This window comes from Pseudomonas sp. CFBP13508 (assembly GCF_005233515.1).
Taxonomy (GTDB): Bacteria; Pseudomonadota; Gammaproteobacteria; order Pseudomonadales; family Pseudomonadaceae; genus Aquipseudomonas; species Aquipseudomonas mercuritolerans.
This window is the reverse complement of the sequence record NZ_QFZZ01000003.1, coordinates 339466-395265: the sequence shown is the minus strand read 5'-3', so window position 1 is coordinate 395265 and position 55800 is coordinate 339466. Positions and strand designations below refer to the sequence as shown.

Annotated in this window: 50 protein-coding genes and 2 pseudogenes (2 of these 52 cut by a window edge); 37 read left to right on the top strand and 15 right to left on the bottom strand. The window is 61.0% G+C overall.

The window, feature by feature from the left end; all coding sequences use genetic code 11:
- A protein-coding gene (locus PspCFBP13508_RS10185) for a cell division protein ZapA (protein WP_016772632.1) crosses the window boundary here: on the bottom strand, positions 1-28 show its beginning. It extends 290 nt beyond the left edge of the window; the window shows 28 of its 318 coding nt (coding positions 1-28); it begins with the start codon at positions 26-28; its stop codon lies off the left edge, out of view.
- The gene (locus tag PspCFBP13508_RS10180; RefSeq protein WP_007911197.1) at positions 25-234 is read right to left on the bottom strand and encodes a TIGR02449 family protein; all 210 of its coding nucleotides are present in this window, start codon (positions 232-234) and stop codon (positions 25-27) included. Before PspCFBP13508_RS10180 ends, PspCFBP13508_RS10185 begins: the two co-directional genes overlap by 4 nt.
- A 125-nt stretch (positions 235-359) precedes the next feature.
- On the opposite strand from PspCFBP13508_RS10180, the gene PspCFBP13508_RS10175 reads away from it, so the two are divergent.
- The 9 genes and pseudogenes from PspCFBP13508_RS10175 to gcvP all read left to right on the top strand — a co-directional run bounded on the left by PspCFBP13508_RS10175 (position 360) and on the right by gcvP (position 12650).
- A complete protein-coding gene (locus tag PspCFBP13508_RS10175) occupies positions 360-920 on the top strand; it encodes a YecA family protein (protein WP_137214367.1) in 561 nt (186 codons plus the stop codon).
- Between the two features lie 27 nt (positions 921-947).
- Positions 948-2282, top strand: coding sequence for a Xaa-Pro aminopeptidase (pepP, locus tag PspCFBP13508_RS10170; protein WP_039757435.1), 1335 nt, complete (start codon positions 948-950; stop codon positions 2280-2282).
- A complete protein-coding gene (ubiH, locus tag PspCFBP13508_RS10165; protein WP_137214366.1) occupies positions 2279-3466 on the top strand; it encodes a 2-octaprenyl-6-methoxyphenyl hydroxylase in 1188 nt (395 codons plus the stop codon). The genes pepP and ubiH overlap by 4 nt, the downstream gene beginning before the upstream one ends.
- 109 nt (positions 3467-3575) lie before the next feature.
- On the top strand, positions 3576-4793 hold the full coding sequence (locus tag PspCFBP13508_RS10160) for a 2-octaprenyl-3-methyl-6-methoxy-1,4-benzoquinol hydroxylase (protein ID WP_178084485.1): 1218 nt from the start codon (positions 3576-3578) through the stop codon (positions 4791-4793).
- A 220-nt stretch (positions 4794-5013) separates the two neighbouring features.
- On the top strand, positions 5014-6018 hold the full coding sequence (locus tag PspCFBP13508_RS10155) for an extracellular solute-binding protein (RefSeq protein ID WP_137214364.1): 1005 nt from the start codon (positions 5014-5016) through the stop codon (positions 6016-6018).
- Between the two features lie 245 nt (positions 6019-6263).
- Positions 6264-7880: an iron ABC transporter permease gene (locus PspCFBP13508_RS10150; RefSeq protein WP_137214363.1), complete on the top strand. Its 1617-nt coding sequence runs from the start codon at positions 6264-6266 to the stop codon at positions 7878-7880.
- A gap of 155 nt (positions 7881-8035) precedes the next feature.
- Positions 8036-9118 carry a glycine cleavage system aminomethyltransferase GcvT gene (gene gcvT, locus PspCFBP13508_RS10145; RefSeq protein WP_137214362.1) on the top strand — a complete coding sequence of 361 codons (1083 nt, stop codon included), beginning with the start codon at positions 8036-8038 and terminating at the stop codon, positions 9116-9118.
- 47 nt (positions 9119-9165) lie between these two features.
- Complete coding sequence (gene gcvH, locus PspCFBP13508_RS10140; protein ID WP_130909950.1) at positions 9166-9549, top strand: glycine cleavage system protein GcvH; 384 nt, start codon at positions 9166-9168, stop codon at positions 9547-9549.
- Positions 9550-9784: 235 nt separating this feature from the next.
- A pseudogene (gene gcvP, locus PspCFBP13508_RS10135) lies at positions 9785-12650 on the top strand (aminomethyl-transferring glycine dehydrogenase).
- Positions 12651-12836: 186 nt separating this feature from the next.
- Here the strand turns inward: gcvP and PspCFBP13508_RS10130 are convergent.
- From PspCFBP13508_RS10130 to PspCFBP13508_RS10120, 3 genes are all read right to left on the bottom strand, one after another.
- Entirely contained in the window at positions 12837-13157 is a 321-nt protein-coding gene (locus PspCFBP13508_RS10130; protein WP_172667868.1) for a DUF2388 domain-containing protein, read from the bottom strand.
- A gap of 64 nt (positions 13158-13221) precedes the next feature.
- Positions 13222-15006 carry a GspE/PulE family protein gene (locus PspCFBP13508_RS10125; RefSeq protein ID WP_024014732.1) on the bottom strand — a complete coding sequence of 595 codons (1785 nt, stop codon included), beginning with the start codon at positions 15004-15006 and terminating at the stop codon, positions 13222-13224.
- A gap of 92 nt (positions 15007-15098) precedes the next feature.
- Positions 15099-15437 carry a hypothetical protein gene (locus PspCFBP13508_RS10120; RefSeq protein ID WP_137214361.1) on the bottom strand — a complete coding sequence of 113 codons (339 nt, stop codon included), beginning with the start codon at positions 15435-15437 and terminating at the stop codon, positions 15099-15101.
- A gap of 126 nt (positions 15438-15563) precedes the next feature.
- On the opposite strand from PspCFBP13508_RS10120, the gene PspCFBP13508_RS10115 reads away from it, so the two are divergent.
- On the top strand, positions 15564-16028 hold the full coding sequence (locus tag PspCFBP13508_RS10115) for an Lrp/AsnC family transcriptional regulator (RefSeq protein ID WP_024014730.1): 465 nt from the start codon (positions 15564-15566) through the stop codon (positions 16026-16028).
- A gap of 157 nt (positions 16029-16185) precedes the next feature.
- On the opposite strand, the gene PspCFBP13508_RS10110 is transcribed toward PspCFBP13508_RS10115, so the two are convergent.
- Positions 16186-17556, bottom strand: coding sequence for a CYTH domain-containing protein (locus PspCFBP13508_RS10110; RefSeq protein ID WP_137214360.1), 1371 nt, complete (start codon positions 17554-17556; stop codon positions 16186-16188).
- Positions 17557-17712: 156 nt separating this feature from the next.
- On the opposite strand from PspCFBP13508_RS10110, the gene argE reads away from it, so the two are divergent.
- On the top strand, positions 17713-18858 hold the full coding sequence (gene argE, locus PspCFBP13508_RS10105) for an acetylornithine deacetylase (RefSeq protein ID WP_137214359.1): 1146 nt from the start codon (positions 17713-17715) through the stop codon (positions 18856-18858).
- 233 nt (positions 18859-19091) lie between these two features.
- The gene (argA, locus tag PspCFBP13508_RS10100) at positions 19092-20393 is read left to right on the top strand and encodes an amino-acid N-acetyltransferase (protein WP_016772647.1); all 1302 of its coding nucleotides are present in this window, start codon (positions 19092-19094) and stop codon (positions 20391-20393) included.
- Between the two features lie 136 nt (positions 20394-20529).
- Here the strand turns inward: argA and tauA are convergent, their stop codons facing one another.
- Entirely contained in the window at positions 20530-21519 is a 990-nt protein-coding gene (gene tauA, locus PspCFBP13508_RS10095; protein ID WP_137214358.1) for a taurine ABC transporter substrate-binding protein, read from the bottom strand.
- A gap of 364 nt (positions 21520-21883) precedes the next feature.
- Between tauA and PspCFBP13508_RS10090 the strand changes: the two genes are divergently transcribed.
- The 8 genes from PspCFBP13508_RS10090 to PspCFBP13508_RS10055 all read left to right on the top strand — a co-directional run bounded on the left by PspCFBP13508_RS10090 (position 21884) and on the right by PspCFBP13508_RS10055 (position 29237).
- Positions 21884-23242: an OprD family porin gene (locus PspCFBP13508_RS10090; RefSeq protein ID WP_137214357.1), complete on the top strand. Its 1359-nt coding sequence runs from the start codon at positions 21884-21886 to the stop codon at positions 23240-23242.
- Between the two features lie 292 nt (positions 23243-23534).
- Positions 23535-24173, top strand: coding sequence for a peroxiredoxin (locus tag PspCFBP13508_RS10085; RefSeq protein ID WP_024014725.1), 639 nt, complete (start codon positions 23535-23537; stop codon positions 24171-24173).
- A gap of 315 nt (positions 24174-24488) precedes the next feature.
- On the top strand, positions 24489-25082 hold the full coding sequence (ssuE, locus tag PspCFBP13508_RS10080; RefSeq protein ID WP_137214356.1) for an NADPH-dependent FMN reductase: 594 nt from the start codon (positions 24489-24491) through the stop codon (positions 25080-25082).
- Between the two features lie 89 nt (positions 25083-25171).
- Complete coding sequence (locus PspCFBP13508_RS10075; RefSeq protein ID WP_110644464.1) at positions 25172-26146, top strand: sulfonate ABC transporter substrate-binding protein; 975 nt, start codon at positions 25172-25174, stop codon at positions 26144-26146.
- A gap of 25 nt (positions 26147-26171) precedes the next feature.
- Positions 26172-27320, top strand: coding sequence for an FMNH2-dependent alkanesulfonate monooxygenase (ssuD, locus tag PspCFBP13508_RS10070; RefSeq protein ID WP_137214355.1), 1149 nt, complete (start codon positions 26172-26174; stop codon positions 27318-27320).
- A 9-nt stretch (positions 27321-27329) separates the two neighbouring features.
- Positions 27330-28112, top strand: coding sequence for an aliphatic sulfonate ABC transporter permease SsuC (ssuC, locus tag PspCFBP13508_RS10065; protein WP_003229260.1), 783 nt, complete (start codon positions 27330-27332; stop codon positions 28110-28112).
- Positions 28109-28915: an aliphatic sulfonates ABC transporter ATP-binding protein gene (ssuB, locus tag PspCFBP13508_RS10060; RefSeq protein WP_137214354.1), complete on the top strand. Its 807-nt coding sequence runs from the start codon at positions 28109-28111 to the stop codon at positions 28913-28915. The genes ssuC and ssuB overlap by 4 nt, the downstream gene beginning before the upstream one ends.
- Before the next feature lie 106 nt (positions 28916-29021).
- Complete coding sequence (locus PspCFBP13508_RS10055) at positions 29022-29237, top strand: TOBE domain-containing protein (RefSeq protein WP_003229256.1); 216 nt, start codon at positions 29022-29024, stop codon at positions 29235-29237.
- A gap of 160 nt (positions 29238-29397) precedes the next feature.
- On the opposite strand, the gene PspCFBP13508_RS10050 is transcribed toward PspCFBP13508_RS10055, so the two are convergent.
- Together PspCFBP13508_RS10050 and PspCFBP13508_RS10045 are read right to left on the bottom strand one after the other, a co-directional pair.
- Complete coding sequence (locus PspCFBP13508_RS10050; protein WP_137214353.1) at positions 29398-30030, bottom strand: TetR/AcrR family transcriptional regulator; 633 nt, start codon at positions 30028-30030, stop codon at positions 29398-29400.
- 315 nt (positions 30031-30345) lie between these two features.
- Entirely contained in the window at positions 30346-31722 is a 1377-nt protein-coding gene (locus tag PspCFBP13508_RS10045; protein ID WP_039757469.1) for a glutamine synthetase family protein, read from the bottom strand.
- A 278-nt stretch (positions 31723-32000) separates the two neighbouring features.
- Between PspCFBP13508_RS10045 and PspCFBP13508_RS27625 the strand changes: the two are divergent.
- The 8 genes and pseudogenes from PspCFBP13508_RS27625 to PspCFBP13508_RS10010 all read left to right on the top strand — a co-directional run.
- Positions 32001-32117 (top strand): annotated as a pseudogene (locus tag PspCFBP13508_RS27625) (gamma-glutamyl-gamma-aminobutyrate hydrolase family protein); the annotation flags it as partial.
- 333 nt (positions 32118-32450) lie between these two features.
- A complete protein-coding gene (locus PspCFBP13508_RS10040; RefSeq protein WP_016772658.1) occupies positions 32451-33809 on the top strand; it encodes a glutamine synthetase family protein in 1359 nt (452 codons plus the stop codon).
- 56 nt (positions 33810-33865) lie between these two features.
- Positions 33866-35230 carry an aspartate aminotransferase family protein gene (locus tag PspCFBP13508_RS10035; protein ID WP_137214352.1) on the top strand — a complete coding sequence of 455 codons (1365 nt, stop codon included), beginning with the start codon at positions 33866-33868 and terminating at the stop codon, positions 35228-35230.
- A gap of 171 nt (positions 35231-35401) precedes the next feature.
- A complete protein-coding gene (locus PspCFBP13508_RS10030; protein ID WP_039757472.1) occupies positions 35402-36514 on the top strand; it encodes a polyamine ABC transporter substrate-binding protein in 1113 nt (370 codons plus the stop codon).
- A gap of 186 nt (positions 36515-36700) precedes the next feature.
- On the top strand, positions 36701-37798 hold the full coding sequence (locus PspCFBP13508_RS10025) for a polyamine ABC transporter substrate-binding protein (protein ID WP_137214351.1): 1098 nt from the start codon (positions 36701-36703) through the stop codon (positions 37796-37798).
- Between the two features lie 63 nt (positions 37799-37861).
- On the top strand, positions 37862-39004 hold the full coding sequence (gene potA / locus PspCFBP13508_RS10020) for a polyamine ABC transporter ATP-binding protein (RefSeq protein ID WP_016772662.1): 1143 nt from the start codon (positions 37862-37864) through the stop codon (positions 39002-39004).
- Positions 39005-39039: 35 nt separating this feature from the next.
- Positions 39040-39921: an ABC transporter permease subunit gene (locus tag PspCFBP13508_RS10015; protein ID WP_178083722.1), complete on the top strand. Its 882-nt coding sequence runs from the start codon at positions 39040-39042 to the stop codon at positions 39919-39921.
- On the top strand, positions 39918-40808 hold the full coding sequence (locus PspCFBP13508_RS10010) for an ABC transporter permease subunit (RefSeq protein WP_122748323.1): 891 nt from the start codon (positions 39918-39920) through the stop codon (positions 40806-40808). Before PspCFBP13508_RS10015 ends, PspCFBP13508_RS10010 begins: the two co-directional genes overlap by 4 nt.
- A 175-nt stretch (positions 40809-40983) precedes the next feature.
- On the opposite strand, the gene PspCFBP13508_RS10005 is transcribed toward PspCFBP13508_RS10010, so the two are convergent.
- The gene (locus PspCFBP13508_RS10005; protein ID WP_137214350.1) at positions 40984-41625 is read right to left on the bottom strand and encodes an HD domain-containing protein; all 642 of its coding nucleotides are present in this window, start codon (positions 41623-41625) and stop codon (positions 40984-40986) included.
- A 312-nt stretch (positions 41626-41937) separates the two neighbouring features.
- Between PspCFBP13508_RS10005 and PspCFBP13508_RS10000 the strand changes: the two genes are divergently transcribed.
- Positions 41938-42903, top strand: a complete 966-nt coding sequence (locus tag PspCFBP13508_RS10000; protein WP_137214349.1) for a GlxA family transcriptional regulator — start codon at positions 41938-41940, stop codon at positions 42901-42903.
- Between the two features lie 201 nt (positions 42904-43104).
- On the opposite strand, the gene PspCFBP13508_RS09995 is transcribed toward PspCFBP13508_RS10000, so the two are convergent.
- Both PspCFBP13508_RS09995 and PspCFBP13508_RS09990 read right to left on the bottom strand, forming a co-directional pair.
- Positions 43105-45513 carry a penicillin acylase family protein gene (locus PspCFBP13508_RS09995; protein ID WP_137214348.1) on the bottom strand — a complete coding sequence of 803 codons (2409 nt, stop codon included), beginning with the start codon at positions 45511-45513 and terminating at the stop codon, positions 43105-43107.
- 102 nt (positions 45514-45615) lie between these two features.
- A complete protein-coding gene (locus PspCFBP13508_RS09990) occupies positions 45616-46194 on the bottom strand; it encodes a DUF6436 domain-containing protein (RefSeq protein WP_137214347.1) in 579 nt (192 codons plus the stop codon).
- A gap of 99 nt (positions 46195-46293) precedes the next feature.
- Between PspCFBP13508_RS09990 and PspCFBP13508_RS09985 the strand changes: the two genes are divergently transcribed.
- A complete protein-coding gene (locus PspCFBP13508_RS09985; protein ID WP_137214346.1) occupies positions 46294-47241 on the top strand; it encodes an alpha/beta hydrolase in 948 nt (315 codons plus the stop codon).
- 104 nt (positions 47242-47345) lie between these two features.
- Here PspCFBP13508_RS09985 and PspCFBP13508_RS09980 read toward each other — a convergent pair whose 3' ends face one another.
- The gene (locus PspCFBP13508_RS09980) at positions 47346-48077 is read right to left on the bottom strand and encodes a DUF2059 domain-containing protein (RefSeq protein ID WP_123441772.1); all 732 of its coding nucleotides are present in this window, start codon (positions 48075-48077) and stop codon (positions 47346-47348) included.
- Positions 48078-48185: 108 nt separating this feature from the next.
- Here PspCFBP13508_RS09980 and PspCFBP13508_RS09975 point away from each other — a divergent pair, with 108 nt between their 5' ends.
- Both PspCFBP13508_RS09975 and PspCFBP13508_RS09970 read left to right on the top strand, forming a co-directional pair.
- Positions 48186-48818, top strand: coding sequence for a 2OG-Fe(II) oxygenase (locus PspCFBP13508_RS09975; RefSeq protein ID WP_137214345.1), 633 nt, complete (start codon positions 48186-48188; stop codon positions 48816-48818).
- Between the two features lie 2 nt (positions 48819-48820).
- Complete coding sequence (locus tag PspCFBP13508_RS09970) at positions 48821-49306, top strand: DUF523 domain-containing protein (protein WP_137214344.1); 486 nt, start codon at positions 48821-48823, stop codon at positions 49304-49306.
- Between the two features lie 224 nt (positions 49307-49530).
- Here the strand turns inward: PspCFBP13508_RS09970 and PspCFBP13508_RS09965 are convergent, their stop codons facing one another.
- On the bottom strand, positions 49531-50094 hold the full coding sequence (locus tag PspCFBP13508_RS09965; protein ID WP_137214343.1) for a transporter substrate-binding domain-containing protein: 564 nt from the start codon (positions 50092-50094) through the stop codon (positions 49531-49533).
- Between the two features lie 135 nt (positions 50095-50229).
- Between PspCFBP13508_RS09965 and PspCFBP13508_RS09960 the strand changes: the two genes are divergently transcribed.
- Complete coding sequence (locus tag PspCFBP13508_RS09960) at positions 50230-50655, top strand: DUF4399 domain-containing protein (protein WP_039757489.1); 426 nt, start codon at positions 50230-50232, stop codon at positions 50653-50655.
- A gap of 118 nt (positions 50656-50773) precedes the next feature.
- On the opposite strand, the gene serA is transcribed toward PspCFBP13508_RS09960, so the two are convergent.
- Entirely contained in the window at positions 50774-52003 is a 1230-nt protein-coding gene (serA, locus tag PspCFBP13508_RS09955) for a phosphoglycerate dehydrogenase (protein ID WP_024014707.1), read from the bottom strand.
- Between the two features lie 205 nt (positions 52004-52208).
- On the opposite strand from serA, the gene PspCFBP13508_RS09945 reads away from it, so the two are divergent.
- The 4 genes from PspCFBP13508_RS09945 to PspCFBP13508_RS09930 all read left to right on the top strand — a co-directional run.
- A complete protein-coding gene (locus tag PspCFBP13508_RS09945) occupies positions 52209-53603 on the top strand; it encodes an FAD-binding oxidoreductase (protein ID WP_122603398.1) in 1395 nt (464 codons plus the stop codon).
- Positions 53604-53644: 41 nt separating this feature from the next.
- On the top strand, positions 53645-54310 hold the full coding sequence (locus PspCFBP13508_RS09940; protein ID WP_024014705.1) for a fumarylacetoacetate hydrolase family protein: 666 nt from the start codon (positions 53645-53647) through the stop codon (positions 54308-54310).
- A gap of 291 nt (positions 54311-54601) precedes the next feature.
- Positions 54602-55525 (top strand): SdiA-regulated domain-containing protein, encoded by a 924-nt coding sequence (locus tag PspCFBP13508_RS09935; protein ID WP_137214342.1) that lies wholly within the window; start codon positions 54602-54604, stop codon positions 55523-55525.
- Positions 55526-55728: 203 nt separating this feature from the next.
- Positions 55729-55800 carry the beginning of an SdiA-regulated domain-containing protein gene (locus tag PspCFBP13508_RS09930; RefSeq protein WP_137214341.1) on the top strand. Its footprint extends 846 nt past the window's final position, so 72 of the gene's 918 nt are visible here — the first part of the coding sequence; it begins with the start codon at positions 55729-55731; its stop codon lies off the right edge, out of view.

The following is a 55800-nucleotide window of genomic DNA, read 5'->3' as shown; positions in this document are numbered from 1 at the left end:
GCACGGTAACGCTATTGCTTGAACTCATGAGTCTTGCTCCAGGGCCTTGAGGCGCGAAATCATCGATTCGACCTTACGCCGGGCGATTTCGTTTTTTTCAATGAGGTGAGCGCGTTCCTCGCGCCAGGTTTTTTCCTGAGCTAGTAAGAGTGCGTTTTGACTCTTAAGTTGCTCGACTCGGCCAATCAGCAGTTCGAGTCTGGCCATCAGCGCTTGCAGGTCGGTGTCTTCCATTGGGTCCACGTGTTCGTCTGATGGGTGGTGACTGGCGGACAGCCTTTAATGGTCTTGGCGGGGCTGTCGATGTAGGATACAAGGCCTTCATTCTAGACATAGCGCCGTCTGGCGCCTAGCTGCCCATGACCATTGCGAATTCCCCGTACCAAGCCTTTGCCACCCTGCTGACTGCCAGCGGCCACAACGTCTCGCCTGCCGAACTGCACGGCGTGCTGCTCGGGCGCAGTTGCGCCGGGGCCGGCTTCGATCACGAAGGCTGGTTGATCGACGCCGCCGAACTGCTCGAAGGCGAGATCCAGGACAACGTCCGCAACGCCCTGATCGGCCTGCAGGAGATGGTCAAAGGCGAGCTGACTGGCGACGACGTCACCGTCGTTCTGCTGCTGCCGACCGACGATGCGCCGCTGGCCGACCGCGCTGCTGCACTGGGCGAATGGTGCCAGGGCTTCCTCAGCGGGTTCGGCCTGAACTGCCGCGACAGCAGCATGCTCAGCACCGAAGCCACCGAAGTGCTGCAGGATCTGGCCGCCATATCCCAGGTGCAGGACGCGCTGGAAGAATCCGAAGACGGCGAATCCGACTACATGGAAGTCATGGAATACCTGCGCGTCGCGCCGTTGCTGCTGTTCTCGGAAACCAAAAAAGCCGATGTGCCGTCAGCCGCCAAGCCGTCGTTGCATTAATCGCGTGCCAGGGAAAGCCATCTGCCCATGACCCATATCCCCAAAGCGGAATACAGCCGTCGCCGCAAGGCCCTGATGGCGCAGATGGAACCCAACAGCATCGCGATCCTGCCCGCCGCCGCGGTGGCCATCCGCAACCGCGACGTCGAGCATGTCTACCGTCAGGACAGCGACTTCCAGTACCTCAGCGGTTTTCCCGAGCCACAAGCCGTCATCGTCCTGATGCCCGGTCGCGAGCACGGTGAGTACATCCTGTTCTGCCGTGAACGCAACGCCGAACGCGAATTGTGGGATGGCCTGCGCGCAGGGCAGGAAGGCGCGATCCGCGAGTACGGCGCCGACGATGCTTTTCCGATTACCGACATCGACGACATCCTCCCGGGCCTGATCGAAGGCCGCGACCGGGTGTATTCGGCGATGGGCAGCAATCCCGAATTCGATCGGCACCTGATGGACTGGATCAACGTGATCCGCTCCAAGGCGCACCTCGGCGCGCAGCCGCCGAATGAATTCGTTGCCCTGGATCATCTGCTGCACGACATGCGCCTGTATAAATCGGCGGCAGAAGTGAAGGTGATGCGCGAAGCCGCGCGGATCTCGGCGCAAGCGCATATCCGCGCGATGCAGGCCAGTCGTCCGGGGCTGTATGAATATAGCCTCGAAGCCGAACTGGATTACGAATTCCGCAAGGGCGGGGCGAAGATGCCGGCCTACGGTTCGATCGTCGCCGCCGGGCGCAACAGCTGCATCCTGCATTACCAGCAGAATGACGCGCTGCTCAAGGATGGCGATCTGGTGCTGATTGACGCTGGTTGCGAGATCGACTGCTACGCCAGCGACATCACCCGTACGTGGCCGGTCAACGGCAAGTTTTCGCCGGAGCAGAAGGCGATCTACGAGTTGGTGCTGGCTTCGCAGGAAGCGGCGTTTGCCGAGATCGCCCCCAACAAGCACTGGAATCAGGCGCACGAAGCCACGGTGCGGGTGATCACAGCAGGTCTGGTCAAGCTTGGCTTGTTGCAGGGTGAGGTTGACGAGTTGATCGCCAGCGAAGCCTACAAGGCTTTTTATATGCACCGTGCCGGCCACTGGCTGGGCATGGATGTGCATGACGTCGGCGAGTACAAGGTCGGCGGCGAATGGCGCGTGCTGGAGGTCGGCATGGCGCTGACCGTGGAGCCGGGCATCTACATCGCGGCGGACAATCAGAACGTGGCGAAGAAATGGCGCGGCATTGGCGTGCGCATCGAGGATGACGTGGTCGTGACCCGATCCGGCTGTGAAATCCTCACCAGCGGCGTGCCGAAAACCGTCGCCGAGATCGAAGCGCTGATGGCACAAGCAAGGACACACGCAGCATGAGTCGAGTCAATCTGGCAATCATCGGTGGCGGTCTGGTCGGCGCCAGTCTGGCGTTGGCGTTGCAGGCCGGGGCCAAGGCGCAGGGCTGGAAGATCGTCCTGATCGAACCGTTCGCCCCCGGCGACAGCTGGCAACCGAGCTACGACGCCCGCTCCTCGGCGCTGTCGTTCGGCTCGCGGCAGATTTATCAGCGCCTGGGTGTGTGGCAGGAAATTTCCCGCCGCGCCGAGCCGATCAAACAGATTCACGTCTCCGACCGTGGCCGCTTCTCCACCGCGCGTTTGTCGGCGATGGAAGAGGGTGTGCCAGCGCTCGGTTACGTGGTGGAAAACGCTTGGCTCGGCCAGTGCCTGTGGCAACACCTCGACAAAGACGTGATCACGTGGCGCTGCCCGGCGGAAGTCACGCGCATGGAACCGTTGGCCGATGGCTACCGCCTGACCCTCAACGACGAAACCACACTGGAATGCGACCTCGCGGTACTCGCCGATGGCGGCCGCTCCGGGTTGCGCGAACAGTTGGGCATTAACGTGCGCACGCGCCCGTACAACCAGAGCGCGCTGATTGCCAACATCACCCCGAGTGAAGCGCACAACGGCATGGCCTTCGAGCGCTTTACCGACGAAGGCCCGATGGCCCTGCTGCCGTTGCCGGACAATCGCTGCGCACTGGTGTGGACGCGGCTGGGCATGGACGCGCAGCGTCTGACTGAATTGAGCGAGCGTGATTTTCTCAGCGAGCTGCAAGGCGTGTTCGGTTACCGCCTCGGCACTTTGAAACAGGTCGGCGCACGGCATCTTTATCCCCTGTCACTGATCGAAGCTGAAGAACAGGTGCGCTCGCATCTGGCCGTGCTCGGCAACGCCGCACACAGCCTGCACCCGATCGCCGGCCAGGGCTTCAACCTGTCGCTGCGTGACGCCGACGCCCTGGCTGCTGCGCTGCTGGCCAGCGACAAGCCGCTGGGCGACTTCGCCACGTTGCAGGCCTATCGCGAGCGGCAGCGCCTTGATCAGGACATGACGGTGGGCTTCTCCGATCAGGTCACGCGCCTGTTCGGCAGCAGCCAACCGCTTGTGTCGCTGGGGCGCAACCTCGGCCTGCTCGGCCTCGACCTGCTGCCACCGGCCAAGCGCTGGTTCGCGCGGCAGGCGATGGGTCTGGGAACCCGTCCGGATGCTTGAGTGGCTGGCCGGCATTTTCATTTTCAGGATCGCGCCACCAACAGGCGCGCTCGGTAAAACCCTTTACATGCGGCGCAAGCCGCAAGCGAGACAGGCCTAAAGCATGGAAATGCGCGCAGATCTGCTGATTGTCGGAGCCGGAATGGTCGGCAGCGCCCTGGCGCTGGCGCTACAGGACAGTGGGCTGGAAGTGCTGCTGCTCGACGGTAGCCCGTTGAGCGTGAAACCGTTCGATGCCGAAGCGACGTTCGAACCGCGCGTCAGTGCATTGTCGGCGGCGAGCCAGCGCATTCTCGAGCGCCTCGGCGTCTGGGACGGCATCGCCCAGCGGCGCAGCAGCCCGTACACCGACATGCACGTCTGGGACGGCAGCGGCACCGGGCAGATTCATTTCTCGGCGAGCAGTGTGCATGCCGAGGTGCTCGGCCACATCGTCGAAAACCGCGTGGTGCAGGATGCGCTGCTCGAGCGTTTGCATGATTGCGACCTCGGCATGCTGGCCAATGCGCGGCTGGAGCAGATGCGTCGCTCCGGCGACGACTGGCTGCTGACCCTGGCCGATGGCCGCACCTTGCGCGCACCGCTGGTGATCGCGGCCGATGGCGCCAATTCTGCCGTGCGCCGTCTGACCGGCGTGGCGACCCGCGAGTGGGATTATCTGCATCACGCCATCGTCACCAGCGTGCGCTGCAGCCAGCCGCACCGCAAAACCGCCTGGCAGCGCTTTACCGATCACGGGCCATTGGCGTTTTTGCCGCTGGAGCGTGATGGTCAGCAGGACTGGTGCTCGATCGTCTGGTCGACCACACCGGCTGAAGCCGAGCGCTTGATGGCGCTGGAAGAGACTGCGTTTTGCGCTGAGCTGCAGCGAGCCTTCGAGGGACGCCTCGGTGAGGTCATCAGCTCTGATCCGCGGTTGTGCGTACCGCTGCGTCAGCGTCACGCCAAGCGTTATGTCGCAGAGGGCCTGGTGTTGATCGGTGATGCGGCGCACACCATTCACCCGTTGGCGGGGCAGGGCGTGAACCTTGGTTTCCTCGATGCAGCGGTGCTGGCGGAAGTGCTGCTGCAAGCGCATGAGCGTGGTGAGCGACTGGCGGATGTCAAAGTATTGAGCCGTTATGAGCGCCGGCGCATGCCACACAATCTGGCGCTGATGGCGGCGATGGAAGGCTTCGAGCGGTTGTTCCAGGCCGACCCGCTGCCACTGCGCTGGTTGCGCAATGCCGGGTTGAAGCTGGTCGAGCAGATGCCCGAGGCGAAGGCGTTGTTTGTGCGCGAGGCGCTGGGGTTGACTGGGGATCTTCCAGCTCTGGCAAAGCCCTGACCGCCTCATTGAGGCTGATGGCCCCTTCGCGAGCAGGCTCGCTCCCACTGTTGAGATGCATTCCAATGTGGGAGCGAGCCTGCTCGCGAAAGCGTCCGCCCACTTACCCCAGTTTTGAGCCGTGCAACATCTGGTAACGCCTTCCCCCAGTGTTCGATTGTGGTGGTAAATGTGAGTCCTTATCATTTGGCCCACCTTTCCCGACCGTGAGACCACTCCCATGTTGGCACCCAAGCGTCTTCTGACCGCACTGGCCTTGACCCTGATCGGCAGCATCACTGCCCAGGCCGCCGATGAGGTGGTGGTTTACTCGTCGCGCATCGATGAGCTGATCAAACCGGTATTCGATGCCTACACCGCCAAGACCGGGGTGAAGATCAAGTTCATCACCGACAAGGAAGCGCCGCTGATGCAGCGCATCAAGGCCGAAGGTGAAAACGCCACAGCCGATTTGCTGCTCACCGTCGATGCCGGCAACCTCTGGCAGGCCGAGCAGATGGGCATCCTCCAGCCATTCACCTCGAAAACCATCGATGCCAATATTCCCGCGCAATATCGCTCGTCCACACACGCCTGGACCGGCCTGAGCCTGCGCGCGCGGACCATCGCCTATTCCACCGAGCGGGTGAAACCGGGCGAACTGACCACTTACGAAGCGCTGGCCGACAAGAATTGGGAAGGCCGCCTGTGCCTGCGCACGGCGAAGAAGGTCTACAACCAGTCGCTGACTGCGACCATGATCGAAGTCCACGGCGCCGAGAAGACCGAGAAAATCCTCAAGGGCTGGGTCAACAACCTGTCCACCGACGTGTTCTCCGATGACGTTGCAGTACTGGAAGCGATCAACGCCGGGCAGTGTGACGTTGGCATCGTCAACACCTACTACTACGGTCGCCTGCATAAGCAGAAGCCTGAACTGCCGGTGAAACTGTTCTGGCCGAATCAGGCCGATCGCGGTGTGCATGTGAACCTGTCGGGCATCGGCCTGACCAAACATGCGCCGCACCCGGAAGCCGCGAAGGCTTTGGTCGAATGGATGACCACGCCTGAGGCACAGACGATTTTTGCCGATGTGAACCAGGAATTCCCGGCCAACCCGGCGGTGGCGCCTTCGGAAGAAGTGGCGGCGTGGGGCAAGTTTGTTGCCGATACCTTGCCGGTAGAAGTGGCGGGCAAACGTCAGGCCGAGGCGATCCGGATGATGGATCGGGCGGGGTGGAACTGAGGCGTTTCGTGTAACTGTTGATCTTTCAAGATCGCTCCCTCACCCCAGCCCTCTCCCGGAGGGAGAGGGAGCCAACTTGTATTGTTTTCGAAACTTGAGTTCGACTCAATATCTCAGGTCGATGTAGTTTGCATGAGCACCTCGGTCAGTTCCCTCTCCCTTCGGGAGAGGGCTAGGGTGAGGGCAGCAATCCCAACCTGAAATACGCAATCCAAGAACACCCCAATCCCTCCAGAGACCCAAAAGTGGCCCACCCCGCCCAACGCCGCTGGTACCCCATCGTTTTCGCCATCGCCGCGCTGGTGTTGTTGCCGCTGAGCGTGCTGCTGCTGTCGTGGCAGACCATCGATCAGCAGATCTGGTCGCACCTGTGGCAAACCCAGATGCCGCGTCTGCTCGGCAATACCCTGACGCTGATCCTCGGTGTCGGTGTGGGCGTGACCCTGCTGGGTGTCAGCCTGGCGTGGCTGACCAGCCTCTGCGAATTTCCCGGTCGGCGCTGGCTCGACTGGGCGCTGATGCTGCCCTTCGCCATCCCTGCCTATGTACTGGCGTTCGTCTTCGTCGGCCTGCTCGATTTCGCCGGCCCCGTGCAAACCCTGCTGCGCGAATGGTTCGGCAGCGGCCTGCGCCTGCCGCGGGTGCGTTCCACCGGCGGGGTGATCGTGGTGCTGGTGCTGGTTTTTTATCCCTACGTTTATCTGCTGGCGCGTACCGCGTTTCTGGCTCAGGGCAAAGGTTTGATGGAAGCGGCTCGGGTGCTCGGGCAGTCGCCGTGGCAGGCGTTCTGGCGGGTTGCGCTGCCGATGGCGCGTCCGGCGATCGGCGCGGGCGTGGCGCTGGCGCTGATGGAAACCCTGGCCGATTTTGGCGCGGTGTCGGTTTTCAACTTCGACACCTTCACCACGGCCATCTACAAAACCTGGTACGGCTTCTTCAGCCTGCCCAGCGCCGCGCAACTGGCCAGTCTGTTGCTGCTGGTGGTGATGCTGGTGCTCTACGGCGAGCGCCGTGCACGCGGGGCGAATCGGGCCGGCAACGAGCGGCCACGGGTGAAAGCGCTGTATCACCTGCGCGGGCTCAAAGCGTTCGCGGCGACAGGCTGGTGTGGATTGGTGTTCGCCTGCGCCTTTGTCATTCCGGTGCTGCAACTGATCGTCTGGTTCTGGCAGCGCGGGCGCTTCGATCTGGATGAGCGCTACGCCGGGCTGATTCTGCACACGCTGTATCTGGGCGCGATGGCGGCGCTGATTACCGTCAGCGTTGCGCTGTTGCTGGCGTTCGCCCGGCGTCTGGCGCCGACCCCAGCCATTAACTCCGGCGTCGGCCTGGCCAATCTCGGCTACGCCTTGCCCGGTTCGGTGCTGGCGGTGTCGATCATGCTCGCTTTCAGTTATCTGGATCGTGAGCTGGTGATTCCGCTCTCCGCCTGGCTCGGCGGTGCCGGCAAACCGTTGCTGCTCGGCAGCCTTGCGGCGTTGCTGATGGCCTATCTGGTGCGCTTCATTGCTGTCGCTTACGGGCCGCTGGAAAGCAGTCTGGCGCGTATACGGCCATCTTTGCCTGAAGCGGCACGTAGCCTGGGTGTCAGTGGGCCGCGACTGTTTTTCAAAGTGTATCTGCCGCTGCTGCTGCCCGGCACCTTGAGCGCCGCGTTGCTGGTGTTCGTCGATGTGCTCAAGGAAATGCCCGCGACCCTGCTGATGCGCCCGTTTGGCTGGGACACGCTGGCGGTGCGCATTTTTGAAATGACCAGTGAAGGCGAATGGGCGAGGGCGTCCTTGCCGGCATTGACGCTGGTGCTGGTCGGGTTGTTGCCGGTGATCGGATTGATTCGACGTTCGGCGCACCGAAACACTTAGTAGTGAGTCCTACATCATGCGGCTACAATGCGCGGCATTCGGTGCGGTTCGTCTGACAGACCCGTGCGCTGGAATCGGCTGCAAGCCTTGTCCATCAAGGCTTGCAGCCGTATAGCTGCGGTCCGCACCCTCGCCACGCCCGGAAGGAGAAACCCATGGGACAGCGTACGCCTCTGTATGACCTGCACCTCGCGCTCGGCGCGAAGATGGTCGATTTTGGCGGTTGGGACATGCCACTGCATTACGGCTCGCAGGTCGAGGAGCACCACGAAGTGCGCCGCGATTGCGGGGTGTTCGATGTTTCCCATATGACAGTGATCGATGTCACCGGCGCCCAGGCCAAAGCCTGGCTCCAGCATTTGCTGGCCAACGACGTCGAACGTCTGCACCGCCCCGGCCGGGCGTTGTACAGCACCATGCTCAATGAGCGTGGCGGCATCGTCGACGACATGATCGTCTATCGCCTCGACGACGCGTACCGGCTGGTGTTCAACGCCTCGACCCGCGATCAGGATCTGGCCTGGATGAACGCCCAGCTCGGCAATTACGAGGTGCAACTGCACGAGCGCTCCGAGTTGGCGATGCTCGCCATCCAGGGCCCGCAGGCCCGGCACAAGATCGCCGAACTGGTCACCCAGTCGCGCGCCACGCTGATCCAGCAACTCAAACCTTTCGAAGGCGCCATCGACGGCGACTGGTTCATCGCGCGTACCGGTTACACCGGCGAGGATGGCCTGGAAATCTGCCTGCCAGCGAGTCAGGCGCCGGGTTTCTTCAACGACTTGGTCGGTGCGGGTATTTCGCCAATCGGCCTCGGTGCTCGCGACACCTTGCGCGTCGAGGCCGGAATGAACCTGTACGGTCAGGATATTCACCAGGACGTTTCGCCGCTGGCTTCGAACATGGCCTGGAGCATCGCTTGGGAGCCGGCCTCGCGGCAGTTCATCGGCCGCGCGGCGCTGGAGGCGGAAAAAGCCGCCGGCGTGGCGCACAAACTGGTCGGTCTGGTGCTGGAAGAGCGCGGCGTTTTGCGCGCTCACCAAGTGGTTCGCATCGCCGATGTTGGCGAAGGGGAGATCACCAGTGGTAGTTTCTCTCCTACGCTGAGCAAATCGATTGCCCTGGCGCGTGTACCGATGGCAACCGCCGACCGCGCCGAAGTGGAAATCCGTGGCAAGTGGTACCCGGTACGGGTGGTCAAACCGACCTTCGTGCGCCATGGCAAAACCTTGATCTAACCTTTTCTGGCGGGCATGACCGCTGACCAATTTCCGAGGAACCGAAGATGAGCGATATCCCTGCCGAACTGCGTTTTGCCGAAAGTCATGAATGGGCGCGTCTGGAAGCCGACGGCACCGTCACCGTGGGCATCAGCGATCACGCGCAGGAAGCGCTGGGCGACGTGGTGTTCGTCGAGCTGACCGAAGTCGGCAAAGTGTTCGCTGCCGGTGATCAATCCGGCGTGGTCGAGTCGGTAAAAGCCGCATCCGACATCTACGCTCCGGTGAGCGGTGAAGTCATCGCGATCAACGAAGAGCTGAGTGGCTCGCCCGAGCTGCTGAACTCCGACCCGTACGGCGCGTGGATCTTCAAGCTCAAGCCAAGCGACAAGGCCGAGCTGGACAACCTGCTGGATGCTGCTGGGTACAAGGCTGCAATCGGCGAGTAAGTCGCCGGCAACACTCAAAGCCCCGATTCGTCGGGGCTTTTTTATGGGCGCCGAATATCCCTTTGTGGGAGCGAGCCTGCTCGCGAAAGCGCCATATCAGTCAATGCCAAGGTTTCTGAAACACCGCTTCCGCGAGCAGGCTCGCTCCCACAGGGGCGGCGTGATCTTGAAAATTCGCCTGCTATGCTGGTTTGACCGTGTCATTGACGCCAAGCGCCAGCCAGGAGAGCCCGTCATGTCCCAGTCGCCGTCCCTGAGCCAGTTACGCGATCCCGAAGCCTTTCTGCGCCGCCACCTCGGCCCGGATGCCGCCGAGCAGCAGGCGATGCTCGACAGCCTTGGCCTTGGCAGTCGCGCCGAGCTGATCGAGCAGACCGTGCCGCCGGGCATTCGCTTCAATCGCGCACTGGATCTGCCGCCGGCCCTCGACGAACAGACTGCGCTGGCGAAACTGCGCGGTTATGCCGAGCAGAATCAGCTGTTCACCAGCCTGATCGGCATGGGCTATCACGGCACTGTCACGCCGACCGTCATCTTGCGCAACGTGCTGGAAAATCCCGGTTGGTACACCGCGTACACCCCATATCAACCAGAGATCGCCCAGGGCCGGCTCGAAGCGTTGCTCAATTTTCAGCAACTGACCATCGACCTCACCGGCCTGGAACTGGCCAACGCCTCGCTGCTCGATGAGGCTACCGCAGCGGCCGAAGCCATGGCTTTGGCCAAGCGCGTGGCGAAGTCGAAGAGCAATCTGTTTTTTGTGGATGAAAATTGCCATCCGCAAACTCTCTCCGTGGTACAGACCCGCGCCGAAGGTTTCGGCTTCGAGCTGATCGTCGACACGGTGGATAACCTGGCGCAGCACGAGGTATTCGGCGCGCTGCTGCAATACCCCGACACCCACGGCGAAATCCGCGATCTCAAACCCTTGATCAACCACCTGCACGCGCAACAGGCGCTGGCCTGTGTCGCCACCGATTTGCTCAGCCTGCTGGTGCTGACTCCGCCGGGTGAGTTGGGTGCCGATGTGGTGCTCGGTTCGTCCCAGCGTTTCGGTGTGCCGATGGGTTATGGCGGCCCGCACGCGGCGTTCTTCGCCAGCCGCGAGGAATACAAACGAGCGATTCCGGGGCGGATCATCGGTGTGTCGAAAGATGCTCGCGGCAACGTGGCGCTGCGCATGGCCCTGCAAACCCGCGAGCAACATATTCGCCGCGAGAAAGCCAATTCGAACATCTGCACCGCGCAGGTGCTGCTGGCCAATATCGCCAGTTGTTATGCGGTGTATCACGGCCCCGAGGGTTTGAAGCGTATCGCCCAGCGCGTGCATCGCCTGACCTGCATCCTCGCCGCCGGCCTTGAGCGCAACGGCATCAAACGGCTCAACAGGCAGTTCTTCGACACGCTGACGCTGGAGGTCGGCGGTGCGCAAACGGCGATCATCGAAAGTGCTCAGGCAGCGCAGATCAACCTGCGCATTCTTGGTCGCGGCCGCGTCGGTCTGAGTCTGGATGAGACCTGTGATGAACACACCGTGGCGAAACTGTTCGACGTGCTGCTCGGGGCTGATCACGGCTTGAACGTCGATGCGCTGGATGGCGAAGACATGGCTTGTGGAATCCCAGAGCATCTTCAGCGCAGCACACCGTACCTGCGCCATCCGGTGTTCAACGCTCACCACAGCGAAACCGAGATGCTGCGTTACCTCAAACAGCTGGAAAACAAGGATCTGGCGCTCAACCAATCGATGATCCCGCTGGGCTCGTGCACGATGAAGCTCAACGCCACCAGCGAGATGATCCCGATCACCTGGCCGCAGTTCGCCAATCTGCATCCCTTCGTGCCGAGGGAGCAGGCTGTCGGTTACACACTGATGATCGAAGAACTTGAGCGGTGGCTCTGCGCGATCACTGGTTTCGATGCGATCTGCATGCAGCCCAATTCCGGCGCCCAGGGCGAATACGCCGGGCTCCTGGCGATCCGTAAATATCACGAGAGCCGAGGGGAGGGCGCGCGAGATATCTGCCTGATTCCGTCGTCGGCCCACGGCACCAACCCGGCCTCGGCGCAGATGGCCGGGATGCGTGTGGTCATTGTCGAATGCGATGAGGCGGGCAACGTTGATCTGGATGATTTGCAGCTGAAAGCCGCCGAGGCCGGGAACAAGTTGTCGTGCCTGATGGCAACCTATCCGTCGACCCACGGCGTTTACGAGGAAGGCATCAGCGAAATCTGCGCAGTGATCCATCAGCATGGCGGCCAGGTGTATATGGATGGCGCCAATCTCAATGCCCAGGTCGGCCTGGCCAGGCCGGCGGACATTGGCGCCGACGTGTCGCACATGAATCTGCACAAGACCTTTTGCATTCCCCATGGCGGCGGCGGGCCGGGCATGGGCCCGATCGGCGTTCGCGCGCATCTGGCGCCGTTCGTCGCCGGTGGTGCCGATCGACGGGCCGCTGGCGCAGAACGGCGCAGTCAGCGCAGCGCCGTGGGGCAGTGCGAGCATTTTGCCGATCAGCTGGATGTACATCGCCATGATGGGGCCGCAACTGGCGGACGCCAGCGAGGTGGCGATTCTGGCGGCGAATTATCTGGCGCAGCATTTGTCCGGCGCGTTCCCGGTGCTCTACACCGGGCGCAATGGCCGCGTGGCCCATGAATGCATTCTTGATCTGCGCCCACTGAAGGCGCAGACCGGCATCAGCGAGGAAGACGTTGCCAAGCGGCTGATGGATTACGGCTTCCACGCGCCGACCATGTCCTTCCCGGTACCGGGTACGTTGATGGTCGAGCCGACCGAGAGCGAATCCAAGGCAGAACTCGACCGTTTCATCGCGGCGATGCTGAGCATTCGCGCCGAGATCAATGAAGTGCAGAAGGGCAACTGGCCGGGCGAAGACAACCCGCTCAAACGCGCGCCGCATACCCTGGCCGATGTCACTGGAATCTGGGAACGGCCCTACAGCATCGAACAGGGCATCACCCCGGATACGCACACGCGCTTGCACAAATATTGGCCGGCGGTGAATCGGGTGGATAACGTCTACGGCGATCGCAACCTGTATTGCGCCTGTGTCCCGGTGGATGATTACCGCTGATCTCTAAATCCACCACCGTCCCTGTGGGAGCGAGCCTGCTCGCGAAAGCAATCGTCCAGCCAGCATTTTCGGTGACTGGCTCACCGCTTTCGCGAGCAGGCTCGCTCCCACAAGGCATGGTGGTGAGGCGGTAATCCGGGCAAAAAAATGCCGCTCGATCGAGCGGCATTTTTCAGGGTGCGAGGCTTACTCGGAAGCCACGGCGTTCTTCGCCAGGATTGCGTTCGCCAGTTCCATGTCCGAAGCCTGCAGGCCCGGGTTGTCGGCGCGGACTTTCTGCATGGCTGCTTCCAGGTACGGGCCACGGATGCCGCCGTCGCTGGCGACGAAGCTGCCGGCGTCGTCCTGGGCGGCGACGATCAGCTTGTGATCCTTGAACGTCAGGTAGGTCGAACCGGTGGTGGCGCCGGAGGAGATGACGTTACGCCAAAAGCTGTCCGCCATGGCCGAACCAACGGGAAGCGACAGCAGGGCCAAGGTGGCGACAGCGAGTTTGAGACGCATGATGAGGTGACTCCTGGGATTGACTACGGCGTTGGATAGCCGATCCCCAATCCAGTTCCGTGCCGACTCATTTCAACTCACTTTGCGGTGTCACCCGCAGCACTTCCTCCACCGTGGTCAGCCCCGCCGCAACTTTCTGCGCGCCGGACAGGCGCAGGCTGCGCATGCCTTCCTTGAAGGCCTGGCGGCGGATCGCGGTGAGGTCGGTATCCGGGGTGATCAGCGCCTTGAGGCTGTCACTCAGTTGCATGATTTCGTAGACCCCGGCGCGGCCGCGATAACCGGTATCGCGGCATTCCAGGCACCCGATCGCCCGTTGCGCATTGCTCGGCAGTGGCGCTTGCCAGGGCCGGGTCAGGGTTTGCCAGTCTTCATCCTCGAGCGTCAGCGGCGCCTTGCAATGCGGGCACAAGGTGCGCACCAGACGCTGAGCCATGACGCCGAGCACGGTGGCTTTGATCAGGTAATGCGGCACGCCCAGTTCGAGCAAACGGCTGATGGCGCTTGGCGCGTCGTTGGTGTGCAGCGTCGACAGAACCAAGTGCCCGGTGAGCGCGGCCTGAATCGCCATTTCGGCCGTTTCCAGATCGCGGATCTCGCCGATCATGATGATGTCCGGGTCCTGCCGCATCAGGGCGCGCACCCCGGCGGCGAAAGTCAGCTCAATGTTGTGCTGCACCTGCATCTGGTTGAAGGCCGGCTCGACCATTTCGATCGGATCTTCGATGGTGCAGAGGTTGACCTCCGGCGTCGCCAGTTTTTTCAGCGTGGTGTACAGGGTAGTGGTCTTGCCGGAACCGGTCGGCCCGGTGACCAGAATGATGCCGTTGGGCTGGCGGGTCATGTCCTGCCAGCGGCGCAGGTCGTCGGCGCTGAAACCCAACTGGTCGAAATTCTTCAGCAGCACTTCCGGATCGAAAATCCGCATGACCATTTTTTCGCCGAACGCGGTCGGCAAGGTCGATAGCCTCAGCTCCACTTCGCCGCCATCCGGAGTCTTGGTCTTGACCCGGCCGTCCTGGGGTTTGCGCTTTTCCGCGACGTTCATGCGGCCAAGGCTTTTCAGGCGGCTGACGATCGCCATGGTCACCTGCGGCGGGAATTGATAGACGTTGTGCAGCACGCCGTCGATGCGAAAGCGCACGGTGCCGTGCTCACGGCGCGGTTCGATGTGGATATCGCTGGCGCGCTGCTGGAAGGCGTACTGGAACAGCCAGTCGACGATGTTGACGATGTGCGCGTCGTTGGCGTCCGGCTCCTGATCGCTGGCACCGAGATTGAGCAGTTGTTCGAAATTGCCGAGATTGCCGCCCTGGGCGTCGGCATTGCTGGCGCCGCTGACCGATTTGGCCAGCCGGAAAAACTCGACGCTGAAGCGCTGGATGTCGACCGGGTTGGCCACGACCCGTTTGATCGGCAGCTTCAATACGTGGGTCAGGTCAGCTTCCCAACCGCTGACGTAGGGCTGAGCGCTGGCCACGGTGACCGAGTCGCGGTCCACGGCGACGGCGAGAATCTTGTGGCGCTGGGCGAAGGCATAGGACATCAGCGGCGTGATCGCCGCGACATTGATTTTCAGCGGATCAATGCGCAAATACGGCTGACCGGCCTGTTGCGCCAGCCACAGGGTCAGGCTTTCCAGATCCAGATGTTTGCCCGGACGGCTGAGGTCGTCGAGTTGCTGGCTGGCGATGAATTCCAGCGGATGCATCTGCCCGTGAGCAGCATGGCGACGGCGGGCATTGAGCGCCTGTTCCGCCGCGTCCTGGCAGATGAAGCCTTGGGCGACCAGTTCCCGTAACACATCATTGAGGTCCAGCCAGCGGTCCTGAGTGACAAATTGAACGGACATGCGGCTTTCCTTTTTAAGCGTCATGCGCAAAAGGATAGTCGTGGCCCCGCTGACCGTTGGGCCACTACCCGACGAAGCCGTTGCCGGATTTGTCAGCCGGCAGCCTGTGCGGGCGCCTGCCACGCCGCGTCGGCGTTGTGCAGGTCCACCGCGCAGACGCTGATCAGGTTGCGCAGTTTTTCCGCGATCACTTGCGCACGATGCCAGCTCAGGCCGCTCATGAGCAGGTCGATCGACAGCAGATCGTCCTGGCGCTGGACGCTCACTTGCTCCGGCGTCAGACACTGCAAGGCGAACAGATTCAGCACCCGCACCAGCAGATCCGGCTCCGCCTCGGCGAGGATCTGGTACTGCGCCCGGCAGTGGGCGTTATTGACGTTCCAGACATCAGCGCGGGCGGCGGGGCTGTTCACGGCTTCAAGGTGCGGCATGGCGAGTCTCCAAAGTCACTGGAGAAATTTTTACATTCGGCGTGGGGTATTTCTTGGCTATGATCGGCGTCCAAAGCGAAATATCGAAAGATATGATTCGCTGAAGTCGATCTTTGAGGATTTTTTATGCACAGCGAGCTGGACGCCTACGACCGCAAGATTCTCGCCTTGCTCCAGGAAGACGCTTCGCTGTCGAGCGCGCAGATCGCCGAGCAGGTGGGCCTGTCGCAATCGCCGTGCTGGCGGCGGATTCAGCGGATGAAGGAGGAGGGCATCATTCGCGGTCAGGTGACCTTGCTGGATCGCAAGAAGATCGGCCTGAACACGCAGATCTTCGCCGAGATCAAACTCAACGCTCACGGGCGTTCGAATTTCACTGAGTTCACCGAGGCGATCCGCGGCTTTCCGGAAGTGCTGGAGTGTTATGTGCTGATGGGCGCGGTGGATTTCATGCTGCGCATTGTCGCGGCGGACATCGAGGCGTACGAGCGATTCTTCTTCGAGAAGCTGTCGCTGGTCCCGGGGATACAGGAAGTGAATTCGATCGTGGCGCTGTCGGAGATCAAGTCCACCACCAGCCTGCCGGTCTAGTAGGGATGGCCTTTGTGGCGAGGGAATTTTACTGTGGCGGGGGTATTTACTGTGGCGAGGGGATTTATCCCCGATGGACTGCGCAGCAGTCCCCGCTTTTTCAAGAGCGGGGCCGCTTTGCGACCCAGCGGGGATGAATCCCCTCGCCACAGGGGCATCACATGCGCAGGAGGATTTTCCAGGCGCGGTTCTGGTACACCGCAATCGCCTGATGCTTGCGCGCATCGAGCAGTTCGTCGGTGATGGTCGGCTCGTTGGCCAGCTGCGCCAGTTTGTTCAGCTCACCGTACAGGCGATCCATTTCCGGGATGTCCAGCACGTTGCGCGCGTGGTGCAACCAGACCTGAATGCGTTCGATACGCGGCAGTTGTTCAGCGAGATCTTCCGGTTGCTGCTGATAGCGTTGCAGCTGCAGAGCGGTGGCTTCTTCGCCCAACAGACGCGGCAGCCAGCTGTGCAGTTGCGCGTCACCCTGACGGTTGCCACGGGTGTTGCGGTCGGCGGTCCAGGTGCGGGCCAACAGCCAGCGTGAAGCGTTCAGCGAGAACTGGCCCCAGCGCGGGTCTTCCAGCTCTTCGAGGAACTGCTCCGGCGCGGCCTTGCGCACGTCTTCGTCTTCGATGCCGACCTGTACCAGCGGACGCCAGTCTTCCAGCAAGGCATCAAGGGCCACGCGCAGGTCGTGAGTCGATTGACGCGGCGCGGCCTGGCCGAGGCTGCTGAGTAGGGCGCGCATTTCCGCGAGGTTCTCGACCCAGTCCTGCAACAGACGCCAGTGACCGTTGAAGCGATATTGTTCGGCCAGACGCTGACTGCTGCCGAGCAAATGCCAGCTCAGCGCGGCGAAGGCGTCGTCGAGACGGGTTTCAGTGGTCAGCTGCGGCGCTGGCAGGCTCAGCGAGTAGCTGTTGGCGTCGTGCAGGCGATAACCACGCTCGGCCTTGCTGATATCGCATGGCATCAGCGCCAGGGTTTCGGCCAGTTCGGCAGCCAGTTCCAGCAACGCGGCAGGCTCGCCTTCGCGCAGCTCCAGTTCCAGCTCGCAGATTTCTTCCTTCTGCTTGCCGACCACGACGTGACCGAGGTCCAGCGCGGCTTCGATGACCACTTTGGTCTTGCCACGGCCCCAGGCGATTTCGGCGCGCTCGCGAACGAAATCGGTAGTGAAGATCGGCTTGAGGGTTTTCTTGTCCAGCTCGGCCAGTGCCTCGGGCCAGCATTCGCCGTCGAGTTTCTTTACGTCGAGCTTGGCTTTGGGCAACTTCCAGTCGTACTCATTACGCTCGGACAGACCGGCGACGCTCTGGCCACGGGTCTTGAGGGTCTGAATCACTTCGTCACCGTCCTTGCGCAGGCGCAGGGCGACTTTGGCCTGGGCGAGGTCGTGCTCGGGGGTGTCGAAGTACTGGTTCATCAACTCACGGCGTTCCCAGCCACTTTTGTTGCGTTTCTTCAGCAGCGGGTGCTCGCGCAGGGCTGCGAGGGTTTCGCGGCTGACGCGGAGTTTGATTTCAGTTTCTTTTTGCATGGCCGGAACATCCAGAATCGGGAGCGCAGCCGGGGGAATGGGTGGCTGCCAAGGCCGTGCAGTGTACAGGAGTCAAACTTCCTACGCCCTGCGGCGGTTTATTCCGCGCGCCGGATGGTTCTATAGTGGGCCTCAATCCGGGACCTGGAGTCAGTGATGCCATTGCCGTCCATGCAAGACCAGTTCGCCGCGCTGATTGCCGCGCCATCGGTCAGCTGTACCCAACCGAACCTGGACCAGTCCAACCGCGCCGTCATTGATCTGCTCGCTGGCTGGCTCGGTGACCTGGGTTTCAGCTGCGATATCCAGCAGGTCAGCCCCGGCAAATTCAATCTGCTCGCCAGTATCGGCAGCGGCCCCGGCGGCCTGGTGCTGGCCGGGCACAGCGACACCGTGCCTTATGACGACGCGTTGTGGCAGACCGACCCGCTGAAGCTCACTGAAGTCGATGGCCGCTGGGTCGGGCTGGGCAGCTGCGACATGAAGGGCTTCTTCGCGCTGATCATCGAAGCCGTACGGCCGCTGCTCGATCAGCCGTTCAAGCAACCGCTGCTGATCCTCGCCACCTGCGACGAAGAAAGCTCGATGTCCGGCGCCCGAGCGCTGGCCGAGGCCGGGCAACCGCTGGGCCGCGCGGCGGTGATCGGCGAGCCGACCGGGCTCAAGCCGATCCGCATGCACAAAGGCATCATGATGGAGCGCATCGACATCCTCGGGCAGAGCGGCCACTCGTCTGATCCGCGTCTGGGCCACAGCGCCCTTGAAGCGATGCACGATGCCATCGGCGAACTGCGCGGCCTGCGCCTGTTGTGGCAGCGCGAATTCAGCAATCCACAATTCAGCGTGCCGCAACCGACGATGAACTTCGGCTGCATCCATGGTGGCGACAACCCCAATCGCATCTGCGGCCAGTGTTCGCTGGAGTTCGACCTGCGGCCGCTGCCGGGCATGGACCCGAATCTGCTGCGCACGGAAATCCTGCGCAAGCTCAACCCGGTGGCCGAGCGGCATAAGGTGAAGATCGACTACAAGCCGCTGTTCCCGGAAGTGCCGCCGTTCGAACAGTCCGAGGATGCCGAACTGGTGCGCATCGCTGAAAAGCTCACCGGCCATCGCGCCGAAGCAGTAGCGTTCGGCACCGAAGCGCCTTATCTTCAGCGCCTCGGCTGCGAAACCATCGTCCTCGGCCCCGGCGACATTGCCTGCGCGCATCAACCCGGCGAGTACCTTGAAATGTCACGTTTGCAGCCTACCGTGCATCTGATTCGGCAGTTGATTGAACATTACTGCCTGAAGGATTGAACGCATGCCCTGTAGGTGCTGCCGAAGGCTGCGATCTTTTGATCTTGATCTTCAAAGCAACATCAAAAGATCGGCAGCTCCTACAGGGCACAGTTAAATTAGCGGGTATCCAACCCGTATTCATGAGGAGAGCGCGCGTGTCGCCAAGCCTGTTCCGACGATAACCATCAGCCCGCTGTGCGTTTTTCGTTTCGCCCCTTTTTTCGGCTGCTCTTTATTACAGGCCCAGGTTCATGCCCGAATACGTCAATTGGCTTCGCCACGCGTCCCCTTACATCAATGCCCACCGCGATTGCACCTTCGTCGTCATGCTGCCCGGCGACGGCGTCGAGCATCCGAATTTTGGCAATATCGTCCACGACCTGGTCCTGCTGCACAGTCTGGGCGTGCGTCTGGTGCTGGTGCACGGTTCACGCCCGCAGATCGAAACCCGCCTCGCCGCCCGTGGCCTGACCCCGCATTACCATCACGGCATGCGCATCACCGATGCCGCGACCCTGGAATGTGTGATCGATGCGGTCGGCCAGTTACGCATCGCCATCGAAGCGCGCCTGTCGATGGACATGGCTTCGTCGCCGATGCAGGGCTCGCGCCTGCGCGTGGCCAGCGGCAACCTCGTCACCGCGCGGCCGATCGGTGTGCTGGAAGGTGTCGACTATCACCACACCGGTGAAGTGCGGCGGGTTGACCGCAAGGGCATCAATCGCCTGCTCGATGAACGCTCGATCGTATTGCTGTCGCCGCTGGGCTATTCGCCGACCGGCGAAATCTTCAACCTCGCCTGCGAAGATGTCGCCACCCGCGCCGCGATTGATCTGGGCGCGGACAAGCTGCTGTTGTTCGGCGCCGAGCTCGGCCTGATCGACGAGAACGGCAAACTGGTGCGCGAACTGCGCCCGCAGCAAGTGCCGGCACATTTGCAGCGTCTGGGCATGAGCAACTATCAAGCGGAGTTGCTCGATGCCGCCGCCGAAGCCTGCCGTGGCGGCGTGGCGCGCAGTCATATCGTCAGTTACGCCGAAGACGGCGCACTGCTGACCGAACTGTTCACCCGTGACGGTGGCGGTACGCTGGTGGCGCAGGAGCAGTTCGAACTGGTGCGCGAGGCGGCGATTGAAGACGTCGGTGGCCTGCTCGACCTGATCAGTCCGCTGGAAGAGCAGGGCATTCTGGTGCGCCGTTCGCGGGAAGTGCTGGAGCGCGAGATCGAGCAGTTCAGCGTGGTCGAGCGTGAAGGGATGATCATCGCCTGTGCGGCGCTGTATCAGATTGCCGATTCCGATGCCGGCGAGCTGGCGTGTCTGGCGGTGAACCCGGAATACCGCCACGGCGGTCGCGGTGACGAATTGCTCGAACGCATCGAGACCCGGGCGCGGGCGCAGGGTTTGAAAACCCTGTTCGTGCTCACCACGCGTACTGCGCACTGGTTCCGCGAGCGTGGGTTCGAGCCTAGCAGCGTGGAACGCCTGCCAGCGGCACGGGCGTCGCTGTACAACTACCAGCGTAATTCGAAGATCTTCGAAAAGACCCTCTGAACAACAGCGAGGTCTGTGGCGAGGGGATTTATCCCCGCTGGGGCGCGTAGCGGCCCCCTGTGTTTTCACCTGGAAACGCAAGGGGACTGCTGCGCAGTCCAGCGGGGATAAATCCCCTCACCACAGGGTTCTGCATTCAGTCAGAGATGAACTTGGCGCTGACGTACGGCGAATAATCCGCCAGTACCGTCTCGACCTTGCCCTGTTCCTTCAGGAATTTCGCCGTTTCAGCAATGGCCTTCGCGGTGCCGCCATCCAGCAGCGCCGTGGTTTGCTGCGCTTTAGCGTCAGGGAAAGCCGAACCGGCCAGCAGTTCCGGAACGTCCGCCGCGTTGGCACCGGTCAGTTTGGCGATTTTCTGCACAGGCACCGAGTCGGCCGTCCAGCTGTCTTTGTGTGCGGCGTAATCAGCGAACGACTCCAGGGTGACCTTGGCAAACCTGGCCACGACCTCGGGATGCTTCTCGGCAAAATCCTTGCGCGCTACCCACACCTCAAAGGTCGGCGCACCCCACTGGCCGACTTGGGCGGCGTCGGTCAGGGTCTTGCCGGTCTTGCGGATCTCGCCTAGCGCCGGCGACCAGACAAACGCCCCGTCGATGTCGCCACGCTTCCACGCGGCGGCGATTTCCGCCGGTTGCAGGTTGACCACTTTGACTTGCGAAGTATTCAGGCCCCAGTGCTTCAGCGCCCCAAGCAGACTGTAGTGCGAGGTCGACACGAACGGTGTGGCGATGGTTTTACCGATCAGGTCCTGCGGTTTATCGATGCCGCTGCCGTTGCGCACCACCAAGGCTTCGGCGGCATTGATCTGCGCCGAAACGATAAACGCCACGATCGGCAGATTGCGTGAAGCAGCTGCTGCCAGTGGGCTTGAGCCAAGGTTGCCGATCTGCACGTCGCCGGAAGCAATGGCTGTGACGACTTCCGGGCCGCTGTTGAAACGCCGCCACTCGATCTTCTCGCCGATGGTTTTTTCATAAACACCATCGGCCTGCGGCACCTTGCTCGGGTCGATGCCGGTTTGATAGCCCACAATCAGACCGGCGGCCTGTGCGGAAAAACAAAACAGTGCCGACACACAAACTGTAACAAATTGACTTGATAGTGCGCGTTTCGCCATGATGCGTCGCCTTTTCGATGGGATTTGCCGTGTTGGGAGTACGGCAAAGCTAATCGATCTAAAAAAAGGTCAACAAATACCATTTAGGAATGAGCTTAGGCGCCGATACGCTATTTCCCGGCGCGGATGGCCATTAATGGGCCATATACCCGAATGGTATGAAAAAGAATGAATAAATTCTTTTTGGGATTATCAGGAAGTCTTTACGCTGCAGGGACCAAATCACTAGCGATTAGACGATGGTCGTAGACATACAAGGTTACGATTGACTTGGCAGTCACGGTCTGGCGCTAATCGCGAATCTTAGGATTCAGGGCAAATCGACCCCGAACCAGGAACACAAGAATTAGAACGAGAGGAGCGATACATGAACAAGTCCACCTTGGCCCTGGCTGTGGCCGTTGGGGTTATGGCGCAGCAGGCAGGCGCCGCCGGTTTCATCGAAGACAGCAAGGCTACTCTGGGTCTGCGTAACTTCTATATCAACACTGATAACCGTAACGGCAACGCCGAACCTAGTCGCAACGAAGAATGGGGCCAAGGCTTCGATCTGCGTTTCATCTCCGGTTACACCCAAGGCACCGTCGGCTTCGGTATCGATGCCATCGGCCTGTTGGGCGTACGTCTGGATTCGGGCGGCGGCACCAACGGTAACGTTGCCTCCGGCGGTGGCCCAGGCACTGCTTACGGCGGCACTGTTTTCCCAAGCGAATCCAATGGCGAAGCTGTTGATAACTTCTCCAGCCTGGGTCTGACGGCCAAGGCCAAGATCTCCCAGACCGAACTGAAGCTGGGTACTCTGCAGCCGAAGAACCCGGTGATCGTCACCAACGATGGTCGTCTGCTGCCGCAAACCTGGCAGGGTGGCCAGATCACCTCCGGCGAGATCAAGGACCTGACTCTGGTCGGTGGCCAGATCGAGCATGTGAAAGGTCGTAACTCCAGCAACAATGAACAGCTGTCCATCGGTGGTGCAAATGCGCGCACCGCGAACAGCAACAAGTTCATCTATGCCGGTGGCGATTACAAGATCACCAAAGACCTGACGGCCCAGTACTACTACGGCAACCTGGAAAACTTCTACAAGCAGCATTTCCTGGGTCTGGTGCATAACTGGTCGATCGGCCCTGGCGTGCTGAAGTCCGACTTCCGTTACTTCAATAGCTCCGACGACGGTCGTAATGGCGATGAATCTGCCTATTTCAGCAACGGTGCCTACGGCAACAGTTCGCTGGGTAACGGCAAAGGCAAGGTCGACAACAATCTGTACAGCGGCTTGTTCCTGTACACCGTTGCTGGTCATACCTTCGGTGGCGGTTATCAGGTTTCCAACGGTAGCAGCGACTTCCCTTGGCTGAACCAGGGCGATGGTTCGTCGAACTACACCATCACCGACATGCAGATCCAGAAGTTCAACCGTGCCGGCGAGCGCACCTGGCAAGCACGTTACTCCTATGACTTCGCCAAGGTTGGCGTGCCTGGCCTGACCGCAGGCATGGTTTACCTGCGTGGCGACAACGTCGATACCTACGCGAGCCGTGTGCAAACCTCCAATGGCGCTTCCGAGTGGGAACGCGATCTGACCGTGGCGTACGTTGTTCCGGAAGGCCCGTTGAAAAACGTGGGCGTGATGTGGAAAAACGCTACCTGGCGCACCGACATCGCTGGTCAACGCGACCAGGACGAAAACCGCCTGATCCTCAGCTACTCGATCCCGCTGTTGTAATAGCGCTCGAGCAACTGAAGCAAAAAAAAGCCCCGTCCGGCATCGCGCCGGGCGGGGCTTTTGCGTTTCGAGTCAGGCTCACCCCCGTAAGCCTTTCTCGATTTCCCTCTTTGCTGCAACTCAAGGCCTTCTCGAACCTTGTGTTGGATGTTCGTCGCGATGCCGTCTGGTGTCCAATGAACAGATGTTTAATATTCACTAATGATCTAGATATCTAGTTATTTATTCTTTTTCACACTGATTGATCCCGAGCTACAGTTGTTGTCTCCCATCCCTCACCAGGAGCAGCACCATGAGCCTCAGACTCGGCGACATCGCCCCCGATTTCGAACAGGACTCCAGCGCCGGCAAGATTCGTTTCCACGAATGGCTGGGCGATAGCTGGGGCGTGCTGTTTTCCCATCCGGCGGACTTCACACCGGTGTGCACCACCGAGCTGGGCTTCACCGCCAAGCTCAAGGATGAATTCAGCCAGCGTGGCGTCAAGGCCATCGCGCTGTCGGTCGACCCGGTGGACTCGCACCACAAGTGGATCGAGGACATCAACGAAACCCAGAACACTATCGTCAATTTCCCGATCCTGGCCGATGCCGATCGCAAGGTCTCCGATCTCTACGACCTGATCCACCCGAATGCCAATGACACCCTGACCGTACGTTCACTGTTCGTCATCGATCCGAACAAGAAGATCCGCCTGACCATTACCTACCCGGCCAGCACCGGGCGCAATTTCCACGAGATCCTGCGGGTGATCGACTCGCTGCAGCTCACCGACAATTACAAGGTGGCCACCCCGGCCAACTGGCAGGACGGTGAAGAGGTGGTGATCGTGCCGTCGCTCAAGGACGAAGACGAGATCAAGCAGCGCTTCCCCAAAGGCTATCGCGCGGTGAAGCCGTACCTGCGCCTGACGCCGCAGCCGAACAAATAAGATTTGCGGTGTAGTCACCGCCGCTTTCGCGAGCAGGCTCGCTCCCACATTTGCAATGCATTCCCCTGTGGGAGCGAGCCTGCTCGCGAAGGCGCCAGCCCAGGCACTTGAGAATCCGGAATCACAACGCAGGGGAATTTCGGCCGTTTCGACGGCCTTTTTTTTCGCCTGAAATCTGCTGGACGGCATATCTCTTAAACGCATAACCAAATGAACAAATATGATTTATGGATATATAAATCAACTGGTAAGGTCACTGTCATTGAAGCGAGATCGCAGCCTGCGAATCGCCTGTAACGCTTAAAGGAATCTGCAATGCTGGTCGTCTCACTCGGTGGCAGCCCCAGCCTGCGCTCCCGTTCCGGGGTGCTGCTGGAGCGTTCGCAACGCTGGTTGCAACAGCAAGGGGTGGAAGTGGTGAGTTATCAGGTAAGGGACTTCCCGGCCGAGGATCTGCTCCACGCCCGCTTCGACAGCCCGAAGGTCCTCGACCTGCTGCAACAGATCGAAAATGCCGACGGTTTGCTTATCGCCACGCCGGTGTACAAGGCCTCGTTTTCCGGTGCGCTGAAGACCCTGCTGGATCTGCTCCCCGAGCGTGCCTTGAATCACAAGGTAGTCTTGCCGATGGCTACCGGCGGCAGCATCGCCCACATGCTGGTGGTCGATTACGCCCTCAAGCCTGTGCTGTCGGCACTCAAGGCCCAGGAAATGCTTCAGGGCATTTTCGCCGAGGACAGCCAGATCGCTTATGGCGAAGGCAGTGCCGCCGCGCAACTGGCGCCGGCCCTGGAGCAACGCTTGCACGAGGCCCTGGACCAGTTCATCGGCGCCATGGCGCGCCGGCCGAAACCGTTGGAGCCAGGCCTGCTGAACGAACGTTTGTTGAGTGCTCGCTGGAGCATTTAAGCCTCATCGAAATTTGAAGTACTCGCCTTACTCGCCCGCCAACGGCCAAGCAGGTGCAGCCAAAACCCAACAGCAAAAAGGAGAGCGCTATGCGCACTGTATTTTTGCGTCGTGGTCTGGTCGCTCTGTTTGCTGCGGCTGTCACCTTCGGCGCCATCACCCAAGCTCAAGCCGAGACATTGCGGATCGGTTATCAGAAGTACGGCACGCTGGTGCTGCTCAAAGCCAAAGGCACGCTGGAAAAACGCCTCGCCGCGCAAGGCGTCGACGTGCAATGGACCGAGTTTCCCGGCGGCCCGCAACTGCTCGAAGGCCTCAACGTTGGCTCGATCGATTTCGGCGTGACCGGCGAAACCCCACCGGTTTTCGCTCAAGCTGCCGGCGCTGATCTGCTCTACGTTGCCTACGAACCGCCAGCGCCGAACAGCGAAGCGATCCTCGTGCCGAAGGACTCGCCGATCAAATCGGTGGCCGACCTCAAAGGCAAGAAAGTCGCCCTGAACAAAGGCTCCAACGTGCACTACCTGCTGGTGCGCGCGCTGGAAGACGCCGGCCTCAAGTACAGCGATATTCAGACCGTGTTCCTGCCACCGGCCGATGCCCGCGCTGCGTTCGAACGTGGCAGTGTCGACGCCTGGGTCATCTGGGATCCGTATCAGGCCGCTGCCGAGAAACAACTGCAAGCGCACACCCTGCGCGATGGCAAAGGCATCGTCGACAACCACCAGTTCTATCTCGCGACCAAACCTTACGCGCAGAAAAATCCCGAGGTGATCAAGACCCTCGTGGAAGAGGTGCGCGCGGTTGGTGAATGGTCGCAAGCCAATCCCGAAGACGTGACGCAACAGGTCGCGCCACTGCTTGGCCTGCCGGCGGACATCACCCTGACCTCGGTGAAACGCCAAGGCTACGGCGCGCTGTTCCTGACTCCGGAAGTGGTCGCCGCGCAACAGAAAATCGCCGACACGTTCTTCCAGCTCAAGCTGATTCCCAAGCCGTTGAGCATCAAGGATGTGATCTGGACCCCGCCGGCCGCTGTGGCCCAAAGCTCCCAAGCCCAGTAATTCGAATCCACAAGGAGACCACTCCATGAGCCTCAACATCTTCTGGTTCCTGCCTACCCACGGCGACGGCCATTACCTTGGCACCGCCGAAGGCGCCCGCGCGGTTGATCACGGTTATCTGCAACAGGTCGCGCAAGCGGCGGATCGTCTGGGTTTTGGCGGGGTGCTGATTCCGACCGGGCGTTCCTGCGAAGACTCGTGGCTGGTGGCAGCCTCGCTGATTCCGGTGACCCAGCGTTTGAAATTCCTCGTCGCCCTGCGCCCCGGGATCATTTCCCCGACGGTCGCGGCGCGGCAGGCAGCGACGCTGGATCGTTTGTCCGGCGGGCGTGCGCTGTTCAATCTGGTCACCGGTGGCGACCCGGAGGAATTGGCCGGGGACGGTCTGTTCCTCAACCATGAAGAACGCTATCAAGCCTCGGTGGAATTCACCCGCATCTGGCGTCGTGTGCTGGAAGGCGAAACCGTCGATTACGACGGCGAGCACATCAGCGTCAAAGGCGCCAAGCTGCTCTACCCGCCGATCCAGCAACCGCGTCCGCCGCTGTATTTCGGTGGCTCTTCGGAAGCGGCGCAGGATCTGGCCGCCGAGCAAGTGGAAATGGTCCTGACCTGGGGCGAGCCGCCGGCAGCGGTGGCCGAGAAGATTGCCCAGGTTCGCGCCAAAGCCGCCAGGCTCGGTCGCACCGTACGCTTCGGTATTCGCCTGCATGTGATCGTCCGGGAAACCAACGCTGAAGCCTGGCAAGCGGCGGATCGGCTGATTTCGCATCTGGATGACGACACCATCAAACGTGCCCAGGCTTCGCTGGCGCGCTTCGATTCAGTCGGCCAGCAACGCATGGCCGCGCTGCACGGCGGCAGCCGCGACAACCTTGAAGTCAGCCCGAACCTCTGGGCCGGCGTCGGTCTGGTGCGCGGCGGTGCCGGTACCGCACTGGTCGGTGACGGCCCGACCGTGGCGGCGCGGGTCAAGGAATACGCCGATCTGGGCATCGACACCTTCATCTTCTCCGGTTATCCACACCTCGAAGAGTCGTATCGGGTGGCCGAGCTGCTGTTCCCACACCTCGACGTTGAACGCCCGGAACTGCCGAAGAGCGCCGGCTATGTCAGTCCGTTCGGCGAGATGGTCGCCAACGACATCCTGCCCAAAGCCGCGTCGCAGAGCTGAGGCGCGGCCATGAAGAAAATTATCCACAGCCTCGCGCCCTGGGCGTTGCCGGTGTTGCTGCTGGCGGTGTGGCAGTTGTCGGTGTCGGCCGGTTGGTTGTCGACGCGGATTCTGCCGGCACCGGTGGCGGTGATCGAAGCCGGCGTCAGTCTGGTGCGCAGCGGCGAGATCTGGACCCACCTGGCGATCAGCGGCTGGCGCGCAGCACTCGGTTTCACCATCGGCGGCAGCATCGGTCTGGTGCTGGGTTTCATCACCGGCCTGTCGAAGTGGGGCGAGCGCCTGCTCGACAGCTCGGTGCAGATGATCCGCAACGTGCCGCATCTGGCACTGATTCCGCTGGTGATCCTGTGGTTCGGCATCGACGAGTCAGCGAAGATTTTCCTTGTGGCGCTGGGCACCTTGTTTCCGATTTACCTGAACACTTATCACGGCATCCGCAACGTCGACCCGGCGTTGGTGGAGATGGCGCGCAGTTATGGCCTGAGCGGTTTCAGCCTGTTCTGGCAGGTGATTCTGCCGGGTGCGTTGCCGTCGATTCTGGTCGGCGTGCGCTTCGCGTTGGGCTTCATGTGGCTGACGCTGATCGTCGCTGAAACCATCTCGGCCAGCTCCGGTATCGGTTATCTGGCGATGAACGCTCGAGAGTTCTTGCAGACCGACGTGGTGGTGCTGGCGATCCTGCTTTACGCGGTGCTCGGCAAACTCGCCGACCTCGCCGCCCGTGGACTTGAACGTGTGTGGCTGCGCTGGCACCCGGCCTATCAGGTTGCCAAGGGAGGTGCGGCATGACCGCTCAACAACCTCCACGCTTGTTGCGCGGGATTCCGCTGGCGGTGCGCAACCTGCAAAAAACCTTCGGCGCGCGGCAGGTGCTGCGCGACATCGATCTGCACATTCCGGCGGGGCAGTTTGTCGCCGTGGTCGGGCGCAGCGGTTGTGGCAAGAGCACGTTCTTGCGCTTGCTCGCCGGCCTCGATCAACCCACTGGCGGCGACCTGCTGGCCGGCTCCGCGCCGCTCAGCCAGGCGCGCGACGATACGCGGCTGATGTTCCAGGAAGCGCGGCTGCTGCCGTGGAAAAGGATCATCGACAACGTCGGTCTCGGCCTCAAGGGCAACTGGCGCCAGCAAGCGCTGGATGCACTGGAAGCCGTGGGCCTGGCGGATCGCGCCAATGAATGGCCGGCGGCTTTGTCCGGTGGCCAGAAGCAGCGTGTCGCGCTGGCCCGGGCGCTGATTCATCAGCCGCGCCTGCTGTTGCTCGACGAACCGCTCGGCGCACTGGATGCACTGACCCGCATTGAAATGCAGCAACTGATCGAACGGCTCTGGCAGCAACACGGCTTCACCGTGCTGCTGGTGACCCACGACGTCAGTGAAGCGGTGGCGATTGCCGATCGGGTGATCCTGATCGAGGACGGCGAAGTCGGCCTCGACCTGCACGTCGATCTGCCGCGCCCCAGGGTGCGTGGCTCGCATCGCCTCGCCGCACTGGAAACCGAAGTGCTCAACCGTGTTCTGTCCCTGCCCGGCGAACCGCCGGCGCCGGAACCCGTTTCACCCCTGCCTGCGCAATTGCGCTGGGCGCAATGAAGCAGCTGCAAGCTTCAAGCTACAAGCCGCAAGAACAAGCCTGGTGCTTTTACTTGCAGCTTATAGCTTGCCGCTTGCAGCTCATTTCGATCCTAGGAGAAATGCCATGACTATCAAAGCCATCAACGTGCGCAACCAGTTCAAAGGCTCGATCAAGGAAATCGTCCTCGGCGACGTGCTGTCGGAAATCGACGTGCAGACCGCTTCGGGCATCGTCACTTCGGTGATCACTACACGCTCTGTGAAAGAGTTGGAGTTGGTGGTCGGCAGTGAGGTGATCGCCTTTGTGAAATCCACCGAGGTGTCGATCGCCAAGTTGTAAGCCGATGAACAAAAAACAACCCCGAGGGTGTGAGCCCTGCGGGGTTTTTTGTGCCTGTCGCGGATTCGGCGGCGCGGCTTTCGCGAGCAGGCTCGCTCCCACAGGGGAACGCATTTCAAATGTGGGAGCGAGCCTGCTCGCGAAAGGGCCGGTGCATGCGCTAGAGATTTCTTTTGGGTAAATATGGCGGAAGGTACAACCCGATATAGGCATCAAACACGCGCATCCCTTCCTCAGCCATGCGCGGGGTGATCTGCCCGTGCTGCTGCACCGAACGAGCATAAACCCGGTCGCCCAGCTCCATCGCCAGGGCAAACACATCGACATCGTCCGGCAGCCTCGGCAATTCGAAATGCTGGTCGAACAACTTGTGCATCAGGTCGCCCAGTTCCAGATCGTGCTGGCGGTCAGCCTGGGTCACTTCGGTCAGGCCGTGTTGCGCCAGAATCAATTGCCGCGCGGCCGCATCCTGGTCGTAGATCTCGAGCATGCGCTGTTCGACCAGTCGCGACAGGTCTCGCCAGTCGCGTAACGCGTCGTGGTCGATCCGCGCTTGCAGGCAGGCGCGGAAGGCTGCGTGGACATCGGCGGTCAGGGCTTCAAGCAGCGCCGGGACGCTGGCGAAGAAGTGATATACGGAAGAGGGCGGAATCTGCGCGCGCTCGGCGACGCTGTAGATCGACAGACTGGCCACGCCCTCGGCCGCCAGCAGCGTGCGCGCGGCATCGAGTATCGAATCGATCCGCGCCTGGCTGCGGGCACGGGGTTTGCGAACGGTGGCGGGACGCGTCATGGAAGTCTCCTGCGGGGCAGCGGGCATTGTACGCGGAGCGCCCGGTGTTCGACATTCCTGAGTGGCAGACTGTGGCGGGGGGATTTATCCCCGTTGGGTAGCGAAGCGACCCCAAATCCAGCCAATGCGGTGTATCAGCAAAATCTGGTCATCAGGTTTTACGACTGCTTCGCAGCCGAACGGGGATAAATCCCCTCGCCACAGAATCAATACCCCGCCCTTGTGGGAGCTGGCTTGCCAGCGAACCGCCGCAGGCGGCCATAAAAAAACGCCGTGGGCGCGAAGCCAACGGCGTTCCTTTGGACGTTACAACGCTTACACGGTATGCAGATACCAGTTGTACTCAAGGTCGGAGATGGAGTGTTCGAACTCCTCCAGCTCGCTTTCCTTGCAGGCGACGAAGATATCGATGTACTTCGGATCGATGTACTTGGCCATCACCTCGCTGTCGTCCAGCTCGCGCAGGGCATCGCGCAAGTTGTTCGGCAGGCTCTGCTCGTTTTGTTCGTAGCTGTTGCCTTCGACAGGCGCGCCCGGTTCGATCTGGTTGACCAGACCGTGGTGCACGCCGGCCAGTACCGAAGCCATCAGCAGGTACGGGTTGGCGTCCGCGCCGGCCACGCGGTGCTCGATACGTACGGCATCGGCAGAGCCGGTCGGTACGCGAATCGCCACGGTGCGGTTGTCCAGGCCCCAGCACGGCGAGTTCGGTACGTAGAACTGCGCGCCGAAGCGACGGTAGGAATTGACGTTCGGGCAGAGGAAAGCCATCTGCGCCGGCAGGGTCTCGAGCACACCGCCGATCGCGTGACGCAGCGCGGCGTTCTGCTCGGGATCCTCGCTGGCAAAAATATTTTTGCCGGCTTTGTCCAGAATCGAAATGTGTACGTGCAGACCATTGCCCGCCTGGCCCGGATACGGCTTGGCCATGAAGGTGGTGTCCATTTCATGGTCGTAGGCGATGTTCTTGATCAGACGCTTGAGCAGGACGGCGTAGTCGCAGGCCTTGATCGGGTCGGCGACGTGGTGCAGGTTCACTTCGAACTGCGCCGGGGCACTTTCCTTGACGATCGCATCGGCCGGGATGCCTTGCTCTTTGGCACCTTCCAGAATGTCCTGGAGGCAGTCGACGTATTCGTCGAGGTCGTCGATCAGGTAGACCTGCGTCGAGTGCGGGCGTTTGCCGGAGATCGGCGAGCGTGGCGGCTGCGGACGGCCGTTCACGTTTTCCTGGTCGATCAGGTAGAACTCGAGTTCGAAGGCGGCGCAGATGGTCAGGCCGAGCTCGTCGAACTTGGTCACCACCTGGCGCAGCACTTCACGGGGATCGGCGAAGAACGGATCGCCTTCGAGTTCGTGCATGGTCATCAACAGCTGCGCGGTCGGGCGCTTCTGCCATGGCTCGTTGCACAGGGTATCGGGGATCGGATAGCAGATGCGATCGGCGTCGCCGATGTCCAGGCCCAGCCCGGTGCTTTCCACCGTGGAGCCGTTGATATCCAGAGCAAATAGAGAGGCCGGCAGGTTTATGCCTTTCTCGTAAACCTTGTGGAGGCTGGTGCGTTCGATGCGCTTGCCGCGCACCACACCATTCATATCCGCAATCAGAAGGTCAACGTACAGAACCTCAGGATGTTCCTTAAGGAACGCGTTCGCTTCGTTAAGCTGAACGGCACGCGGGGGTACCGACATGATGCAACACCTTTGTTGTTAAAAATATCAATCATTGATCTTTTCTGGTTTCAGTCAACCCGAACGGCCTGCCGAAGTCAAGCGAGGCCTTTTTTGCCCCGAAAAAGCGCTTTGAGGGCATTTATGGGGCACTTTGGGGCGTTTTTTCAAACCTTGAACGTTGCTCAGCTGCGGGCTTGAGCAGGCCGTGTTGTATTTTTTACGGGGGTGTTGTGGAAAAAAATGAACAAGGCTAAGCTCCGGTCAAACCCATAACAGCAATAATACCGGGGTGCTTCATGTCTCGCCTGCCGTTAATCGGCATCACCGACTGCTCGCAACAGTCCGGTCTGCATGCTCATCACATCAGTGGCGATCAATCCGTCCCTAGCGCAGCCAGCAAGGCGCGCAGCCTGTCGACGACACGCTCGTCAACATCCGGCAAAACGGCAGCGTCCGATATTCTGGATGTCGGGCACAGCATCCGCTTTATGGCGTCTCCTTCCACTATAGAACTCTTTCCCTCCCAAAGCCCGTGCCGCACTCAGCGTCATGCTTGTGATTCTGCACGTTTGCAAAGTGCACGGGAAATGCAACGCCAGCGTCAAGGGCAGGTAAGCTCCTCTTTCATTGTCTATGCGCGGTGCCAGGCGTAAGCCGGCACTGCGCGAGCAAGCCCCCTTCAACGCGACGCCGCAAGCGTCAAAATTGCCTGACATCGCGTCAGGAGACTCAGCCCAGAGGCATTTATGAGTAACAACCTCGACCAGCTCACCGATTGGTTGAAAGACCGCAAGATCACAGAAGTCGAATGCATGATCGGCGACTTGACCGGTATTACCCGGGGCAAGATTTCGCCGACCAACAAGTTCATCGCCGAGAAAGGCATGCGTCTGCCGGAGAGCGTGCTGCTGCAGACCGTGACCGGCGACTACGTCGAAGACGACATCTATTACGAACTGCTCGACCCGGCCGACATCGACATGATCTGCCGCCCCGACCAGAACGCCGTGTACCTGGTGCCTTGGGCCATCGAGCCGACTGCGCAGGTGATCCACGACACCTACGACAAGCAAGGCAACCCGATCGAGCTGTCGCCGCGCAACGTCCTCAAGAAAGTCTTGAAGCTGTATGCCGACAAGGGCTGGCAGCCGATCGTCGCGCCGGAAATGGAGTTCTACCTGACCAAGCGCAGCGACGACCCCGACTATCCGTTGCAGCCGCCGATCGGCCGCTCGGGCCGTCCGGAAATCGGCCGGCAGTCGTTCTCCATTGAAGCGGCCAACGAATTCGACCCACTGTTCGAAGACGTCTACGACTGGTGCGAATTGCAGGAGCTGGACCTCGATACGCTGATCCACGAAGACGGCACGGCGCAGATGGAAATCAACTTCCGTCACGGTGACGCCCTGTCGCTGGCCGATCAGATTCTGGTGTTCAAGCGCACCATGCGCGAAGCCGCGCTCAAGCACGACGTAGCGGCGACGTTCATGGCCAAGCCAATGACCGGTGAGCCGGGCAGCGCCATGCACCTGCACCAGAGCATCATCGACATTCAGACCGGCAAGAACGTCTTCTCCAACGAAGACGGAACCATGAGTCAACTATTCCTGCACCACATCGGTGGCTTGCAGAAACTGATCCCCGAGCTGTTGCCGCTGTTCGCACCGAACGTCAACTCGTTCCGCCGCTTCCTCCCGGACACTTCGGCACCGGTAAACGTCGAGTGGGGCGAAGAGAACCGTACCGTCGGCCTGCGCGTACCGGATGCCGGCCCGCAGAACCGCCGCGTGGAAAACCGCCTGCCGGGCGCCGACGCCAACCCGTACCTGGCGATCGCTGCAAGCCTGCTCTGCGGCTACATCGGCATGGTCGAGGGCCTGAACCCGAGCGCGCCAGTGGTCGGCCGTGGTTACGAGCGCCGCAACCTGCGCCTGCCGCTGACCATCGAGGACGCGCTGGAGCGCATGGAAAACAGCGCGACCATCGAGAAGTACCTCGGCAAAACCTTCATCACCGGCTACGTCGCGGTCAAGCGGGCCGAGCATGAAAACTTCAAGCGCGTGATCAGTTCCTGGGAGCGTGAGTACCTGCTCTTCGCCGTCTGATACGCCGGGCGCGGCGGCCAGCCGTCGCGCCTTCACCGATAACAAGGAGAATTGGCATGACCAGCAACAACCCGCAAACCCGTGAGTGGCAAGCGCTGAGCAGCGAACACCACCTGGCCCCGTTCAGCGACTTCAAGCAACTGAAAGAGAAAGGCCCGCGGATCATCACCAACGCCAAGGGCGTGTATCTGTGGGACAGCGAAGGCAACAAGATCCTCGACGGCATGGCGGGCCTCTGGTGCGTGGCGATCGGTTACGGTCGCGATGAACTGGCCGATGCCGCCGCCAGACAGATGCGCGAACTGCCGTACTACAACCTGTTCTTCCAGACCGCCCACCCGCCGGCGCTGGAACTGGCCAAGGCGATTGCCGACGTGGCGCCGGAAGGCATGAACCACGTGTTCTTCACCGGCTCCGGCTCCGAAGGCAACGACACCATGTTGCGCATGGTCCGTCACTACTGGGCGATCAAAGGCCAGCCGAACAAGAAAGTCATCATCAGCCGCAAGAACGGTTATCACGGTTCGACCGTGGCCGGCGCGAGCCTCGGCGGCATGACTTATATGCACGAGCAGGGCGATTTGCCGATCCCGGGCATCGTCCACATCGCCCAGCCGTACTGGTTCGCCGAAGGCGGTGACATGTCGCCGGAAGAGTTCGGCATCTGGGCGGCCAATCAGCTCGAAGAGAAGATTCTCGAGGTCGGCGTCGACAACGTCGGTGCCTTTATTGCCGAGCCGATCCAGGGTGCCGGTGGCGTAATCATTCCGCCCGATACCTACTGGCCGCGCATCAAGGAGATCCTCGCCAAGTACGACATCCTTTTCGTTGCCGATGAAGTGATCTGCGGTTTTGGCCGTACCGGTGAGTGGTTCGGTAGCGATTTCTACGACCTCAAACCCGACATGATGACCATCGCCAAGGGCCTGACCTCCGGCTACATCCCGATGGGCGGGTTGATCGTGCGTGATTCGGTGGTGGCCGTGCTCAATGAAGGCGGCGATTTCAACCACGGCTTCACTTACTCCGGGCACCCGGTGGCAGCAGCGGTGGGCCTGGAAAACATCCGCATCCTGCGCGACGAAAAAATTATCGAGAACGCCCACAACGAAACGGCACCGTATTTGCAGAAACGTCTGCGCGAGCTGAACGATCACCCGTTGGTGGGTGAAGTTCGCGGCGTCGGTCTGTTGGGGGCGATCGAGCTGGTGCAGGACAAGGCCACGCGCAAGCGTTACGAGGGCAAGGGCGTCGGCATGATTTGCCGGCAGTTCTGCTTCGACAACGGCCTGATCATGCGCGCGGTGGGCGACACCATGATCATTGCGCCGCCGCTGGTGATCAGCAAAGCGGAGATCGATGAGCTGGTTACAAAGGCACGCAAGTGTCTGGACCTGACCCTCGGTGCGCTGCAGGCCTAGGTGCTAGGCTTTGAGCGGGGGAGCTGCGGCGCACTCGCTCAAAGCTGTCAGAAAGGCTGGTCTTTTGTTGAAAGACCGCCTCGGATCTTGCCAGACTAGCCGCGGTTCCAGTTGTCCGGGTTCGGCCGCTGAACAAAGTGGTTCAAAAAAGAAAAATTTGGAGCATGACGCATGAAGGCATTAGGTAAAAAGCTAGCTGGCAAGACTCTGCTCGCGCTGTCCATGGCGGGCATGATGGCGGGTGCGGTGCACGCGGACGACAAGGTGCTGCACGTCTACAACTGGTCCGACTACATCGCGCCGGACACCGTGGCCAACTTCGAGAAAGCCACCGGGATCAAAGTCGTCTACGACGTCTTCGACAGTAACGAAACCCTGGAAGCCAAGCTGCTGGCCGGCAAGTCCGGTTATGACATCGTGGTGCCTTCCAACAATTTCCTCGCCAAGCAGATCAAGGCCGGGGTTTACCAGGAGCTGGACAAGTCCAAGCTGCCAAACTGGAAAAACCTCGACGAAGACCTGCTGAAGGCCGTTGGCGATGCCAGCGACCAAGGCAACAAGCACGCCTTCCCGTACATGTGGGGCTCGATCGGCATCGGCTACAACCCGGCCAAGGTCAAGGCTGCACTGGGCATCGACAAGATCGATTCGTGGGACGTGGTGTTCAAGCCGGAAAACATCGAGAAACTCAAAAGCTGCGGCGTGAGCTTCCTCGATGCGCCGACCGAAATGATTCCGGCGGCATTGCACTATCTGGGCAAGCCGACCAACAGCAAGGACAAGGCTGATCTGAAAGCCGCCGAAGACCTGTTCCTGAAGATCCGTCCTTCGGTCGCCTACTTCCACTCGTCCAAGTACATCTCCGACCTTGCCAACGGCAACATCTGCGTCGCCGTCGGTTACTCGGGTGACCTGGAGCAATCCAAGACCCGCGCTCAGGAAGCCGGTGACAAGGTCAAACTGGCCTACACCATTCCAAAGGAAGGCGCCGGTACTTTCTACGACATGGTCGCCATTCCCAAGGATGCCGAAAACGTCGAAGCCGCCTACAAGTTCATGAACTACCTGCTGGAGCCGCAAGTGATGGCCGGCATCACCAACGCCGTGCGTTTCCCGAACGGCAACAAGGCGGCGACGCCTCTGGTGGACAAGGACATCACCAGCGACCCGAGCATCTACCCGTCGGCTGAAGTGAAGAAGCAGCTCTATGCGATCAGCGATCTGGACGCCGCCACGCTGCGCCTGATCACCCGCAGCTGGACCAAGATCAAATCGGGCAAATAAGCCGGTTTGTCGCCACAACCACTGGCCGTCGTCGCCGCGACGGCGGCCAGCGGATAATTAAATGACAGAAAGTTTTGCTGGATCGGTTTTTCGAGGGTAAGTTGCGCGCCGGTTTTGTTGTCGGGCAGCCATGGCTGTCATGCAGCGCGGGGCAACTTGGGCCCAATCAATTTAGAGGACCTCCACTTGCCTGTATTTTCTTCTTTGCGCAAAGCCCTGCTGGCCGCTGCCGGCCTGACAATCGCTGTCGGAGCCCAGGCCGCCGGTACGGTGCATATTTATAACTGGTCCGATTACATCGGCGAGTCGACCCTGGCCGACTTCGAGAAAGAGACCGGGATCAAACCGGTCTACGACGTCTTCGACTCCAACGAAACCCTGGAAGGCAAGCTGCTCGCCGGGCGCACCGGTTACGACGTGGTCGTGCCGTCGAACCACTTCCTTGGCAAGCAGATCAAGGCGGGCGCGTTCCAGAAGCTCGACAAGGCGCAGCTGCCCAATTATTCCAACCTCGACCCGGTGCTGCTCAAGCGCCTGGAGCAGAACGATCCCGGCAACCTCTACGCCGTGCCGTATCTGTGGGGCACCAACGGCATTGGCTACAACGTCGACAAGGTCAAGGCTGTGCTGGACATCGACAAGATCGATTCCTGGGCCGTGCTGTTCGAACCGGAAAACATCAAGAAGCTGCACAGCTGCGGTGTCGCGTTCCTCGATTCGGCTGATGAAATGATGCCGACCATGCTCAATTACCTGGGCTTGAACGCCAACAGCACCAACACCAAGGACTACGAAAAAGCCACCGCCAAGCTGCTCGCGGTGCGTCCATACGTGACCTATTTCCACTCCTCGAAATACATCGGCGATCTGGCCAACGGCGACATCTGCGTGGCCATCGGTTTCTCCGGCGACATCTTCCAGGCGAAGAACCGTGCCGAGGAAGCGAAGAAGGGCGTCAACATCGCCTACTCGATTCCGAAAGAGGGCGGCGCGCTGTGGTTCGACATGCTGGCGATCCCCAAGGACTCGTCCAACGTCAAGGAAGCCCACGCCTTCATCAATTATTTGCTGAAACCTGAGGTGATCGCCCAGGTCAGTGATTACGTCGGTTACGCCAACCCCAACCCGGGTTCGGACAAGCTGATGGAACAATCCATTCGCACCGATGAAGCGGTTTACCCACCGCAAGCAGTCCTCGACAAGACCTACGTGTCGACCGAGTTGCCAGCCAATATTCAGCGTTTGATGACCCGCAACTGGACCAAGGTCAAGTCGGGCAAATAACGCACAAACTATCCAGGGTTCGTCTTGCGTGGCGAACTGCTGCTTCTGTTGGGAGTTTCGTAAATGGCAGTTGCCTCCGGCGCCTACAAGAAAGCCCTCGAGGGCGACCAGACACCAAAACAGGTGCTGGTCAAAATCGACCGGGTCACGAAGAAGTTCGACGAGACGATTGCCGTGGACGACGTGTCCCTGGAAATCAAGAAGGGCGAGATTTTCGCCCTGCTCGGCGGTTCGGGATCGGGCAAATCCACCTTGCTACGGATGCTGGCAGGCTTCGAACGGCCCACGGAAGGGCGGATTTTCCTCGACGGCGTCGACATCACCGACATGCCGCCGTACGACCGTCCGATCAATATGATGTTTCAGTCCTACGCCCTGTTCCCGCACATGACCGTGGCGCAGAACATCGCCTTCGGCCTGCAGCAGGACAAGATTCCCAAGGCCGAGATCGACGCCCGTGTGGCCGAGATGCTCAAACTTGTGCAGATGAGCCAGTACGCCAAGCGCAAGCCGCATCAACTGTCCGGCGGCCAGCGTCAGCGCGTGGCCCTGGCCCGTTCGCTGGCCAAGCGGCCGAAGCTGTTGCTGCTCGACGAACCGATGGGCGCACTGGACAAGAAACTGCGTTCGCAGATGCAGCTGGAACTGGTGGAAATCATCGAGCGCGTCGGCGTGACCTGCGTGATGGTGACCCACGACCAGGAAGAGGCCATGACCATGGCCGAGCGCATCGCGATCATGCACCTGGGCTGGATCGCCCAGATCGGCAGCCCGATCGACATCTACGAAACCCCGACCAGCCGTCTGGTCTGTGAATTCATCGGCAACGTCAACATTTTCGAAGGCGAAGTGATCGACGACGCCGAAGGCCACGCGACCATCACCTGCAAGGACCTCGACCGGCAGATCTACGTCGGCCACGGCATCAGCACCTCGGTGCAGGACAAGTCCGTAACCTACGCGATTCGTCCCGAGAAGCTGCTGGTCACCGCCGACATGCCGACCTGCGAATACAACTGGTCGAGCGGCAAGGTCCACGACATCGCCTATCTGGGCGGGCACTCGGTGTTCTACGTCGAATTGCCGAGCGGCAAACTGGTGCAGTCGTTCGTCGCCAACGCCGAACGTCGCGGCGCGCGTCCGACCTGGGGCGATCAGGTCTACGTGTGGTGGGAAGACGACAGCGGCGTGGTACTTCGCTCATGAACATGCGCAAATTCAAACGCCGCATGAACCGAATCATCCCCAATGGCCGGCAAATGGTCATCGGGGTGCCGTTCATCTGGCTGTTCCTGTTCTTCATGCTGCCGTTCTTCATCGTTCTGAAGATCAGTTTCGCCGAAGCCGACGTGGCGATCCCGCCATACACCGAGATCTACACCTACGCCGAGCAGAAGCTGCAACTGCTGCTGAACCTGGGCAACTACGCGATGCTCGGCGACGACGAGCTGTACATCGCCGCCTATCTCGGCTCGCTGAAAATGGCTTTTATCAGCACTGTGCTCTGCCTGCTGATCGGTTACCCGATGGCCTATGCCATCGCCAGTGCGCGCAAAGAGCTGCAAACGGTGCTGGTGCTGCTGATCATGATGCCGACCTGGACCGCGATCCTGATCCGCGTCTACGCGTGGATGGGCATCCTCAGCAACAACGGCCTGCTTAACGGATTCCTGATGAGCATGGGCCTGATCGACGAGCCGCTGCAGATCCTCAACACCAACCTCGCAGTGTACATCGGCGTGGTCTATTCGTACCTGCCGTTCATGATCCTGCCGCTGTATGCCAACCTGGTCAAACATGACCAGAGCCTGCTGGAAGCCGCGTCGGACCTGGGTTCGAGCACCTTCAACAGCTTCTGGAAAATCACCATTCCGCTGTCCAAGAACGGCATCATTGCCGGCTGCATGCTGGTGTTCATTCCGGTGGTCGGCGAGTTCGTGATTCCGGAGCTGCTTGGCGGTCCGGAAACCCTGATGATCGGTAAGGTGCTCTGGCAAGAATTCTTCAACAACCGTGACTGGCCGGTGGCGTCCGCGCTGGCGGTGGTAATGCTGGCGATCCTGATTGTGCCGATCATTCTGTTCAACCGCAGTCAGGCCAAGGAAATGGAGGGTAAAGAATGAAGCGCTTCCGTTTCTCCAGCCTGATGCTGGTACTGGGGCTGATTTTTATCTATCTGCCGATGCTGATCCTGGTGATCTACTCGTTCAACGCCTCGAAACTGGTGACGGTGTGGGGCGGCTGGTCGATCAAGTGGTACGTCGGCCTGCTCGACAACTCGCAACTGATGGGTTCGGTTCTACGCTCGCTGGAAATCGCCTGCTACACCGCGGTTGCTGCAGTGGCACTGGGTACGCTGGCGGCGTTCGTGCTGACGCGCATCACCCACTTCAAGGGCCGCACGCTGTTTGGCGGCCTGGTGACTGCGCCGTTGGTGATGCCGGAAGTGATCACCGGTCTGTCGCTGTTGCTGCTGTTCGTGGCCATGGCGCAGATGATCGGCTGGCCGCAGGAGCGCGGCATCGTCACCATCTGGATCGCCCACACCACGTTCTGTGCGGCGTATGTGGCGGTGGTGGTGTCGGCGCGCTTGCGTGAGCTGGACCTGTCGATCGAAGAGGCGGCGATGGACTTGGGCGCGCGGCCGTGGAAGGTGTTCTTCCTGATCACCATCCCGATGATCGCGCCGTCGCTGGCGGCGGGCGGGATGATGTCGTTCGCGCTGTCGCTGGATGACCTGGTGCTGGCGAGCTTCGTTTCCGGCCCGGGTTCGACGACCCTGCCGATGGAAGTGTTCTCGGCGGTGCGCCTTGGTGTGAAACCCGAGATCAACGCCGTGGCCAGCCTGATTCTGCTGGCAGTGTCGCTGGTGACCTTCCTCGTCTGGTTCTTCAGCCGCCGCGCCGAAGAAGCCCGCAAGAAAGCCATCCAGCAAGCCATCGAAGAAAGCGCTGCCGATTCATGGAAGCAACCGGACGCGCGACGCGCGCCTGCGCCGCAGACTGTGTGAGCCGACGGGTTGGTCTCATTTGCGAGGCCAACCCAAATCAAAATGTGGGAGCGGGCTTTTGTGGTGAGGGGATTTATCCCCGATGGACTGCGCAGCAGGCCTGTTTTTTTGGGGTCGCTTCGCAACCCAACGGGGATAAATCCCCTCGCCACAGGGCCCAGTTCCAAATCTGGTTTTAAGCAGTCCAGGGAGACTTGCGGATGACCTCAACAAAGTTCATCGGCCGAAACCCCGGCTCCTGATCCACCAGCACATCAGTCTTCACATTGCCAAACGTCGTCTGCGGGCGATGGCGCAAGCCATCGGCGAACGCGTAGATGATGCATTCCTTGAAACCCTCCCCACGCGGATGCGCATGCACCACGGCTTCGCGCTGCACGCTGCTGAACGCCGCGTAATCGATGCCCAGCACGTCCATCTCCACCCCGGCGGTCACCAGTGCTACGGTCGGGCGCAGATGCCTGGGCACGCCCGGCGTGGTGTGCAACGCGATCGACAGCCAGACTTGCTCGATGTCGTCGTCGCTCAGCCCGTACGGCTTGAGAAAGGCTGCGGCGGCATTTGCGCCGTCCACTTCGAAGCGCTCGTCATCGCTGCGATGGCCTGCGACCAGACCAAGGTCGTGGAACATTGCGCCGACGTACAGCAGCTCCCGGTTATAGGCCAGTTGCTGGCGCTCGCCGCTCAAGGCGCCGAACAGAAACACCCGGCGCGAGTGGTGATAAAGCAGGTCGGATTCGATGTCGCGAATGTACTCGGTGGTGGCCCGGGCGAGGGCGCTGTCAGGGATCTTGATGCCGGCGATGGTGCTGGTCATAACGGTTTCCTCGTCGAAAACGCCGTCGTGGCGCTGCTGGGAAAAGTCTGTTCCCCGCGCGCCAAGCGAACAATCGAGTCATGGCTGCGATCCTTGCCAATCCGCCTGCAAATCGTGCCAAGCTCACTTGTCGGGTGTGGGACCGGCAAGGGTGGCTCGATCAACAAGCCCGGCACGGCCCATGTGGGAGCGAGCCTGCTCGCGAAGGCAGTGTGTCATTCGACAGCTATGTTGCGGGTGATGGCCTCTTCGCGAGCATGCTCGCTCCCACAGGTTTGTGTGTTTGTCACAGGTATTGAGGACGTTTGAGCCATGAACAAATCCGTCGCCATTGTGGTGTTCCCCGGCGTGCAGTCACTGGACGTCAGCGGCCCCATGGACGTGTTCGCCGAAGCCAACCGCTTCCTCGCGCCGCAGGATCACTATCGCTTGCAAGTGATCGGCGTCGAGCACGGGCCGATGGCCTGTTCCAACGGAATGAGCCTGAACGCCCACTGCCACTTCAGCCAGGCAACGGACAGCCCTGACCTGTTGCTGGTCGCCGGCGGCCCGCAATTGCCATTCATGGATTTCGGCCCCACGTTCGATGCCTGGCTGCGTGAAGCCTGTGGCCGCGCCCGGCGTTGCGGCTCGATCTGCAACGGCGCATTCATGCTCGCCCGCGCCGGTTTGCTGGAAGGGCGCACTGTCACCACGCACTGGAACGATGCCGGGGCGTTGGCGCATTTGTGCCCGACCACGCGGGTCGAGGCGGACCGCCTGTACGTCGAGGATGGCGCGCTCTACACCTCGGCCGGGGTCACGGCGGGCATCGATCTGGCGCTGTACCTGCTGGCGCGCGACCACGGTGCCGAGGTGGCGCTGAGTGTGGCGAAACGGCTGGTGGTGTTCACCCAGCGCTCGGGCGGGCAATCGCAGTTCAGCCCGTTCCTCACACCGCATGCCGAGCCGACGTCAGCGGTGGCGTTGGTGCAGTTGTATGTGCTGGCCAATCTCACCGGCGACCTGACGATTGCCGATCTGGCCAATGCGGCGAACATGAGTGCGCGCAATTTTTCCCGGGTGTTCACGCGGGAAGCGAAAGTGACCCCGGCGGAGTTTGTCGAACGGGCGCGGGTGGATGCGGCGCGGGTGATGCTGGAAAGCACCACGGCGCCCCTGAAAACCGTGGCGTATCAGTGCGGGTTTCGTGATGCGCAGCATATGCGCAGTGTGTTCAACCGGCGGCTTGGGGTGACGCCGCAGCAGTTTCGGATGAATTTTGCGCTGAATGTTTGATCCGGGCTTGAGCTCGAAAGCCCTCACCCCAGCCCTCTCCCAGAGGGAGAGGGAGGCGATTGCAGTGTCTGGCGTGTTACATCGACCTGAAAGACCTTATCGATTATGGATTCGGCGCCAATCTTTCACGTCGGCGTTTCTCATGAATATCCCCCAATCGGTCCCCTCTCCCTCTGGCAGAGGGCTAGGGTGAGGGGCTCTTCAGGGCTTGCGCGCCGGCAACAGCTTCAACGTACTGCGCGTATTCGCCAGCACCTCTTCCTCACTGAAATGCGCCTGCACATAGATACCCTCCACATACGCCTCGGCCTGGTCGTCATAGTGACTGTCCAGCGGCACGCCGCTCTGGCCGACCGGGTTGATCGTCAAGCCATGAACCGGATCGGCGAAATCCACCAGACGTCGCGTCGACGGTCCATAGGTCACCGGCCATGGCGCCGGGCCGATCTTCGCCGAGAGGTTGTTCGGCACTTCGTGGCTGCCCGGCGCTGCGAACGGGCCGACGTTGAACAGGCGATCCAGCGGCTTCTGCTGCCCCAGTGGATGGCCGTGAGTCAGGGTGTGCGCCGCGCCCCACTGCCAACCCGCTACATCCTCGTCGAGGGTCAGTTTCAGATGCGCCATGCTTGCCGCCCACGCCGTGCGCACGACATCGGCGCGGGTTTCTTTGGCTGGCGTGCTGCGATTGTCCCACCACGGTGAGTCCGCCTTGGCCGCCAGGCGTGGCAGCGCGGAGTCGATCACCCGCGTCGACAGCAGTGTCTCGAAGAAGTCATTGCCCAACTCATCGCGCATCGCCGCATCGGCAAGGTCGTAGAGGAACTGGTTGAACACCGTCGCGCTGATCGAATTCAGCGGATAGTCGCCAGGCCACTGCGCCAGTTGCTCGACCAGTTTCAGTTGCGCCGGATCACTGACCACCTCACGCAATACCGGCAACAGCGGCGCCAACAGGCGCGGGCCGTAACCGGTCGCCGTGCCCAGCTGCAGTTTCTGGTTGGCCTCGTTGCTCCACTTCACCCGGTTGTCGCTGAGCTGACGGTCAAGCTGCTGACCACGATCGGCAAGGTTGTAATAACCGGGAATCTCCATGCCGGTCGGCGACACGGGCTGGAAGTTGGCCGAGACGATATAGCCGCGCGCCGGGTTCTCTTCCTGCGGGTTGGCGCTGAACGGGTAATAGCCGTCCTTGTCCGCCTCGGGCGTGCTGCCGTCGAGAATGAAGCCCGGCTTCACCCCGGCCGGGCGTTTGGGCAGCAGGGCCGAGGCCCACCAGGCGATATCGCCTTTGGCGTTGGCGTACACCAGATTCAGGCCCGGCGCCTGGACTTTCGCCGCCGCGGCGCGGGCCTTGGCCAGGGTATCGGCGCGGTTCAGTTGGTAGAAGCCGTCGAGGATCGGGTTGGGTGTTTCGAGGAAGGCCCACCACATCGCGATCGGTGTTTTGCCTGCGGCCGTACCTAGTGCATCGTTGACAATCGGTCCATGCGGCGACTGACGCAAGGTGATCGTCACCGGCGCCTGGCCTTTCACATTGATCTGCTGCTCGCTGACGAGCAGGTCGGTCCACTGGCCGCGATACCAGACCTGATTGGGGTTGTCCGGGTTGACCTTCTCGGCGATCAGGTCGAGATCGTCGTTCTGGAACATGGTCAGGCTCCAGCCGAAATCGAGGTTGTGTCCCAGAAACGCGAACGGCACCAGCGCCTGATGATGGCCGTACAACTCGAAACCCGGCGCCGACAGCTGCGCCTCGTACCACACCGACGGCACCGAAAAGCGAATATGCGGATCGCCGGCCAGCAACGGCTTGCCACTCTGGCTGCGGCTGCCGGCAATCACCCAGGCGTTGCTGCCTTCGAACTGCGGCAGGCCGTTGTCGATCAGTGCCTGTTCGCTGAGGCGGGCGAGGGCGGTGAGGTCTTTCCAGTCGCCAGCGGCAAGTGTCGGCGCTTGTTTGGCGTAACTGTTGACCAGCACGCCTTTGGCCTGCCAGTCGAGATCAAACACATTGAGGTAATCGGCGCCGAGCTGATCGCGCACGTAGGTCAGCAATGGCTCGGTGCGAAACGCGGCGGCAAAGCTGTAGGCCATGTAACCGGCGACGCTGATGCTGTCCTCGGCCGTGAACGGCCGCTTGGGGATGCCTAGCACGTCGAACTCGATCGGCGCGGCGTGGCTGTCCTGATATTGGTTGATGCCATCCAGATAGGCTTGCAGGCCCTTCCATGCCGGCGACTGTTTGTCGAGGCTGGCGACGTAACTGGCCGCGCGCTCGCGAATGCGCAGGCTGCGAAACAGTTTGTCGGTATCGAGCAGTTTCGGCCCGAGCACTTCGGCCAGTTCACCGCGGGCGAGGCGGCGCATGGCTTCCATCTGGAACAGGCGGTCCTGCGCGTGCACATAACCGAGGGCGCGATAGAGGTCGGTTTCGTTCTCGGCGCGGATATGCGGCACACCGCGCTCGTCATAGCGCACGGTCACTGAGCCTTGCAGGTTGCGCAACTCGACCTGGCCCTGGCGCGTCGGCTGCTTGCTGTAGATATAGCCGCCGGCGGCGCCGAGCAGGACAACGATGAGCAACGCAACGACGATCAACGCACGCTTCATGGTGACTCCTTGTGCAGGCGGGAAGGCCGCCCGTCGGGCTGCAAACATTTAGCACAGAGCATCTGTGTGGTGCAGCGCTGTCCTTGAAAAGTCCGGAATGCCTTACTTCGCGTCCGCCGGCCACGGGCAATAACACCCCACCGCCAGCGTATGCGTGGCATTGACCGGGCGATCTTCCGTCAGGGCATGCAGGATCGGTTCGATAAAGCTGTTGCTGGAGTTGCAGGTCAGGCCTTCGCTGTACGGGCCGAAGTAGGCCAATTTGCCGCTACGATCCCAGATCGCCACGGCGGGGCTGGCGGGGATCTGTTCGGAGCCGGGCAGGACGATGATGGTTTTCAGGCTGGCGAGGGTGGCGGGTAACTGGCCGTGGCTGCCGGGCTTTTGCACGGCGAAGAACTCCACGCCGCGGGCGCCGAACTGTTCGACCATCTCGCTCAGGTGCTGTTGATTGCCGACGTTGCATGGGCAGGCCGGGTCCCAGAAGTGCACCAACCGGATATTGCCCGGCCCGGCGAGGTTGTCCGGCAGGCGCAGCGGGTCGCCGGAAAATACGGCGGTGTGTTCGCTGAACGCGCGAAGGTAGCGGCCCTGAAACCAGTCATATGCCGCCCACAGCACCCCGGCGCAGATCAGCGCGAGCAGGCTGGCGAACAGTGCGGTGCGGTAGGGCGAACGCATGGTTTTCGATCCTCGAAAGGCCGGCTAGCTTGCCATGTCTGCCTCTACAGATGAATATCGCAGGCCGATAAAGTCCGTTTCCCGCTCTGGAATACCCGCATGCCTGATACTTTCGACCCCGATCATTTACGCGCGAGCCTCAAGCCGTTGGCCGAGTGGCAGCCGTTATCGGATGAGGCGAAGGCTTATCAGCGCTTCTACAAGACCGACTTTGCCGAGCGCGATGTCTGGCGCGGCATGGGCCGTTTCGAGGTCGATGGCTACGAGCTGGTCAGCCATTGCTGGTGGCCGGAGAAGGTCAAGGCGACGCTGTTTCTGCTGCACGGTTACTACGATCACATCGGCCTGTACCGGCATGTGATCGAGTGGGCGCTGGATCAGGATTTTGCCGTGATCGCCTGCGACCTGCCGGGGCACGGATTGTCGAGCGGGCCACGGGCGAGCATTCGTGATTTCGCTGAATACCAGCATATGTTGCAGGCGCTGTTTGCTGAAGCGAGCTCGATCGCGCTGCCACAGCCTTGGCATTTGTGCGGGCAGAGCACCGGTGGCGCGATTGTCGTCGATCATCTGCTCAATCATGGCGAGAACAGCCCGGCGCAAGGGCAAGTGATTCTGCTGGCGCCGCTGGTGCGACCAAGGGCGTGGGGCTGGTCGCAGCTGAGTTATTACCTGCTGCGGCCGTTTGTACGCGGGGTCGCGCGACGCTTCAGCGAGAACTCCAACGATCCGGATTTTCTGCCGTTTCTGCAGGCCGATCCGTTACAGCCAAGGCGCCTGCCGACGAAATGGGTGGGCGCGCTTTCACGCTGGATCATCCGCGTCGAGCACGCGAAAAAAAGCCCGCGGCGGCCGCTGATCGTTCAGGGGCAGGCGGACATGACTGTCGACTGGCAGCACAATCTGCAGGTATTGAAATGGAAATTCGACCGGCCGCAGATTCTGCTGTTGGCCGAGGCACGGCATCACCTGGCCAATGAAACGGCGGAGATGCGTGAGGAGTATTTCGAATTCTTGAGCAAGCGGATCAGGGGCCGGAATCTCTAATGCCTGGGAGGGCCTCTTCGCGAGCAGGCTCGCTCCCACAGTGGAATGCATTACAACCTGTGGAAGCGAGCCTGCTCGCGATGTGATCTTTCAGGCACCGAACATCACTGCCCGACCGCCAACCCCGCCCGAATCGCCGCCAGTGCCGCCTGGTAGTAAGCCTTGCCCTCGGTCGACTCGGCAAACGTCGCAAATTCTTCGAGCTCTTCATCCGACAAGTCGCGATACACGTAAAGCAACGTGTTGTTCAGATCGGCGCCGATCTGATCCATCAGGCGCTGGCGCTGACCGTTCAACATGCCCTGTGCCTGTCCACCGCCGAGCAGTCCCGGGATCATCGAACTCAAACTGTCCGCCGCCACGCCGGCGATCGCCAGACTCACCTCGGCACCAGCCTCACGGGCCGGCAGAGCCTGGGCGAGATGGCCGATGATCAGCAAACGACTGTCGCTGGCCTGCATCTTCGGCAGGCCCTGGGCATTTTTCGCCAGTTGATCGCGACGGGTTGCGAGCAATTCGGCGGCGACGATTTTCTTGCCCAGCGGTGACTGGAAGAAGGTCAGCGCCGGTTTCGGGTCGGCGAGTTTCTGCCGCAGTTGCGCTTCGGCACGCTGATCCATAGCCTGCGCAGCGAAACGCTGATTGCTGTTGTTGACCAGCGCCTGAAACACCGCAGGCGGCAGGCTGTTCTGATAGCGCTGCTGGGCGGCGCTCAGGGCATCGTTGAAATGCGCGCGTTGTTCTGGCCAGCCGGCGACCTTGTACAACTGATCAAAGCCGTCCGCCCAGGCGGGCAATACGCAGAACATCAACAGTGAAAAAAGCAAACGGCGCATAGGGACTCCTGTCAGCAGCGGACTATTGTCCGTGCGGTGCCGGTACTTGTCGAGAATTCGTAGCAAGGCGCTGCGTGGCTCTGTCGGATTTGTCGCCGTCGGCATACTATGCGCGCCATGCCGATATCCTCTGAACACCCGCTGCTGTTACGCATTGTCGACGACCTGGCCGAACACGGCTGGTCGCAGCAGAACATCTTCCTGCCCGCCGATCTGACCCGGGCGCTGGCGGCCGAGTGCCGTAAACGTGAAGCCGAAGGTGAGCTGGCGCCGGCGGCGGTCGGACGCGGGCCGTTTTCGGAAATTCGCGAGGGTATCCGCGGCGATCACATCCAGTGGATCGATCCGGGGCAGGCCGACGCCACTGACCGTTACCTGAGCCTGATGGACAGTCTGCGCGAGGCACTCAATCGCGGTCTGTTTCTGGGCCTGGAAGATTTCGAATGCCATTTCGCCCTGTACCCGCCCGGCGCGTTTTACCTCAAGCACGTTGACCGCTTTCGCGATGATGACCGGCGCATGGTGTCGGCGGTGATCTACCTCAACGAGGCCTGGCTGCCGGAGGACGGTGGCCAGTTGCGCATGTATCTGGGCGATGAACGCGTGCACGACGTACAGCCTACCGGCGGCTGTCTGGTGGTGTTTCTCTCCGGCGAGGTGCCCCACGAAGTGATGCCGGCCCATCGCGAGCGCTTGTCGCTGACTGGCTGGTTCCGTCGCCGTGGCAACGAGCCGTTCTGAACATGGAAAAGATCCTGGTCAGTCGCTGCCTGTTGGGCCATCGCGTGCGTTATGACGGTGGTGCGAGCGGGCCGTTTGATCTGCTTGAGCAGTGGATCGAAGAAGGGCGGGTAGTGCCGTTGTGTCCTGAGGTGGCCGGTGGATTGCCGACGCCGCGGGCGGCGGCGGAGATTCCCGGCGGGCAGGGCGGTGAGGTGCTGGATGGCATTGCCGCAGTGATCACCACTGATGGCGAGGATGTCAGCGCGCAGTTTCTCGAGGGTGCACGGCAAGCGCTGGAACTGGTGCAAAAGCACGGCATTCGGGTAGCGGTGCTCAAGGCCAACAGTCCGTCTTGCGGGAATTTGCTGACCTATGACGGGACGTTCAGCGGAGTGAAAGTCTCCGGTGAAGGCGTAACGGCCGCGTTGCTCAAGCGTCATGGGGTTCGGGTTTTCAGTGAGCTTGAGCTGGCTGAGGCGGCGGTGACTCTGGCGGCTTTGGACTGATCCGCCATCGTTGCCCTCACCCCAGCCCTCTCCCGGGGGGAGAGGGGGCCGACCGAGGTGTCTGGCGCTGTCCATCGAACTGAAAGACCTTGGCGACCAGGGATTCGACAAAGCCATGATCAGTCGATTTCGGATTCGGTATAGCAATCCCAAGTCGGCGTACCTCTAAAGCATCCCCGGATCAGTTCCCTCTTCCTCCGGGAGAGGGTTAGGGTGAGGGGCTCTTACGGTTTCAACCACTTCTCGGACAGCGCCGCCAACCGCCCATCCGCCTTGATCCGTTCCAGCGCGCTCTTGAGGCTGGCCTGAAACGCCGGGTTGCCCTTCTGAAACGGGATCGCCAGCTCGACCGGCGCCGCCGCTTTCGGCTTCTCTTCCGTCAACGCCTGCACCAGCACCATCGGCCGCGGCGTCTCGTCCTTCTTCGCCAGCAATTGCCCGTCGACCTGGCCGTACGGCTCGCTGAAGTCGAAACGATCCTTGAGTTCGGGTGTCAGTGCTATGTGGTTGAGCGCGACGTCGTACTTGCCGCTTTCAACGCCCTGGAGCAGGTCACCCTCATCGGTGACGATGAAATCGGCGCGTACATCCAGCTCTTTGGCCAGAAGTTGCCCAAGCTCGACCTCGAACCCTGTAAGGGTGTCGCCTTCCTTGTAATTGAAGGGCGGTGTATTAGCCTCAAGGGCTATACGAAGCTCGCCACGGTCGTTGACGTCATCAATCAGTTCGGCGTGAGCCAGCGGGCTCAGAAGGGGTAGCAGGCAGATCAGGCCAGGCAGCAGGCGCATGGTCACTCCTTTGAAATCATTATCGCGACGCTCTGATTCAGGCTCGCTTTGCTATGGTTGTCGAGTGCCTTCGACAACGAATGGTCATGAAGTTGTCATGACCGTGCGGATTTTACGGAAAAACTGGAGAAGAAAATGAAAAGCTTTATGTCACGTGCAGCGTTGGCCGGTGTGCTGATGGGTGTTTCGGTGCTGGCCAGTGCGGCGACACCGGCGCCGAAGGATGCTGAAGTGTTCATCGTTTCTCCCGAGGACGGCGCCACCGTCTCGCAGGAATTCAAGGTCAAGTTCGGCGTCAAGAACATCGCGCTGGCCCCGGCGGGTGACACCACCAAGAACACCGGCCACCATCACCTGCTGATCGACGTCGACGACCTGCCGGCCGAAGGCGCGCCGATCCCGACTGACGCCCATCACATGCATTTCGGCAAGGCGCAGACCGAAGCCACGATCAAACTGGCCCCCGGCAAGCACACCTTGCAACTGATCCTCGGCGACAGCGGCCACATGCCGTTCGACCCATCGATCGTTTCGGAAAAAATCACCGTCAACGTGAAATAAAAAAAGGGAGCCCTGCGGGGCTCCCTTTTTTTATTCAGCTTCAAGTGGCTGGCTGCAAGCGGCAAGTAAGGCAAAGCGCTTTCACTTGCCGCTTGTAACTTGCGGCTTGTAGCTGCTTTTAGAAAAGCACCCGACTACGGATAGTACCGTTGACGTGTTGCAGCTTCTCTTGCGCCAGCTCCGAGTATTCGGCGTCGACGTCGATTACCACGTAGCCAACCTTCTCGTTGGTCTGCAGGAACTGACCGGAGATGTTGATGCCGTTTTCGGCGAAGACCTTGTTGATCTCGCTCATCACACCCGGGATGTTCTCGTGGATGTGCAGCAGGCGGTGCTTGCCAGGGTGAGCCGGCAGGGCCACTTCCGGGAAGTTGACCGACGACACCGAAGTACCGTTGTCGCTGTACTTGACCAGTTTCTCTGCCACTTCCAGACCGATGTTGGCTTGCGCTTCGGCGGTCGAGCCACCGATATGCGGGGTCAGGATCACGTTGTCGAGGCCACGCAGCGGGCTTTCGAACTCTTCGTCGTTGGAGCGTGGTTCCACCGGGAACACGTCGATGGCCGCGCCGATCAGGTGCTTGTCCTTGATCGCGTCCGCCAGGGCGTCGAGCTCGACCACGGTGCCACGTGCAGCGTTGATCAGGATGCCGCCCTTTTTGATGGCGCGGATTTCCTTCTCGCCGATCATCCACTGAGTTGCGGCGGTTTCCGGCACGTGCAGGGTGACGATGTCGGACATGCCCAGCAGCTCGTGCAGGTTGTTGACCTGCGTGGCGTTGCCCAGTGGCAGCTTGGTCACGGTGTCATAGAAGAACACCTGCATGCCCAGACCTTCAGCCAGCACCGACAGCTGAGTGCCGATCGAGCCGTAGCCGACGATGCCCAGCTTCTTGCCACGGATCTCGAACGAGTTGGCGGCGGACTTGATCCAGCCGCCACGGTGGCAGGATGCGTTCTTCTCAGGGATGCCGCGCAGCAGCAGGATCGCTTCGGCCAGCACCAGTTCCGCTACGGAACGGGTGTTGGAGTACGGCGCGTTGAACACGGCAATACCGCGCTCGCGGGCCGCACTGAGGTCAACCTGGTTGGTGCCGATGCAGAAACAGCCGACCGCGACCAGTTTCTTCGCGTGATCGAAGATCTCTTCGGTCAGTTGCGTGCGCGAGCGGATGCCGATGAAGTGAGCGTCAGCGATCTTTTCCTTGAGCTGGGCTTCCGGCAAGGAACCAGTCAGGTATTCGATGCTGGTGTAGCCCGCCGCCTTGAGGACGTCGACAGCCGATTGGTGGACGCCTTCGAGAAGAAGGAACTTGATCTTGCTCTTATCGAGAGAAGTCTTGCTCATCTGCGTAAACCTGTATCCCGGAGAAAAATGGCAGGGAGGGAGCAGCCTGGAGCTGACCCGCACGGCAACAAAGCCGTCACCGCGGATCTGGCCTTGGGCACTGTCCTGCGGGGTCGGTATGCTAGCATAGCCACCCCGCTAAACACTCATTCCTGCGACGTGAAGCGTTCTCAGGATGACCATGAATTGTTCGAGAGTTCTGTCGATGACCAATCCTGCGCTGATTGATGAACTGAAGACCCTGGTTGAGCCTGGCAAAGTCCTCACCGACGCCGACTCCCTGAACACTTACGGCAAGGATTGGACCAAGCACTTCGCCCCGGCGCCGAGCGCCATCGTGTTTCCCAAGACCATCGAGCAAGTGCAGGCCGTGGTGCGTTGGGCCAATACCCACAAAATTGCGCTGGTGCCGTCCGGCGGGCGCACCGGGTTGTCCGCCGCTGCGGTGGCGGCCAATGGCGAAGTGGTGGTTTCGTTCGATTACATGAACCAGATTCTCGACGTCAACCTCACCGACCGCACCGCCGTGTGCCAGCCGGGCGTGGTCACTGAGCATCTGCAGAACGTCGCCGAAGAGAACGGCCTGTACTATCCGGTCGACTTCGCCTCGGCGGGTTCCAGCCAGATTGGCGGCAACATCGGCACCAATGCCGGCGGGATCAAAGTGATTCGCTACGGCATGACCCGCAACTGGGTGGCCGGCATGAAAGTCGTCACCGGCAAGGGCGACGTGCTCGAGCTGAACAAGGACCTGATCAAGAACGCCACCGGTTACGACCTGCGCCAGCTGTTCATTGGCGCCGAAGGCACCCTCGGTTTCGTTGTCGAAGCGACCATGCGCCTTGATCGCGCGCCGAAAAACCTCACGGCGATGGTCCTCGGTACCGCCGATTTCGATTCGATCATGCCGGTGCTGCACGCCTTCCAGGGCAAGCTTGACCTGACCGCGTTCGAATTCTTCTCCGACAAGGCCCTGGCCAAGGTCATGGGGCGCGGTGACGTGCCGGCGCCTTTTGAAACCGAGTGCCCGTTCTACGCCCTGCTGGAATTCGAAGCGACCACCGAAGAAGTGGCCAACAGCGCGCTGGAGACCTTCGAACACTGCGTAGAACAGGGCTGGGTGCTCGACGGCGTGATGAGCCAGAGCGAAACCCAGTTGCACAACTTGTGGAAGCTGCGCGAGTACATCTCCGAAACCATTTCCCACTGGACGCCGTACAAGAACGACATCTCGGTGACCGTTTCCAAAGTGCCAGCGTTCCTGCGTGAAATCGATGCGATCGTTGGCGAGCACTATCCGGATTTCGAAATCGTCTGGTTCGGCCACATCGGCGACGGCAACCTGCACCTGAACATCCTCAAGCCGGAAAATCTGAGCAAGGACGAGTTCTTCGCCAAGTGCGCCACCGTCAACAAGTGGGTGTTCGAAACCGTCGAGAAGTACAACGGTTCGATCTCGGCCGAGCACGGCGTGGGCATGACCAAGCGTGATTACCTGACCTACAGCCGCTCGCCGGCCGAGATCGAGTACATGAAAGCGGTCAAGGCAGTGTTCGACCCGAACGGCATCATGAACCCGGGCAAGATTTTCCCGGTTTGATCGGTAATCTCTGTTGAATCAATAAAGGCAGGAGTCGGTAAATGAGCTATCAGCACCAGTACGTCGACGGCACGCGCATTCACTTCCCGATCGGGAAAGTCGTGTGCATTGGCCGCAATTACGCCGAACACGCCAAGGAACTGGACAACCCGGTGCCGACCGAGCCGCTGCTGTTCATCAAGCCGGGCAGTTGCGTGGTGCCGCTGGAAGGCGGGTTCAGCATTCCGACCGAGCGTGGTTCAGTGCACTACGAAGCGGAAATCGCCGTGTTGATCGGCAAACCGCTGTCGACCAAGCCGAGCCGCGAAGAAGTCCTCGATGCGATCTCCGGCTTCGCGCCGGCGCTGGACCTGACCCTGCGCGACAAGCAGGCCGAGCTGAAAGCCAAGGGCCTGCCGTGGGAAATCGCCAAGTCGTTCGACGGCGCGGCGGTGATCGCGCCGTTCGTGGTCGGCAGCACCTTCGCTGACCTGACCGACATCGGCATCCGCCTGACCATCAACGGCGAAGTGCGCCAGGACGGCAACAGCAGCGCGATGCTCAACCCTATCGTGCCGATGATCCAGCACATGGCCGGCTGCTTCTCGTTGCAGGCGGGTGACGTGATCCTCACCGGCACGCCAGTGGGCGTCGGCCCGCTGAACGTCGGCGATGAAATCGTCCTCGAACTGCCGGGGGCGAGCAGCTTCAGCAGCAGCGTGCGCTAACCGCAGAACCCCTTGTAGGGGTGAGCTTTGTGGTAAGGGGATTTAGCGAAACGTCGCACCGCCCCGTTGGACTGCGCAGCAGGCCCCTCTTCAAGATCAAGAGGGGCGCGCTTCGCGCGCCAACGGGGATAAGTCCCCTCGCCACAAGTGTGTTTCTGGCAAACGAACACGCCAATCCCGCCATTTGCCGTTTTTTTCACATCCTCTCTGGATAATTCCCGCGATTCTGGCGTCTCAGCCGGCCTCTTTGTGCTATTACCCTTGGCCTGAATTAACGGAACGCATCCCTCGATGGCATCTCCAACTCAGCAGAAATCCCCCTCCCGTTCGCGCTTCGTCCTGCGCTGGTATGTCTGGCTGTTGCTGGTCATCGCCGCAGCCTATGGGCTGGCGTTCGCCATGCATTGGGATGATCGCGGCGTGCTGTGGGTGCTGGAGCGCTTCGAGAGCAAGGCCGAGCAGAAGGAGAGCGTCTGGCTGCCGGATTATCAGGTGGTGATCGATGCCAAGCCGCTGCCGGGCATGGAAAAGGACGAAGCTTCGGATCTGGCCTACAGCCCAGAAACCAAAACCCTGTTCGCGGTGATGGGCAAGAATGCCTTCCTGGTCGAGCTGACGCTTCAGGGCGACGTGTTGCGCAAGATGCCGTTGGTGGGCTGGAGCAATCCTGAAGGCCTGACGGTCATGGAAAACGGTTTGCTGGCCATTGTCGATGAGCGTGAGCATACGCTGTCGATCGTCAAGGTCGATGCCGCGACTCGTGAGCTGAACATCGCCGATTTCCCCAAATACGACCTCGGGCCGTCGAAAGATCAGAACAAGGCATTCGAGGCCATCACTTGGGATCCGCGCAATCATCAATTGATTCTGGGCGAAGAGCGCCCGCCAGCGCTGTTCACCTGGAAAAGCGATGGCAGCCAGATCCTGCAGGGCGACAAGCAGAAACTGGCCAGCGATCAGCTGGATCTGCGCAACCTGTCGGCGCTGGCTGTCGATCCGCGCACTGGCCATCTGCTGGTGTTGTCCGCCGATTCGCACCTGTTGCTGGAACTGGACGAGGCCGGCAAGCAAGTCAGCTTCATGACGTTGCTTGGCAATTTCAACGGTCTGAAAGACACCATCCCCCGCGCCGAAGGCATGACCATGGATGAGGAGGGCACGCTGTACATGGTCAGCGAACCGAACCTGTTCTACCGATTCGAAAAACATCGGTAATGCCTTCCCTGTAGGAGCTGCCGCAGGCTGCGATCTTTTGATCTTGCTTGTGAAAGTCACAATCAAAAGGTCGTCCGATCGCAGCCCGAGCCTTCGGCAGCTCCTGCGGGGCTTGGCTTGCGATCTGAGGCAAGTGGCCATTAAGCTTCAGTTCAGACAGGCGTGATATTTCATCGGCCTGTCATGAATCCGAGCCTGCCTGAATGCGTCGACTTGCCCGCCCCAAACCGCTGATCCTCGTCCTGTTGATGATTGTCCTGATCGCGTTGATCGCG

What these genes read in the sequence shown, in the direction of transcription:
- PspCFBP13508_RS10180 (WP_007911197.1), bottom strand. Translation starts at nt 234, where the DNA reads ATGGAAGACACCGACCTGCAAGCGCTGATGGCCAGACTCGAACTGCTG.
- PspCFBP13508_RS10175 (WP_137214367.1), top strand. Translation starts at nt 360, where the DNA reads ATGACCATTGCGAATTCCCCGTACCAAGCCTTTGCCACCCTGCTGACT.
- pepP (WP_039757435.1), top strand. Translation starts at nt 948, where the DNA reads ATGACCCATATCCCCAAAGCGGAATACAGCCGTCGCCGCAAGGCCCTG.
- ubiH (WP_137214366.1), top strand. Translation starts at nt 2,279, where the DNA reads ATGAGTCGAGTCAATCTGGCAATCATCGGTGGCGGTCTGGTCGGCGCC.
- PspCFBP13508_RS10160 (WP_178084485.1), top strand. Translation starts at nt 3,576, where the DNA reads ATGCGCGCAGATCTGCTGATTGTCGGAGCCGGAATGGTCGGCAGCGCC.
- PspCFBP13508_RS10155 (WP_137214364.1), top strand. Translation starts at nt 5,014, where the DNA reads ATGTTGGCACCCAAGCGTCTTCTGACCGCACTGGCCTTGACCCTGATC.
- gcvT (WP_137214362.1), top strand. Translation starts at nt 8,036, where the DNA reads ATGGGACAGCGTACGCCTCTGTATGACCTGCACCTCGCGCTCGGCGCG.
- gcvH (WP_130909950.1), top strand. Translation starts at nt 9,166, where the DNA reads ATGAGCGATATCCCTGCCGAACTGCGTTTTGCCGAAAGTCATGAATGG.
- PspCFBP13508_RS10125 (WP_024014732.1), bottom strand. Translation starts at nt 15,006, where the DNA reads ATGTCCGTTCAATTTGTCACTCAGGACCGCTGGCTGGACCTCAATGAT.
- PspCFBP13508_RS10120 (WP_137214361.1), bottom strand. Translation starts at nt 15,437, where the DNA reads ATGCCGCACCTTGAAGCCGTGAACAGCCCCGCCGCCCGCGCTGATGTC.
- PspCFBP13508_RS10115 (WP_024014730.1), top strand. Translation starts at nt 15,564, where the DNA reads ATGCACAGCGAGCTGGACGCCTACGACCGCAAGATTCTCGCCTTGCTC.
- PspCFBP13508_RS10110 (WP_137214360.1), bottom strand. Translation starts at nt 17,556, where the DNA reads ATGCAAAAAGAAACTGAAATCAAACTCCGCGTCAGCCGCGAAACCCTC.
- argE (WP_137214359.1), top strand. Translation starts at nt 17,713, where the DNA reads ATGCCATTGCCGTCCATGCAAGACCAGTTCGCCGCGCTGATTGCCGCG.
- argA (WP_016772647.1), top strand. Translation starts at nt 19,092, where the DNA reads ATGCCCGAATACGTCAATTGGCTTCGCCACGCGTCCCCTTACATCAAT.
- PspCFBP13508_RS10090 (WP_137214357.1), top strand. Translation starts at nt 21,884, where the DNA reads ATGAACAAGTCCACCTTGGCCCTGGCTGTGGCCGTTGGGGTTATGGCG.
- PspCFBP13508_RS10085 (WP_024014725.1), top strand. Translation starts at nt 23,535, where the DNA reads ATGAGCCTCAGACTCGGCGACATCGCCCCCGATTTCGAACAGGACTCC.
- ssuE (WP_137214356.1), top strand. Translation starts at nt 24,489, where the DNA reads ATGCTGGTCGTCTCACTCGGTGGCAGCCCCAGCCTGCGCTCCCGTTCC.
- PspCFBP13508_RS10075 (WP_110644464.1), top strand. Translation starts at nt 25,172, where the DNA reads ATGCGCACTGTATTTTTGCGTCGTGGTCTGGTCGCTCTGTTTGCTGCG.
- ssuD (WP_137214355.1), top strand. Translation starts at nt 26,172, where the DNA reads ATGAGCCTCAACATCTTCTGGTTCCTGCCTACCCACGGCGACGGCCAT.
- ssuC (WP_003229260.1), top strand. Translation starts at nt 27,330, where the DNA reads ATGAAGAAAATTATCCACAGCCTCGCGCCCTGGGCGTTGCCGGTGTTG.
- ssuB (WP_137214354.1), top strand. Translation starts at nt 28,109, where the DNA reads ATGACCGCTCAACAACCTCCACGCTTGTTGCGCGGGATTCCGCTGGCG.
- PspCFBP13508_RS10055 (WP_003229256.1), top strand. Translation starts at nt 29,022, where the DNA reads ATGACTATCAAAGCCATCAACGTGCGCAACCAGTTCAAAGGCTCGATC.
- PspCFBP13508_RS10050 (WP_137214353.1), bottom strand. Translation starts at nt 30,030, where the DNA reads ATGACGCGTCCCGCCACCGTTCGCAAACCCCGTGCCCGCAGCCAGGCG.
- PspCFBP13508_RS10045 (WP_039757469.1), bottom strand. Translation starts at nt 31,722, where the DNA reads ATGTCGGTACCCCCGCGTGCCGTTCAGCTTAACGAAGCGAACGCGTTC.
- PspCFBP13508_RS10040 (WP_016772658.1), top strand. Translation starts at nt 32,451, where the DNA reads ATGAGTAACAACCTCGACCAGCTCACCGATTGGTTGAAAGACCGCAAG.
- PspCFBP13508_RS10035 (WP_137214352.1), top strand. Translation starts at nt 33,866, where the DNA reads ATGACCAGCAACAACCCGCAAACCCGTGAGTGGCAAGCGCTGAGCAGC.
- PspCFBP13508_RS10030 (WP_039757472.1), top strand. Translation starts at nt 35,402, where the DNA reads ATGAAGGCATTAGGTAAAAAGCTAGCTGGCAAGACTCTGCTCGCGCTG.
- potA (WP_016772662.1), top strand. Translation starts at nt 37,862, where the DNA reads ATGGCAGTTGCCTCCGGCGCCTACAAGAAAGCCCTCGAGGGCGACCAG.
- PspCFBP13508_RS10010 (WP_122748323.1), top strand. Translation starts at nt 39,918, where the DNA reads ATGAAGCGCTTCCGTTTCTCCAGCCTGATGCTGGTACTGGGGCTGATT.
- PspCFBP13508_RS10005 (WP_137214350.1), bottom strand. Translation starts at nt 41,625, where the DNA reads ATGACCAGCACCATCGCCGGCATCAAGATCCCTGACAGCGCCCTCGCC.
- PspCFBP13508_RS10000 (WP_137214349.1), top strand. Translation starts at nt 41,938, where the DNA reads ATGAACAAATCCGTCGCCATTGTGGTGTTCCCCGGCGTGCAGTCACTG.
- PspCFBP13508_RS09995 (WP_137214348.1), bottom strand. Translation starts at nt 45,513, where the DNA reads ATGAAGCGTGCGTTGATCGTCGTTGCGTTGCTCATCGTTGTCCTGCTC.
- PspCFBP13508_RS09990 (WP_137214347.1), bottom strand. Translation starts at nt 46,194, where the DNA reads ATGCGTTCGCCCTACCGCACCGCACTGTTCGCCAGCCTGCTCGCGCTG.
- PspCFBP13508_RS09985 (WP_137214346.1), top strand. Translation starts at nt 46,294, where the DNA reads ATGCCTGATACTTTCGACCCCGATCATTTACGCGCGAGCCTCAAGCCG.
- PspCFBP13508_RS09980 (WP_123441772.1), bottom strand. Translation starts at nt 48,077, where the DNA reads ATGCGCCGTTTGCTTTTTTCACTGTTGATGTTCTGCGTATTGCCCGCC.
- PspCFBP13508_RS09975 (WP_137214345.1), top strand. Translation starts at nt 48,186, where the DNA reads ATGCGCGCCATGCCGATATCCTCTGAACACCCGCTGCTGTTACGCATT.
- PspCFBP13508_RS09970 (WP_137214344.1), top strand. Translation starts at nt 48,821, where the DNA reads ATGGAAAAGATCCTGGTCAGTCGCTGCCTGTTGGGCCATCGCGTGCGT.
- PspCFBP13508_RS09965 (WP_137214343.1), bottom strand. Translation starts at nt 50,094, where the DNA reads ATGCGCCTGCTGCCTGGCCTGATCTGCCTGCTACCCCTTCTGAGCCCG.
- PspCFBP13508_RS09960 (WP_039757489.1), top strand. Translation starts at nt 50,230, where the DNA reads ATGAAAAGCTTTATGTCACGTGCAGCGTTGGCCGGTGTGCTGATGGGT.
- serA (WP_024014707.1), bottom strand. Translation starts at nt 52,003, where the DNA reads ATGAGCAAGACTTCTCTCGATAAGAGCAAGATCAAGTTCCTTCTTCTC.
- PspCFBP13508_RS09945 (WP_122603398.1), top strand. Translation starts at nt 52,209, where the DNA reads ATGACCAATCCTGCGCTGATTGATGAACTGAAGACCCTGGTTGAGCCT.
- PspCFBP13508_RS09940 (WP_024014705.1), top strand. Translation starts at nt 53,645, where the DNA reads ATGAGCTATCAGCACCAGTACGTCGACGGCACGCGCATTCACTTCCCG.
- PspCFBP13508_RS09935 (WP_137214342.1), top strand. Translation starts at nt 54,602, where the DNA reads ATGGCATCTCCAACTCAGCAGAAATCCCCCTCCCGTTCGCGCTTCGTC.